At 50.6% G+C, this 42,715-nt stretch carries 27 protein-coding genes (1 of these 27 running past the window's edge); 11 read left to right on the top strand and 16 right to left on the bottom strand.

Annotated elements, in window-relative coordinates:
* Positions 1 to 122: 122 nt before the first annotated feature.
* The 9 genes from K7P01_RS25390 to K7P01_RS25350 all read right to left on the bottom strand — a co-directional run bounded on the left by K7P01_RS25390 (position 123) and on the right by K7P01_RS25350 (position 18,648).
* A complete protein-coding gene (locus tag K7P01_RS25390) occupies positions 123 to 446 on the bottom strand; it encodes a hypothetical protein (protein WP_267297388.1) in 324 nt (107 codons plus the stop codon).
* A gap of 202 nt (positions 447 to 648) precedes the next feature.
* Positions 649 to 2,076: an alpha-L-fucosidase gene (locus tag K7P01_RS25385; protein ID WP_267297387.1), complete on the bottom strand. Its 1,428-nt coding sequence runs from the start codon at positions 2,074 to 2,076 to the stop codon at positions 649 to 651.
* A 36-nt stretch (positions 2,077 to 2,112) separates the two neighbouring features.
* Positions 2,113 to 3,243 carry a glycoside hydrolase family 88/105 protein gene (locus tag K7P01_RS25380; protein WP_267297386.1) on the bottom strand — a complete coding sequence of 377 codons (1,131 nt, stop codon included), beginning with the start codon at positions 3,241 to 3,243 and terminating at the stop codon, positions 2,113 to 2,115.
* 4 nt (positions 3,244 to 3,247) lie between these two features.
* The gene (locus K7P01_RS25375) at positions 3,248 to 5,203 is read right to left on the bottom strand and encodes a glycoside hydrolase family 97 protein (RefSeq protein ID WP_267297385.1); all 1,956 of its coding nucleotides are present in this window, start codon (positions 5,201 to 5,203) and stop codon (positions 3,248 to 3,250) included.
* Between the two features lie 33 nt (positions 5,204 to 5,236).
* Entirely contained in the window at positions 5,237 to 7,798 is a 2,562-nt protein-coding gene (locus K7P01_RS25370) for a glycoside hydrolase family 95 protein (RefSeq protein WP_267297384.1), read from the bottom strand.
* An 88-nt stretch (positions 7,799 to 7,886) separates the two neighbouring features.
* Positions 7,887 to 9,395: a RagB/SusD family nutrient uptake outer membrane protein gene (locus K7P01_RS25365; protein WP_267297383.1), complete on the bottom strand. Its 1,509-nt coding sequence runs from the start codon at positions 9,393 to 9,395 to the stop codon at positions 7,887 to 7,889.
* Positions 9,396 to 9,406: 11 nt separating this feature from the next.
* On the bottom strand, positions 9,407 to 12,643 hold the full coding sequence (locus K7P01_RS25360; protein WP_267297382.1) for a SusC/RagA family TonB-linked outer membrane protein: 3,237 nt from the start codon (positions 12,641 to 12,643) through the stop codon (positions 9,407 to 9,409).
* Between the two features lie 364 nt (positions 12,644 to 13,007).
* Positions 13,008 to 17,150 (bottom strand): hybrid sensor histidine kinase/response regulator transcription factor, encoded by a 4,143-nt coding sequence (locus K7P01_RS25355; protein ID WP_267297381.1) that lies wholly within the window; start codon positions 17,148 to 17,150, stop codon positions 13,008 to 13,010.
* A gap of 88 nt (positions 17,151 to 17,238) precedes the next feature.
* On the bottom strand, positions 17,239 to 18,648 hold the full coding sequence (locus K7P01_RS25350) for a hypothetical protein (protein WP_267297380.1): 1,410 nt from the start codon (positions 18,646 to 18,648) through the stop codon (positions 17,239 to 17,241).
* 230 nt (positions 18,649 to 18,878) lie between these two features.
* Here K7P01_RS25350 and K7P01_RS25345 point away from each other — a divergent pair, with 230 nt between their 5' ends.
* The 7 genes from K7P01_RS25345 (at position 18,879) to K7P01_RS25315 (ending at position 29,217) form a co-directional block, all read left to right on the top strand.
* Positions 18,879 to 21,392, top strand: coding sequence for a glycosyl hydrolase family 95 catalytic domain-containing protein (locus K7P01_RS25345; protein ID WP_267297379.1), 2,514 nt, complete (start codon positions 18,879 to 18,881; stop codon positions 21,390 to 21,392).
* A gap of 263 nt (positions 21,393 to 21,655) precedes the next feature.
* Positions 21,656 to 24,052 carry a sensor histidine kinase gene (locus tag K7P01_RS25340; protein ID WP_267297378.1) on the top strand — a complete coding sequence of 799 codons (2,397 nt, stop codon included), beginning with the start codon at positions 21,656 to 21,658 and terminating at the stop codon, positions 24,050 to 24,052.
* Positions 24,053 to 24,073: 21 nt separating this feature from the next.
* Complete coding sequence (locus K7P01_RS25335) at positions 24,074 to 24,517, top strand: response regulator (RefSeq protein WP_267297377.1); 444 nt, start codon at positions 24,074 to 24,076, stop codon at positions 24,515 to 24,517.
* 136 nt (positions 24,518 to 24,653) lie between these two features.
* Positions 24,654 to 25,979, top strand: coding sequence for a DEAD/DEAH box helicase (locus K7P01_RS25330; protein ID WP_267297376.1), 1,326 nt, complete (start codon positions 24,654 to 24,656; stop codon positions 25,977 to 25,979).
* A gap of 116 nt (positions 25,980 to 26,095) precedes the next feature.
* Positions 26,096 to 27,001: an NmrA family NAD(P)-binding protein gene (locus tag K7P01_RS25325; RefSeq protein ID WP_267297375.1), complete on the top strand. Its 906-nt coding sequence runs from the start codon at positions 26,096 to 26,098 to the stop codon at positions 26,999 to 27,001.
* A gap of 169 nt (positions 27,002 to 27,170) precedes the next feature.
* Positions 27,171 to 28,091 (top strand): AraC family transcriptional regulator, encoded by a 921-nt coding sequence (locus K7P01_RS25320; RefSeq protein WP_267297374.1) that lies wholly within the window; start codon positions 27,171 to 27,173, stop codon positions 28,089 to 28,091.
* A gap of 175 nt (positions 28,092 to 28,266) precedes the next feature.
* The gene (locus tag K7P01_RS25315) at positions 28,267 to 29,217 is read left to right on the top strand and encodes an alpha/beta hydrolase (protein ID WP_267297373.1); all 951 of its coding nucleotides are present in this window, start codon (positions 28,267 to 28,269) and stop codon (positions 29,215 to 29,217) included.
* A gap of 154 nt (positions 29,218 to 29,371) precedes the next feature.
* On the opposite strand, the gene K7P01_RS25310 is transcribed toward K7P01_RS25315, so the two are convergent.
* The 4 genes from K7P01_RS25310 to K7P01_RS25295 all read right to left on the bottom strand — a co-directional run bounded on the left by K7P01_RS25310 (position 29,372) and on the right by K7P01_RS25295 (position 32,573).
* Positions 29,372 to 30,487, bottom strand: a complete 1,116-nt coding sequence (locus K7P01_RS25310; protein WP_397311140.1) for an alpha/beta hydrolase — start codon at positions 30,485 to 30,487, stop codon at positions 29,372 to 29,374.
* An 88-nt stretch (positions 30,488 to 30,575) separates the two neighbouring features.
* Positions 30,576 to 31,118, bottom strand: coding sequence for a hypothetical protein (locus K7P01_RS25305; RefSeq protein ID WP_267297371.1), 543 nt, complete (start codon positions 31,116 to 31,118; stop codon positions 30,576 to 30,578).
* A 4-nt stretch (positions 31,119 to 31,122) separates the two neighbouring features.
* On the bottom strand, positions 31,123 to 31,677 hold the full coding sequence (locus K7P01_RS25300; protein WP_267297370.1) for a DapH/DapD/GlmU-related protein: 555 nt from the start codon (positions 31,675 to 31,677) through the stop codon (positions 31,123 to 31,125).
* 14 nt (positions 31,678 to 31,691) lie between these two features.
* On the bottom strand, positions 31,692 to 32,573 hold the full coding sequence (locus K7P01_RS25295; protein WP_267297369.1) for a helix-turn-helix domain-containing protein: 882 nt from the start codon (positions 32,571 to 32,573) through the stop codon (positions 31,692 to 31,694).
* Positions 32,574 to 32,933: 360 nt separating this feature from the next.
* Here K7P01_RS25295 and K7P01_RS25290 point away from each other — a divergent pair, with 360 nt between their 5' ends.
* Positions 32,934 to 34,022: an alpha/beta hydrolase gene (locus K7P01_RS25290; RefSeq protein WP_267297368.1), complete on the top strand. Its 1,089-nt coding sequence runs from the start codon at positions 32,934 to 32,936 to the stop codon at positions 34,020 to 34,022.
* Positions 34,023 to 34,068: 46 nt separating this feature from the next.
* Positions 34,069 to 34,509, top strand: a complete 441-nt coding sequence (locus K7P01_RS25285) for a cyclophilin-like fold protein (RefSeq protein ID WP_267297367.1) — start codon at positions 34,069 to 34,071, stop codon at positions 34,507 to 34,509.
* Here K7P01_RS25285 and K7P01_RS25280 read toward each other — a convergent pair.
* Positions 34,502 to 35,419 (bottom strand): helix-turn-helix domain-containing protein, encoded by a 918-nt coding sequence (locus K7P01_RS25280; protein WP_267297366.1) that lies wholly within the window; start codon positions 35,417 to 35,419, stop codon positions 34,502 to 34,504. The two genes, K7P01_RS25285 and K7P01_RS25280, sit on opposite strands and share 8 nt — an antisense overlap.
* A gap of 73 nt (positions 35,420 to 35,492) precedes the next feature.
* Positions 35,493 to 36,266, bottom strand: a complete 774-nt coding sequence (locus K7P01_RS25275) for an SDR family NAD(P)-dependent oxidoreductase (RefSeq protein ID WP_267297365.1) — start codon at positions 36,264 to 36,266, stop codon at positions 35,493 to 35,495.
* Between the two features lie 191 nt (positions 36,267 to 36,457).
* Here K7P01_RS25275 and K7P01_RS25270 point away from each other — a divergent pair, with 191 nt between their 5' ends.
* Entirely contained in the window at positions 36,458 to 38,269 is a 1,812-nt protein-coding gene (locus K7P01_RS25270) for an ATP-dependent DNA helicase (protein WP_267297364.1), read from the top strand.
* A gap of 1,544 nt (positions 38,270 to 39,813) precedes the next feature.
* Complete coding sequence (locus K7P01_RS25265; RefSeq protein WP_267297363.1) at positions 39,814 to 42,363, top strand: RICIN domain-containing protein; 2,550 nt, start codon at positions 39,814 to 39,816, stop codon at positions 42,361 to 42,363.
* A gap of 266 nt (positions 42,364 to 42,629) precedes the next feature.
* Here K7P01_RS25265 and rlmF read toward each other — a convergent pair whose 3' ends face one another.
* Positions 42,630 to 42,715 carry the 3' end of a 23S rRNA (adenine(1618)-N(6))-methyltransferase RlmF gene (gene rlmF / locus K7P01_RS25260; RefSeq protein WP_267297362.1) on the bottom strand. The gene runs 886 nt beyond the window's last position, so 86 of the gene's 972 nt are visible here — the last part of the coding sequence; its start codon lies beyond the right edge, outside the window; it ends in the stop codon at positions 42,630 to 42,632.

The raw sequence follows: 42,715 nt of genomic DNA, 5'->3' as shown, positions 1-42,715 counted from the left end.
TTCTTTTTCATTGTACTGTATTAAAGGTAATGATTTTTAAAACCATCGATTGACCTGGTCCTGTGGACTTCCTATCCACGACCACCAGAGGTCAATCGTACCTTTACACAGTTAGTTAGACGCTACCAGGCGGAGCCGTAAAGGTGAAAGGCTTTGACCGGCACCCATTCAAACGGGTCGTTTTTTTTAACGGTGATCCCGTCCGCACCCACGCTGGGGAAAACAAACTGCTGCTCCGCATTGGTATTGATGTATCCGTACAGATTGAGATCTCTGTCCAGCTCCGTTACAGTTATTTGCAGGAGCTCTTCCAGCGATAAATCGAATAGCTCATCGGTCTTATAGGTTAACGTATCTTGTGCATGGGCTACACTGCAAAACAAGACCATCAAAGAAATGAATAACCTCTGGAGGTTATGGTGAAACAACAAGGTAAAAATATGCATATAATGAGGGGTTAAATGCAATGCCAGACTCGGGGAAAAAGTAGATGTGGTCGTAATGGAAGTTAGGATTTTTCATGGACTGTTGCTACAAAGAAATAATAAAAAAGCCCATTTCCCGCAGCAGGAAATGGGCTTCGCAGTCCTCGCTTCACCGAATTTACATGTGTATTACAAACAGTTATATATACATTCAATCAATCCTCTAATGCACCTCTCCGGCTTCCATCTCTTTCTTGCCTGGAGTATTATAAGTACTTACAACGGCTCCTTTTACCCAAAGCTTCACCACAGTAGCCACGGGGTCTAATTCCTTTTCAGGAACCTCGATGACCCAGCCTCCATCTTCTTTTTTCACTTCCAGTTTCTTGCCCGTGGCAAGAAACTCGGCCTTGTCGATCTGATTTTTCAGATCCGGCACGACCAGCTTGCGGTCTTTCGGCCAGTCAAAAACAGAAAGGTATAAGATCGTATGTCCATTTTCCAGCTTGCTGGTGCATCTCCCCCAGGACAATGGCGCCAGCGGGCTACCCTTCGTAGCATAAACCGCCTCTCCATTCACTTTCATCCAGGAGCCAACCTCTTTTAATCGCGCTACACTTTCCATCGGAAATTCACCATCCGCCTTCGGGCCCACATTCAGCAAATAGTTGCCGCCTTTGGAAGCGATGTCCATCAGGTTGCGGATCATCGTTACGGAGCTTTTCCATTTATCATCATAGCTTTTGTAACCCCACGTTCCGTTCATGGTCATGCACGTTTCCCAATCCTTGCCGTCGAGCTCGGCCAGATTGGGTATGCGTTGCTCCGGCGTTTTAAAATCGCCGGGAAAATTCGGACGCTTCAACCGGTCGTTGGTAATGATGTTGGGCTGAAGGGCCAGCTGAGCCTGCAGTTTCCCGGCAAACTCATCGGTCATGTTTGTGGGGGTGTCCCACCAGAGTACGGCAATCTCGCCATACTGTGTCAGTATTTCGCGCACCTGGGGCACCGCCACATCGTCTATGTATTGAGCCATGGTTTTGGTAGTTTGAGCAGGGTCCCAATGACCGCTGTTCGCTTCCGTATAGGCGTCGATCCGGGTACTATCAGGATTAGCCCAGCCTTCCGATGCTCTTTTGCGCGCAGCCGCTCCGCCGGGGTTTACCCAATCCTGCGCATGGGAGTAATAAAGCCCCAGCTTGAGCCCATGCTTGCGGCAGGCCTCCACCAGGGGTTTGATCAGGTCTTTACCGTAGGGTGTCGCATCGACCACATTCCACGATGAAGCATTCGAGCCGAACAATGCAAAGCCATCGTGATGCTTTGCCGTGATCACGATATATTTCATACCGGCATCCTTCGCCATGCGCACCCAGGCATCGGCATCGTACTTCACCGGGTTGAACGCGCGCGCGAACGCCTTGTAGTCTGCTACCGGAATTTTCCCGCGGTTCATGATCCACTCGCCAATGCGGTTTACCCGGTGGCCGTTGTACGTACCCGCCGGCACGGCATACACACCCCAGTGGATGAACATGCCGAACCGCGCCTCGCGCCACCACTTCATCCGCTCATCGTTACTCAACGTCTGGCCGCATAGGTTGTTTGCCAGGCAGCAAACGATCATACCCGCCAAAAATATTTTTCTCATAGACATTCGATTTGTTTCGCGTATAAAAACTCAACCCTATTTGCGCAAGAGCGCTGTGGCACACCACAACACGGGCGCCTGTCCGTGCATGTCGCCTGTAATGCGTTGCCGGTCGAGATAATATTGGCGGTCATTCTTTTTATTCGTACCCTGGCATACCTCGCGGATGTCGCCGTTCTCATCGATGTAAGAGATCAGGCCAAGCCAGCCTTTTCGTGCTGCGGGTCCATACGTCTTCGCATCCAGCCAGCCCTGTTGTACGCCGGTAATCATCGCAAAGGTAAACATACCGGTGCACGACGTTTCAGGCCACGACTCCGGGTCATCGATAAGCTGGTGCCACATGCCCTTTTCGTCCTGATACTTCAGGAGCGCTGCCATCATTTTTTTGTAACCCTCCATGATCCGCGGGCGGTCCGGATTATCCGCCGGTACCGAGCGAAGCAACTCTGCTGTGCCGGCAGCCATCCACCCGTCACCACGGCCCCAGAAAAAAGGCACATCGGGTGCATGATAGAAGAGACCGTTATCCCTTTGCAGGGAATCCAGGTACATCACCATTTCGCGGGCAGCCCGGTCGATATATTTTCTGTCGCCGGTAGCACGAAAAGCCTGTGCCTGCACGGCCGTGATCATAAACATATCGTCGATCCATAAACGCGTCTGCCAGGTATACCCCTTTTCATAGAAAATAGAAGACTCGGGTTTTACGCGAGGACCTTCCGGTGGTCCCCACTGCTTATCGGCAATATTCTTACCCATATCGAGGTACCGCTGCTCTTTGGTTTCGATATATAGCTCGAGCGGTATGGAGCCGAATACGCAATAGTCAACGTGATCGGGTATCGGCACCAGGCTCGCCTCCGCATCAAAGAGGGGTTCGAAACGCGCCGCCAGCGCCTGCGTGAGTTTCTTGTCTTTGCTCGCCTGGGCAAAGGTTAGCGCACCATACCACGCACAAACTTCCGGGTAAGTGATGGTCTTGGGCGGCGTGGGGCGTCCAAAGTTTGGATGGGGCGTAGCGATAAAACGGTCCGCCACGCGTTTTCCGATTTCCGCCGGCGAGGAGCCTTTGGGCCACTTCTGCAGATCAGCCGCGCCGGATTGCGCCTGTACGCAGACGATCGATAAAACGAAGAGGAATATAAGGGTTAAAGTTTTTTTCATATGCTCATTTACGTTTGGCTGTTACAGTGTTCTCGGGCATATAGAGTACAAAGCCCCCCTTGGCGATGATCTTGACCCGGATATTCTTGCCGTTTGTCTTCAGGGCGGTGGCGGCAAAGGTTCCTGCCACGGGACCATCGGTAATCTGACTCAGCGTAACTTCCTTTTTCAGGAAAGGAAGATCAAACGAAATCTCTTGTTCGGCATCCTGGCCATTGATTCCTGCTATATACCATGCGCTTCCCTTTCTGCGGGCGATCACGATATATTTACCGGGAATGCCGGTTACATAACGCGTTTCATCCCAGGCCACAGGCACCTGCCGGAGAAAGTTCTTAGGTTCTTCCGGCAATGCCTGGTAGGATTTCATGTTGTCGGCAAAATGAAATACACCAGACTCGAAGACCACCGAAAGGGCAAGCTCATGGGCAAATGTAGTTTGACGCTTGGCTTCTCTTTTATTGGTGAAGGTAACAGGCGTGTAATCCATTGGGCCCACAACGTTTCGTGTAAAGGGAAGTATAGTATTCTGTATGGGTGCGCGGTCGCAGAACTCCTGCCGGCCGGCGCCCTCGGCTCCTTTCACCGACTCCATGGAGACCAGGTGCGGGTACGTACGCTCCCACCCTCTCGGCAACGTGGAGCCGTGGAAATTGACCATGATCTTATTGGCCGCAGCATCGCGCATGATATCGTAATATCGCTTGATCACAGGCTGTTTGTCGCCGTCGAAGAAATCTACCTTCACCCCCTTCACTCCCCACGCGGCAATTTTTTCAAATTCCTTTTTTCGTGCATCCGGAAAAGCCATCAGGTTGGCATCGCTCAGCGTATCCTTTTCCCGACCCATTCCCGAATGATACCACAATACGATGCCGACTTTTTTTGAATCCGCATACTTCACGAGGTCTTCCATCTTTCCATTTTTCATTTCATGCCAGCCGGCATCGATCAGCACATAATCCCATTTCATATCGGCCGTAAAATCGATGTATTGTTTCTGTACCTCAAAATCCCGGGTGGTTCCTCCGGCCGACCACCAGCTCCAGCTCGACCTTCCGGGTTTGATCCACGAAACATCTTGGATGACCGATGGCGGGCTCAAATTGGTGACGAGCGATGTCTCCTGAATAGTCGCCAGCGACGGACCGATCACGGCAGCACGCCACGGCGTTGTCCAGGGCAAGGTGGAAACAGGTTCAGGATCTGCGTCGCTTGTGACCTCCTCTTTTTCCGGAAAGCGAATGGTATATATTCCATTACCGGCTTTGTCTTCCATATGCGTGCCCGGGTAAGTTTCGTCCAGACCAGCTTCGGTAAGCAATACCCATAGGCCTTTGGTGTTGAATAACGCCGAGAAGGCCCACCCTGCCGGGTTTGGAGAGGGGGTGCCTACAGCCATTCCATTTTCATAAAATGCTTCATAGCAGGGTTTCTTCCGCACGTTCAGATCATAGGGCTGTATCCACGCTTTGGCATCTTTGGCAATGGCAAAACCGGATTCCTCGCGGATGATCTTGTAGGGGGTATTGTCGGTTTTCGGAAAATGGTAACGATACGCCATACCATCGTTATAGGCTCTGAAGATGAGCTGTACACTTTCCTTATTTTCATTCTCAAAAGTCAGCGTAACTTCGTTGGCCTGATTGCGGCATTGCAGCTTTCTGCCGATACGCAGGGTATAGGTCCCGTCTATCGCCGCGGCTGTCTTTGAAATGAACTTCAAGTTCTCAGAAAACTGCTGATCGTCGCGCACAATGCCCAGCGGAGAAGACCCAATGGCGGATGTGTTTGCGTAGGAAACCGAATAGCTGAGCCGGTTCCCCTTCGTGGCAATGGTCACCTTGACTTTTTTGTCGGGTGACGATACATCCCATCCCTGGCCCTGCACAGTTTGCACGGCTGAAAAAGAAAGGAGTAAAATTAAGATCCCCAGGGGGACAATGGTTCTGGCAAACATAATATCGGTTTTTATAGGTATATAGTATATTATTTATTTCGGAACGATCGTATAACGTTTTCCTTCTTCCGTCTCCACATCCATCACATAGCCTTCGTGGGAATTCAACGCAGGCAGCGTTGCCGCGCCGTTCTTTTTGTAGGGCGGAGCTTTCGCAGCTTGCGTGAGGCTATTAGGGTTACTGCCCTCAACATTTTTAGTGGTTGTCTCTACTAATCTTACAGGCATCGACGTACGTATTCTGCAGTTGCCGCCAAGCTTCGATTGAATGGTGGCGGATTGCAACTTTCCATCCCGCCAGCGGATGTTCACTTCAAAGGCTCCCCTGGCTTTCAGTCCGGCAACGCTGCCGTTTCTCCATTCACCGGGAAGCGCCGGCAGCAGGCTAAGCTCTCCCGCGTGGCTTTGCAGCAGCAGTTCCGTCATGCCGGCCGTAGCGCCGAAATTGCCGTCGATCTGAAAGGGTGGGTGCGCATCGAAAAGATTGGGATATGTTCCTCCTCCACCCATGGTTTCCTTTTCCTGTTTCGGGTCGATGTAGGTAAGCCCTTCCTTCAATATTTTATAAGCATGATCGCCCTCCTGTAATCGCGCCCACCAGTTGATCTTCCACGCCATGGACCACCCGGTGCTCATATCGCCCCGTTGGATCAGCGATTGTTTGGCCGCGGCAGCCAGCGCGGGCGTACGAACGGGCGAGATCTGATTGCCCGGGTGTAAACCAAAGAGGTGCGATAAATGCCGGTGCTTATCGTTGGGATCATCCCAGTCCTTGAACCACTCTTGCAATTGGCCATGCTGACCGATGTGGTACGGATAAAGCTTTGCTATAGCCGTTTCCACTTGCTTTGTAAATTCATCGCTGATCCCCAACGTACTGGCAGCGCTCAGGCAATTCTCAAAAAGCTGCCGGGTGATCGCCATATCCATGGTGGACGCCATGCTGATCTGATATTCTTTTCCATTGATCTTAAAAACATTCTCCGGTGATGTCGAAGGATTCGTCACAAGCTCACCATCCGGTGTTTCTACCAGCCAGTGCAGCAGGAATTGTGCGGCACCTTTCATGGCCGGCCAGCCCTTGTCGCGCAGAAATCCCTTGTCGCCGGTAAAGACGTAATGTTCCCATAGATGTGTGCTCAACCAGGCACCGCTCATCGGCCAGCAGGCCCAGCGCGCCTGGCTGCGGGGATCCCACTCAAAGCCACCTGGCGGAGAAGTCTTCGCCCAGATATCGGCATTGTGGTGTGCGCACCATCCTTCGGTAATGCCATAGTTCGTTGCCGCGGTTTCGGCGCCGTTCACAGCCAGTTGCTGTATAAAATCCAACAGGGGCACATGGCATTCCGAAAGGTTCGTGCTCTCGGCAAGCCAGTAGTTCATTTCTGTATTGATGTTGGTGGTATAGTTGCTTCCCCAGGGTGGTTTGACATGATCGTTCCAGATACCCTGCAGGTTAGCCGGGGGGCCGCCCGGCCGGGAGCTGGCAATCAACAGGTATCGGCCGAACTGGTAATACAACGCCTGAAGCTGCGGATCGGGTTTTCCTGCGTTCATGCGCAACATTCGTTTATCCGTAGGCAGGCGCATCGCTTCCGGGTCAGTGCCCAGGTCCAGCGTAACGCGATTGAAGAGCGGTTGGTAATCGGCAAGATGCCTGGCTCTCAGCTGCGCAAAAGTTTTAGTGGTCGCCGCATCGAGCACGGCCTGCGCCTCTGCGCCTGCATCTTTACCCTGCAGACCGGGTGATTTATTAAATCCATGGAAGCTTGTCGCCCCGGTAAGATAAAGTGTGACGGCATCGGCCCCCGAGACGGAAAGCGAGGTATCCTGCTTCGTGACCTTGCCGCCTTCGGCTTTGATCTTCAGGCGGACCTCAAAATTCATCCCCTCTCCTTTCCAGTCGTCATAAACAACCTGCAGGGGTTCGGCCTCGCGGTTGGCTACCAACAACGGCGCCTTACCGCGAAGTATCAGCTGATCATCCGCGGATGTTGTAACGGTATAGTTCAATTTACTCCGCAACGATGTGTTGAACGAAATACTCTTCTTCTTATTCGCCGACAACCGTATCACCAGTGTTTTATCAGGGTGGCTGATGAACATTTCACGGGTATAGGTTATTCCGCCGGTAGTATAAACAACGGTAGCGATAGCGGTACCCAGGTCCAGGCTCCTGTTGTACTTTCCCTCCACCGTATCGTTTAAAGTAAAATCCAGGAAGAGGTCGGCCATGGTGAGGTATCGTGCCGAATAAGGCCCCTGCATTTTTTCCCAATAGATAGCGGCCAGCGCATAGTCGCCGTCGGATACCGCTTTGCGCACCAGGGGAAGATAGACACGGCCGTTTGGATTGTTGCCGGGCTCGGGGTAACCCGACCACAGTGTGTTATCGTTGAGCTGCAATCTTTCCTGGCGCACGCCGCCAAAAACCATAGCACCCGTTTTGCCGTTGCCCAACGGCAGCGCTTCTTCCCAGGCTGACGCGGGCTGCGCGTACCACAGCTTCAGATGCGGATCTGTTTTTACAGACTGCGCAAAACATAGTTGCGCCAACAAAAACAAGACTACCAAAAACACCGATCTCCTTTTCATCAAAATCACTTCCTCTTTCACAGATTAAAAAACTAAAGCACACCCCTACTGCCCTTCTGATGAAATCAGAAGGGCAGTACTATCTATCTTAATTCCAGGGTTCATTGTTTTCCCAAACACCTTGCATGATATCTATCTGACTTTGCGGAATGGGCCATAGATACCCGTCGAACTTTCGTTTATCTCCTTTGGTGCTGTGTATAATTTGCGGGATCACCGTTTCGGCTATACCCCAGCGGATAATGTCATTGTACCGTATACCTTCATAGGCTAGTTCGACCCTTCTTTCGTTGCGGATGTTATCGCGGGTCAGTTCGGTCTTCAGCGGCATATTGACACCGGGGCGGGTACGCACATCGTTCAATGCCTTCAGCGCCCGCGTATCGGTACCCTGGCCGCTTTCGAACATAGCCTCCGCATAGAGCAGCAGCAGGTCAGCATACCGCATCTTGACGATATTCTGATCACTCAGCGTAGAAGAACCTGGAGTTCTGACCGTGGGATCGATCCATTTTTTAAAGGCCATGTTCGTAAAAGGTAGTGTGCTCTCGGCCACACTTCCATCCTGCTGGAAGGTGCCCGTTTTGGTATTGTTCACCCACTGGTCGCCCAACTGGAAGATCGTCATTCCCAAACGCGGATCTTTCAGGCCCGTGTCGATATTCGTTTCATAGGCGTCGCGCAGCTGAGGCGTTGGGAAACACGACATACGGCTGCCGACGTATTGGTCCAACTGATGGTAATCGGCGGGCGCCTGGTATATTACCGAGAACATGATCTCCTTATTATCGGCCGCTCGTTGTTCTTTGAAGAACAATCCGGAATAGTTCCTGTACAGGCTGTAGGGGTTTGCCGCATCGCCGATCAACGACCAGGCTACATCGGCCGCTTCAGCAAAACGTTGGTTGTTCATCAAAATACGAACCTTCAACATAATGGCACTGCCCTTCACGGCATGGCCATCGGTATAGCGATCGGCAGGCAACACCGCAATGGCCACATCGATATCTTGCAACAACCTGGCCACCACGTCTGCTTTGGGAGAACGGGGCCTGGTTTTGACGAGATTAACGCTGTCGATCGTCTGCGTATACAGGATCAGCGGCACGGCGCCATAGCGCTGCACCAGCTCGTTATAATAGTAGCAGCGGTTAAACAAGGCTTCGCCCTTATACTTGTTATAGTTCGCTTCGGTCAAAAGGCTTTTAGCCCCGTCGATATTGTCCAGGAAATAGTTGCACTTGGCAATGCCGTCGTAACAATCGCTCCAGGTTTGGTTGAGCGCCCCGGTGCTGCTGGGATTGATACCGCCCTGCATCATGCCGACATAATTGACAAAATTGGAACTGGTGATAGCATTATCTGAAAGTGCCTCGATATCCATCGCCACGCCGTTGGATCCACGCACAGAGCCAAAAATGCTTGTACGATGCGTCGAGTAGGTGGCAGTCAATGCCGCTTGAACATCCTGTTCCGTTTTCCAGAAGGTGTCGGAATCCAGCTGCGTTAATGGATTCTTCTCCAGAAAATCGTCGCACGCCATGACCAGTATGGTCATCGTGAGATATAGTAATTTTAGTTTGATATTCTTTTTCATACTCGTGGAATTTAAAAGGTAGCTTTCACGCCGAGAGAGTAAATGGCAGCCTGGGGATAGATTGCCGCACGGGTCGGTACTGCCGTGCCGGTACCCGTAAACTGATTTCCGAACGACGATGCGCTCGAAGGAACAGGTGCCGATGCACGCTCAGGATCCAGGCCCTGGAAGAAGTTGGTAAACGTATGCAGGTTGTCCACCGAGCCAAATACCCGTAAATTCTGCAACTTCACTTTTTGGCTCCAGGCGGCACGAAGCGTATAGCCCAACTGTATGTTCTTGATACGCATGTAAGACGAGTTGCCCAGCCAGAACGTAGAGTTTTGGTTGTTAGGTGTGTACTGGTTATCTACATATACGTGGGGAATGCTGTTAGAAGTCCCCTCGCCATCCCAGGCTTCGTCTCTCCAGAAGGTCGGCGGAGCCGCAGCCTGGTTAAAGGGCGAGACACCCCAGTCTTTTACAAACGTTTTGCGACCATACACGCCCTGAACAAAAACGGTCAGGTCAAAGCTTCCATACGAGGCAGAGAGATTGACACCGTAATTAAACTTGGGAAATACTCCTCTTACCGGCACGCGGTCGTAGGTAAGGTCTACGCGGCCATCGGGTACGCCATCGGGGCCACTCACGTCCTTAAATTTCAGATCGCCGGGTTTGACAGGAATTCCCGTGCTATACGCCGTTACAGGTCCATTGGTAACTTCCTCCGCATTTTGATACACGCCATCCTGAAGCAGCAGGTAATACGTGTTGTAAGGCAAACCTTCCTCCCGGATATTGGTACCGACTATGTCGCGGCTTCCATAGCGAATCAGCTCATTCTGGTATGTTTCCAGGTTGGCGCTGATGCTATAGCGGAACTTCCCGAACTGGTTTTTATGGCCAAGGATAAATTCCCAGCCCGAGTTTCGCATGGTGCCGTCGTTGATGTACGGTGCATCCAGACCCATGTGGTCAGGCACCTGCAGGCGCCGGAGAATATCCGAGGTTTCCTTTCGATACCAGTCAACCGAGCCGAATAGTTTCGAATGGAATAAAGAGAAGTCAATACCCAAATCGGTAACCGTGGTAGTTTCCCATTTGATATTGGTATTATTCGTTGTCCGCTTGGAAACACCCTGCGACAGCGTGCCCGCAAAATTATAATCCAGCGTTTCATCACCGGGTGCAGTCGATATATTCAAAGAATTCTGATAGGGATAGTTACCAATGCTCTGGTTACCCAATTGTCCCCACGACCCCCTAAGCTTCAGTTCGTCGATCCAGTTCAGGCCCGACATGAACGACTCCTGGGTAATGCGCCACCCCGCCGATACGGAAGGGAAGAAGGCTATGCGGTTGTTATCCGGGAAACGCGAAGAAGCGTCGTCGCGGAAACTGAATTCCACTAAATACTTATCCCGGTAGTCATAGTTTATTCTTCCGAAAACCGATTGCGTCGCCCACTCATAAGAATCGCTGCCATTGTTTTGCACGGCGGGAGCGCCGGCCGACAGGTCCCACAGGGTCTTGGAGGGAAGCCGTGTGCGGTAAGACTCCAGACGGTCATAGCGATAGTTCTCCTGCTGATACCCCAGCATGCCGGTGAAATGGTGCACATCGGCAAATGTCTTTTCATAGCGTAAGGTGGCGTATGCGGTGTATTGGTTCTCGCGAGCATTGCGCTGTGCCAGCGAGTTCGTTCCGCCGTTCCAAATACTACCTTGTGCATACACGCCGTTGGCATCCGGTATATACACATAGCCATACGATGTAACGACCAGGGCTTTGATCATTTCTTCCTGGAACTTAAACGCGCCGCGTACATCGGCGGTTAAACCGGGCAGGATCTTAAAATTAAGGTAGGGGCTGAACAACAAGTACGTGTTGTCGATCCGTTTTCCGCCGCCATCGGTAGCGATAGCGATCGGATTTTTGTTACCGCCGTGAAGGGGATACGCATAAGCTGTATACCTTCCACTGCCGTCCGGCAGCCAGGGTTTGGTAAGGGGTGGCGCAGCATAGGCCGCCAGCATCTGATCTTCCGACCCGTTAAAATCGATCAGGTCTGCCGTCGTGCTTCCCGCTGTTATAGCAGTATCGGTTCGTCTACCCCGGGCCACCGAGATATCACTGCCGAACGTGACAACCTTGCTTAACTCGCTTTTAAAATTGACCTGGGCATCGTACCGTTTGTAACCGGTGCCGAGCAACATGCCCGTTTGATTCAAAATCCCCAGGCCGGCGTTGAATGTGGTCCCGCCCTTTCCGCCATTCAAGCTCAAAAAGTGCTTGTGCATCGGTGCCGTACGGATCAACGCCTCGGTCCAGTCATAGCTGGGGTACTGCTCTGAATTCGGATTATCACGATACGGCTGGATCATTTCGGGTGTATAATACCAGCCCGTCTGCCGGCCCGAAAAATCGATCGCCTTATTCATCAGCTCCATGTACTCCACCGCATCGGTCACCCGGTCCACCTTGATGGAGGGCTTCATGCTCGAATACGTATAGGCATATTCTACATTCAGACGGCCTTCCTTACCCTTTTTAGTCGTCACCAGGATGACGCCGTTTGCCGCGCGCGATCCATACACCGCGGCAGAAGCAGCATCCTTCAACACGGAAATATCGGCGATCATATTCGGGTTCAGCATATCGAGACGACCCTCCACGCCGTCGATCAATATAAGCGGGTTATTCCCTGCACCGCTGAATGTACCCTGCCCCCGGATGCGTATATCATTGTTCTCCAGACCTGGCTGCCCCGAATTCTGCACGACCTGAAGCCCGGGCGTGCGTCCTTGTAAAAGCGAAACCGTGTTGGGCGACTGCCGCGAGACGATGTCTTCTGCCGAAACCGTGGACACGGCGGCGGTAAGATTCACCTTCTTTTGCACACCATACCCCACCACCACAACCTCGGCCAGGTTTTGAAGGTCCGTGGTCAGCGTGACATTGACAGTCGTTTGAGTTCCGAGCGCAATGCGTTCTGTTTTATAACCGATAAATGAAAATACCAGCACGGCATTGGGTTCGCTGACCGTGAGCGAAAAGTTTCCGTCACTGTCGGTCGATGCACCCGTGGTGGTGCCTTCAACCAGTACGTTCACACCCGGTAAAGCCTCGCCATCGTCGGCGATTACTTTGCCGGTTATTTGCTGCGCCAGCGATGCCTGGCAAAAGAGCAGCATGATCATCGCAAGCCCCAGGGCAACAGAAAGTCGCCCGGTGAAAGCTGGCCGTTTCAGTAAAAAAGAGCTCATAGCGTTATCATTTGGTTTAGGGAATGAAGGATAAAATGAAGATCAGACCCAGCACAAGCAGCGTGACGAGGATCGCTTCTTTGATCCTGGCGTTGCGGCTGGCCCTGGTGCTTTTCCTCATATTCTGACGCTTAAATCGTTTGCATAGCCTTACCCAAGTTTGCTCCGGGAGGCGTCTTTCTAGGGTAAAAAAGGGATCGATCAGGGGGTAAAATTCGTTCAGGCCCGTTTTTAGCCTGAATTCCGATATTCCGGAACCTATTTTTCAAGATCCAATGACCGCGAGGTAGACCGGAGGGTGCTGCATTCGTGCGTGTTTCGCGCTCGCGCTACACACTCGCGCTGTTTTTTGTAGGGGGAATGATCACTCAATCTCCCCGAGATACTGGGAGGGCGATTTGCCGTAGTGATTACGGAACGATTTGCTGAAATATTTGGGATCGCTGAATCCAACCGTAAAGGCTACTTCAGAAATGCTCAATTTCTTTTGGCTCAGCAGCATGGCGGCTTTCTTAAAACGGAGGTCGCGGATCAGGTCGATGACGGAAAGTCCGGTCAGCATTTTGGTTTTGCGGAACAACACAGGTCTGCTCATGCCGATCTCGCGCACAAGCCGGCTCACATTAAAATCGGCATTCGTGATGTTCTCTTCCAAAATGCTCATCAGCCGCTGCAGGAATTTGTCGTCAGGATTCTGCACTTCTTCATGCTGGGGCTGCAGGGTTACCATGCGGCAGTATTTCTCCTTCAGCTTTTCGCGGATCTGGAGGTGATTCCGCATTTTGACCAACAGCAGGTGCACATTAAAAGGCTTGATCAGGTAATCGTCGGCCCCGGTCTCAAGACCTTCCACCTGGTAATTTAAGGCGCCACGGGCCGTGAGTAAGATAACGGGAATATGGCTGGTGCGCAGATCCGTTTTTAAATGTTGGACGAGCTCGAGCCCATTCATGCGTGGCATCATCACATCGGTGATGACAATATCGGGCAGTTGCTCAAGTGCAATCTCCAACCCTTCTACGCCGTTCTTTGCTTCCAGCACATGGTAGTGCGCCACCAGGCTTTCGCGCACATAGGCGCGGATCTCATCGTGATCCTCCACAAGCAAGACCAGCGGTGTTGAATGCTCCGCCCGTTTTGCCTCTCCCTCCTGGCCTGTAGCCTCCTGTTCCACCTCCGGGTGATGTTGCAGATCAAACACCTGCCGGGGCATAGCGACGACCTGGTCCGCTGTAAAGTGTGCGTGGCCGGAAGGCAGCAAGATGGTAAACCGGGTAAAGCCTGTTTTATCGGCGGTGGCTTCTTCACTCTCTACAGCAATGGAACCGTGATGAAGGTCAATGATGCCCTTGGCCAGGGCGAGGCCGATGCCAACACCCGCTCCAGTCTTGCCGGAGTTCTCGGCCTGGTAGAAACGATGAAACACTTTCTCCAGGTACCGGGCCGGAATACCAAGCCCGTTATCTTCCAGGGTGATCCTGACATTAAAATTATTTGCACCCGGCAATGGCTCCCGGACTACTGCGATGAATACCGTGCCCCCTCCCGGTGTAAACTTAAGAGCATTGACCAACAGGTTATAGAACACCTTCGACAGCTCTTCGCGGTCGATCCAGAGTTTAACGACCGGTTCGCCGGGTTGAAAATCCAGCGACACTTTCCGCGACTGTGCGTATTCCTTAAAAGAAAGTTGTATCTCGTCGATAAACTCCACGATGTTCTCTTCCTGCACGCTGATCCGCACGTTGCCGGTTTCCTGTTTGTGAAAGTCCAGCAGCTGGTTCATAAGCCGCTGCAGGCGGCCGGTGTTGGCGCGTACAAGCGCGAGCTCTTTTTTCAGGAATGTATCCCCGGTGTATTGTTCCAGCAGCTTCTCGATGGGACCCGTCATGAGTGTAAGCGGCGTGCGGATCTCGTGAACAATATTGGTAAAGAAGCTGAGCTTGGCCTGGTGCAGCTCTTCCTGCTTCTTGTGCTCCAGGTGCTCGAGCTTCAGGTCGTGTTCGAGTTTCATCTGTCCTTTGTGGAACCGCGACCAGATATACAGCAACCCCAGAAAGAGGCCGACATAAACGGTATAGGCCCACCACGATTTCCAGGGTGGCGGCAAGATCTTGAGGTGAAGGGAGGCCGGCGTTTCATTCCAGACCCCGTCGTTATTCGCGCCTTTCACCAGCAGGGTATAATTTCCCGGATTCAGGTTCATATACGTAGCCACAGGTTCGGAGGTGGTATTCCACTGCTCCTCAAATCCCACCAACTTGTACGCAAACCGGTTTTTCGTGGAGTTGATATAATTCAGCACGGCAAACTCTACCGAAAAGATATTCTGATCATACTCCATCGTGAGCTCCGTGGTATGGTTCAGGTCCTGTTTCAGGATGCCCTGCTCGGCGTCAACCGGTATGTCCTCGTTGAACAGCTTGAAGTTGACAAAAGTCACGTTGGGTACGATGCGGTTCTCTGAAATACGTTCGGGGCGGAATACCACCACACCGTTATATCCCCCGAAATACATATTCCCCGACGGGTCTTTACAATAGGAATGAAAATTGAACTGTTTACAAACCAATCCATCACTGCGATCAAAGTTGTGTATGGAAAGATCGACAGGATCCAGTTTCGACAACCCATTGTCGGTACTGATCCATAAATACCCGTTTTTATCTTCCTGTATGCCGAAGATCGCATTGCCCGGAAGTCCATCCTGTGTTCCAAAGCGCTTGAAGCTGTGTTGCCCGGGCAACAACAAATTCAGCCCGTTGCCTCTGGTGCCCACCCAGATCCGGTTCAGTCGATCTTCAAAGACGCAAAGAATATAGTTGTTGCTAAGGGTAGTGGCATCCGCCGGGTTATGAACGTAGCGACGGAAAGAGCTTTGGCCGGGAGACTTGACATTCAACCCCGATATCGTACCCACCCATAAATTCCCGCGCGAGTCAGGAAACAGGCGCGTGACGCCGTCCGAGTTCAGTGTTGAGCTGTCCTGAAGGTCGTGGGGTAATGTCTCGAAGGTGTTTTTGCGCGGATCAAATTTACAAAGCCCGCCGCGGTAGGTGCCGATCCAGAGGGTACCATCGTTGTCTTTTGCCAGGTCATACACGGCATCATCGGGAAGCGAATTGTTATTACCGGGTTGATGGTGAAAGGTTTTGAATCGACCTGTTTTAAAATCATAGTAGTTCAGTCCTTTGAGCGTGCCTATCCAAAGACCATCGTTACCTTCGGGCAGCAGGCACTTGACATTGTTGTGGCTTAAGGACGTGGGGTCGTCACGCACGTGTTTGAACTGCCGGGTCACTCCTTTGTCGCGGCCTGTAAAGAACAAACCCGTCCCTTCGGTGCCCAGCCATAAATTGCCGTTGGCATCAGTAACCATGGCACTGGCTACCTTGAAATGAAGCTTACCTTCTTGTACAACCTGCTGAAACTGTCTGGACAAAGCGCTGTACATATTGACACCGCCGTGGTAGGTGCCGATCCAGACCGATCCATCGCGATCGGCATATAACGAGCGCACGGAGTTGTCACTCACAGAGGCAGCGTCGTCGGGAATGTTTCGCAAACTGATATATTTCCCCTGGTGCGGATTGACAATGTATGTGCCCCCGATCGTACCGAACCAATAGTCCCGTGTCCGCTTATGTTTCAAAATTACCCGTATAGCCTCGTCCGGTTTTCCGATCCAGTCCAGGGACTGAAAGCTTCCTGTCTTCGGATCGAACGCAAACAGCCCGCTATTCTCGGTGGCGATCAACAGCCCGCCCTTTTCACCTGCGACGATAGAATTGATGTCGTTGGTTTTTGAAACCGTGCTACTCAGCTCGGGCACTGAATAGGAAGTGAACTGATACTGCCCGTCCTGACCGACCGTTATTTTAGAAAGTCCGGCGGAAGTGCCGACCCAGATGTTCTTGTCGCTGTCCTGGAAAATAGAACGGACATCGTCATGGGCCAGACTGTTGTTGTCCCCGGGAGTATGCGTGAAACGCATAAAAGAAAAAGCGGTGCTCCCCGCCTTCAGGACGTTGAGTCCGCTGCGCGTTCCGATCCACAGATTTTTCTGATCGTCCTCGAAGATGCAGGCCACAACATTCGCGGGCGAGGTAGCGTCGCCCTTTTCTTGTAAGATGATCCGTTCAAATCCGTCCGTTCGCGGGTCATACAGGTTCAGTCCATGATTTGTTCCAGCCCACAATCTGTCCTGGGAATCGATGTATAGACTGAAGATCGTGTTATCGGAAATGCTATGCTCATTTTCCGGATCATGGTAATACGTTTTGATCTTCCGCGAGTCGTAGCGATTCAACCCTTCGCGGGTTCCGAACCACATAAAACCGCTGGTGTCCTGAACGATGGCATATACCGTGCATTGCGACAGGCCATCCTCTATCGTGAGGTGCTGAAAATTGTAGTCGTCCGACTGTGCGTACGCACCTGAAAAAATACCAGACAGTACAGCAAGAAGGACGACTATACCCAATCTCAGGTCACCTGGCTTCATCATAATAATCGTTTGAGAAGCTTAAGATAACGATTGCACCGCAATACCGGAATCAAAATCAACTTAAAATCAACAATTTGCATGATGTCCGTCATTCGTGTGGCAAACCGGGATCGGGATTTGTATTTTTCTCATACACGTTAAAATCCGATACCCAGAGCGATTCATTTTTTAACAATGGACTCTGTCCCACAGGGTCCATGTCCAATCTGCCTCCGGCCAGGCTGCGATAAATGCCATATTTGTTCCGGATAAAGGAGGCGCCGATGCGCCACATATCGATATTGGGATCTTTAAAATCGATCAGCACCTTTCCATCGCTTACGCGAACGATCTGGCAGGAGTAATATCCCTGGTGGGTATAATGCATTTCCTCACGAACCTGAACCCATTCGCCTTCAAAGTCAGACAAAGGAATATTATTTACCACGGTACCTTTACCCGTACTGGCGCCGTCCACAGAATGTATGATCTGCATCCGTTTATTTGTGCCATCGCTGTTGGCGCGGGGCGTAAGGGTGATCAACGGACTTCCGTTATTCGGACCATCTTGTGCCTTCAGCTGGTGAATGTGGCAAAAATTGGCTGTCGGTTGAAAGCCCACCGCAAGCTTGAACTTCCATTCCAGAATCTGCCATTCATCCCAATTCCCCTGAACCTTGGCCCAGGCTGCATTGTTCGTGATGGATTTCATTTCGTTGCGCTGGCGATCTACTGTACCCGCGCTGCAACGGTCGCCGTCGATCACCGGATCGATGTGTATATCAAAGCGGAAAACCGGCTTGTTCAACGTGGCGTCCTGGGCTACCGCGCAATGAATGCCATCGATGTGTCCTCCAAATCCACCCGAGCAATTGGGATGTTCCGAATAATCAAACCCCAGGGTTCTCATATACGTGTTGATCTCACTGTAGATTTTACCCGCCAACGATGCATCGGCATCCATGGCGGACGTGAGCGTATAGCCCCTGCACCCCGGACCGGGCACAGCCCGGGCCATGCACGAACGTCCCGCCTTGATCCAGCCCGTTGTATTTACCTGGGAATATATAGTATCCAGCGTAAATTGAATCACTTGCGTATTACCACACGCCAGATCATCGAACTTAACAAAGTTCGATGAGGCGATCGTGCAACCGGTATGTCCTTCTGAATTAGAAATCTTGCCGGACCAATCGACGCCGTTGACCGTAGCCGATACAATATTGTCTATCGTCGGACTGGCTTCACCGCAGTTACCGAAATTGATGATAAAATGACCGATATCTTTTTCCCTTCGGTTTACTTTTGTGATAGTATACGTCCAGATGGATGCATCGACACGCTCCTCCACATTAAAATCGATCGTGTACGAGCCCGGTAGTAGCGCAGTAAGGCTGCCAACCGGCCCATCCTGTAACGTCAATGGTGCATCGGTGTCAACCAGGCTTTGATCCGTACAGGCCTGGGTAAGTGCTGCGAAAAGGAGCCATAAAAAGTTTTGAAGCAATCTCTTTTTCATAGGTGTTTAGTTTAGGGTTAACTGCTGATTCAATACGAACCAGTAACCTTAGAGACGATTTGTAAGCCATCACACCTGACAGGATTGGTATAAATCCTACATTCATACGGAATAAACACTAAAGTTAGTGGAGCCGCCGGTCAATAGTGTTTACCAACCGTTCATAAAGGTCCGCGGGGAATGCTCTGTATTTTTGCGTCATCAATCCGTAGGCCCCAATTCCATCTGCTATGAAAATGATCAAAATCTTTCTACCCTTCTTGTTTGCAGCGATCATCTCTCAAAACGTGTTGTCACAACCGGGTATGCTGAAAGTCGATTATGCCAGCCTGGTGTCACGCGCAGACCTGGTATACAACAAACCGGTACGCCGAAGCGAAGAAGGTATGCCGGTGGGAAACGGTACCCTGGGCGGTCTGGTGTGGACTACACCCACAGCATTTCATACCCAGCTTAACCGGGTAGATGTATTTGCCAACAACTCCGCCTCCAATGCCTTTTACGAACGCCATACAGATTACTGTGGTGGCGTGGCGTTCGCCGACATCGATTTTATCCAGGATCAGGAAACCTTCCGCGGCGGTCCGTTCAGACAGCACCTCTCCTGCTACGATGGCACGGTTACCCTCACGGGCGCCGGTGTGTCATTGAAGACACTAACCTGGCATGCGCAGGATGTGATGGCGGTACAGGTGGAAGATACACGCAGCAACCCCATGCCTGTGGTGACCAGCCTCCGCGCACTACGGTGGCCCGTTACGAAAAAAGGAAATCATTCAGCGCTCTCTACAGTAAAAGTGATCGGCAACAAGATCGTGCTCCTCCAGGAATTCCGCGAAGACACCTACTACTGCGGTACGGTCGTGGTGGCGGAGATCAGCGGACGCGCCGCCAACGCCGGGCTCGCCAACGAATCGACCGCACGCATTACCGCGGCTCCGTCAAACAGCACATTCACCGTATACATGGCCAGCGCAGCCAGCTTCGATCCTGCAGAAGACCTTGTCGCCGCTGCGATCAGAAAGCTCGACGACTCCAAAGCCAAAGGATTTGATGGACTGCTTACCGCCAACCAGGCGTGGTGGCACGACTTCTGGCAAAAGTCGTTCGTAAGCCTGCACAGCGCCGATGGCGAAGCCGACCTGGTCGAAAAACACTACACCTACTATCTCTACGTCATGGCCACGAGCTCACGGGGTGCCTACCCGCCTAAGTTCAACGGCATGCTGTGGACTACGGGTGGCGACGACCGCAAATGGGGTAACCTGTACTGGGGCGCCAACCAGAGCTGTCTCTACAACGCGCTCCTGCCCACCAACCACCTGGAGTTGATGGACCCCATGTTCAGAATGTATACCTCGATGTCCGAAAGTTGCGCGCAGGCCGCGCGTCAGCAGTGGGGCAGCAAAGGCATCTATATACCGGAGACTGTAGCGTTCGACGGCATGGCGCCTTTGCCGGAAGATATCGCAGCCGAAATGCAAGCGCTATATCTGCTCCGAAAACCCTGGAGCGAACGGTCGAAGGCTTTTACAGACTATGCCTACTTGAAAATGCCGTTTCTCAGCCGGTGGAACTGGAAGAAAGACGACGGCTGGAAAAACGGACAGTGGAGTACCTCCGACAAAGGCGGAGGCGCCTTTGGCCATGTATCACATATATTCTCCCGTGGCGCCAAGATCGCATACCAATACTGGCTGAAATATGAATATACGCAAGATGGGGACTGGCTCCGGAAAGAAGCATACCCAATGCTGAAAGGAGTCGCCGAGTTCTACCGGAATTTCCCCAACGTCAAAAAAGAGGCCGATGGAAAATATCACATCCACCACATCAACGACAACGAATCGGTATGGGGCGGTCATGATACGGTAGAAGAGATCGCTGCGATGATGGGCATCTTTCCCGTGGCGATCAAAGCTTCTGAAATTCTGAATACAGACCCGGAGCTGCGGACCTTGTGGAAGGAATTCAGTTCAAACCTGGCCCCGCTGCCACTGACCACTGCATACCCCGAAAGCGCGGACAAGCCCGTAACGTGGGTGAAGTCGATGCCCCCGGTAATTCATGGTGAAGGCAACAAGCTGCCGGACGCCAACACCATGCCGGTGTGGTTCTTCGACCTGTGCAACCTGGAGTCAGATCCAAAAATGCGCGATATTGCCAACACCACCTACGATGCCGGCTTCCCGGAAGGGATAGACGCAAACACCCGGGTGAATGTACTGTCCAAGCTGCCGGTAGCCGGTGTGATTCTGGGCCGCACAGACGCTACCCGCTACCTCATCCCGAACCAGATAAGAACTGCGGAGGTAGAGGTGATGCCCAACCGCATGGACCTGCGCGAAGGCTTCCAGGCTACCAGTGTGCAGCGTCTGGGGCGGGCCGCCGAAGCACTCCTCTATGCCCTGTGCCAGGCTGTCCCTTCAGGACCCGCGCAAGACCCCGTGATCCATGTCTTCCCTGCATGGCCTGCGGAGTGGGATGCGCAGTACTCCTTGCTTTGCCGTGGCGGATTTGTCGTCACTGCTTCTCAGCGGCAAGGCCAAATAGAATTTGTAGAGATCCGCTCACAGGCCGGCACCACTTGTCGCACACGCAATCCGTGGCCGGGCAAATCTGTAACGGTATACCGCAATGGCAAAAAATGGAAGAGCCTGAAAGGCGAGCTTCTTTCCTTTCCCACGCGAAAGAATGAGCGGTATATTCTCCTTACCCAAAACGGTAAAATTCCGAAATTATAGTCTGTCTGCAGATCATGATGGCGCATTCAGTTGGTTTTAACTGTTCACAATACACCATAACCTTCCAGGAATTGTCATAAAATTCCCCCCGAAAAACATTATCTTAATTACCGATTCCATTCAACCCCTAACAGGTTGAGCCCGCCTGGGATCAGTTCCGTATTTTATGCGGGACTGTAAGAAATTGACCAATACCGTATAATATGGATCTCTGCTAAATAGTTAAGACAATGTTGTTTGCATGCTGAAACACACAAGTCCTTATGAAAGACAATCAAAAAAAAGTTATTTCAGTCACGGCCGCACTTATCACGATGCTCATCGGCTTGTCCGTAATCATTGGGTGGATGACGCATAATGATTTTCTAAAATACCTGATTATTATTCCCGGCGCTGTAAAAATGAAATTCAATATTGCGTTAGGGTTCTTATTTTCTTCAGTCGTTTTACTCCTCCATCACTTCCCTGGAAAAACGAAAGTAAGCATCCGCATTTCCAGGGGCCTCTGTTCCATCATTTTTCTGATAGGGTTTCTGACAATAGCCGAATATGTCCTGGGCGTGAATATAGGCATGGATGAGCTTTTTGTGCGCGACGATCAATCGACTACAGCAACCTATTACGCCGGAAGGATGTCCCCTATTTCGGCAATAAACTTTATGCTGATCAGCGTGGGGTTACTAACACTAAAGAAGGAAAAAACAGCGTCCTATCAGTTCATTTACTTGTCATTTATCGCGTTCATCTCCATCGTTACCCTAATCGGCATCAATTTCATATCAGACATACCTACCGCTATTCGTCTGGCCGTACACGTTTCGATCGGTTTTTTCATTCTTTCTGTTGCCATCTATTACGCGCAGCCCGAGTTGCACCACAAGATCCGGTTTGAGCAAAAGCTGATCGCTGGTTTTGTGGCATCCATTAGTCTCCTGACAGTAATCAGCGTTTTATCGATCTTTTATATTGGCAGACTTACAGACACTACTAAATCTGTTGAGCACGCAAGAAATGTCTTGAGCGAGGCCGAGCAAACACTGTCTTTTGTTAAAGATATTGAGAGTGGCGGCCGCGGGTACCTGATAACACAAGATTCAAGCTACCTGGAACATTTCATGCTCGCAAGAAGCAACATACACACCAATATCAGAAAACTGAAAGAGCTCACCCAGGGCCGCGCGTCGCTGGAAACAATACTCGATTCTCTGTCGGTATACATCGACAAACGGATAGCGTTCACAGCGAAGTTAATCACAACAAGAAACGAAAATGGGTTCGAGGCCGCGCAACGGCTCGTCTTGACAAAAAATGGAAATCGTATAACAGATAAAATAAGGCATTTGATCACCTCCATCCAGCGGGATGAAACCAATTTGCTGACTCAACGGCAGAAGGAAAACGCAAAAAGCAGCAGAGATTTCAACAACGCCTTTGGCATCCTTCTGGTAAGCATGGTGGCCCTGCTGACGATTGTATTTTTCACTGTCTGGATCAATTTCTCTGCACGCACCCGCGCCGAAAAAGAACTAATGCAGGTGAATAGAGAACTTGAGAAGAATATCAATCAGGTAAAAGAAAGTAAAGAAAAGTTCTCCAGGATATTCGACGTTAATCCGGTGGGCATTTCTATAAGCAGGCTTCCCGCGGGCACAATGATTGATGTTAATGCGAGCCTCTTGAAGATGTACGGTTTCACACTCGAAGAGGTCGTTGGCCGTACCGCGGTGGAATTGAATATGGTTGACTCCGATGTGCGGGAAGAACTAATCCGCGAGTTGATGCAGGGCGTAAAGGTTCGGGATAGAGAAATCCTCGTGCGCCATAAATCCGGGACAATGTTCCCGGTTCTATTTTCGGTGGACACCTTCAGTATGGCGGATAAACAGTTTGTCATCACTTTTTCCTATGACATAACAGATCGAAAAAAAGCTGAGGAAAGGGTGATTCAACTGAATACCGACCTGGAGGCGAATCTTCAGCAGTTGGAAATGGCAAATAAGGAAATGGAATCATTCACCTATTCAGTATCGCATGACCTACGCACGCCTTTAAGAGCAATAGACGGCTACGCCAGGATGCTTGACGAGGATTTTTCGACTGTCCTTGACAATGAAGGGAGACGACTCCTGGACACAATTCAATATAATGCCAAAAAGATGGGAAACCTTATCGATGACCTTTTAGCGTTCTCCCGTCTCGGGAAGAAAGGCTTGCAGAAAACAACGGTCAACACAAGGGAGCTTGTCGAAAATGTACTATACGAAATCGGCAATTCGCTGAGCGATAACGCCAGCGTAAAAATTGGAAACCTGCAACCGATAGAGGCGGACTACGCCCTGATCAATCAGGTATTTGTTAATTTACTTTCCAATGCAGCAAAATACTCCTCTAAAAAAGAGTGCCCTATAATAGAGATCGAGTCAAAACTACATGAAACCGAGGTAATATATTCCGTAAAGGACAACGGGGCGGGCTTTGACATGAAATACGCAGATATGCTATTTGGGGTATTCCAGCGTCTTCATAAAGTAAATGAATTTGATGGCACGGGAGTGGGTTTGGCCATTGCGCACCGAATAGTCAGCAAACACGGAGGAAGAATATGGGCGGATGCAAAACCTGGAGAAGGTGCTACATTTTTCTTTTCTCTTCCTATTTAATCAACAAAAAAAATAATGCAAATGGAAAATGCTGTCGTTGAAATTCTTCTTGTGGAGGATAATCCAAGTGATGCCGAAATGGCCATTCGCGCACTCCGCAAAAAGCATATCGCAAACCATATCGTGCATCTGGAGGACGGCGCCGAAGCACTCGACTTTATTTTTTGCTCGGGAGTTTTCACCGGGAGACCGGTCATTAACCCCAAAGTGATCCTGCTCGATTTAAAAATGCCAAAAATCGGAGGATTAGAAGTTTTGAGAAGGGTCAAATCCGACGAGCGAACAAACACCATTCCTGTCGTGGTGCTCACTTCGTCAGCAGAAGATCCCGATATACAAACATGCTATAAGCTCGGTGCAAACAGCTATATAGTAAAACCGGTTGGCTTTGATAACTTTGTGAAGGCTGTTTCCGACCTTGGATTCTATTGGGTATTATTGAATCAAGGACCAAAAGACAGCTAAGGTCACGACGAAAAAATCCCACAATTATCAACCTGGAGATTCGCTATCGCCAATCCGGAGTGGTGCTATGTCTTACGGAATAAGTATTGGCGGTGGAATACCGCCAGTTGCCGCCGGATTACCTTACCTTTGCCCCATGCAAAGCACCGCCAAGGCCGCCCAGGCTGACTACTTGAAAAATATAGGCATCGAAACACTCAATCCGATGCAGGAAGAAACGATTGCGAAGGCGGCAGTTAGCCCGAATTTGATGCTTCTCGCGCCCACCGGGTCGGGCAAGACCCTTGCCTTTCTGTTGCCGGTCATCCAGGCCCTGAAACCCGAAAAGGATGAGGTGCAGGCGCTTATCATCGTGCCTTCACGGGAATTGGCGCTTCAAATCGAGCAGGTATTTCGCAACCTCAAGACAAATTATAAGGTTTCTTGCTTCTACGGTGGCCATGCCATGAAAATCGAAGAAAGCAGTCTTAGCACACCGCCGGCAGTGATCATAGGCACCCCGGGTCGCCTGGCCGACCACATTTTACGCAAAACCTTCGATACCAGAACAATTCGTTGGGTAGTGCTCGACGAATTTGACAAATCCCTGCAAATGGGCTTCGAGCCTCAGCTCGCCGTCGTGTTCAAGTCCCTCACCGGCAAACAGCGTCACTTACTCACGTCGGCCACGTCGCTGGATATAATGCCTTCCTTTATTCCCTTCTCGCAGCCTGAACGCATCAGCTACCTCAACGACACCGCCCCCACCCGGCTGAAGCTCAAAAGCGTCCACACGCTCAGCACAGAGAAGGTGGAAACGCTCATGCGCCTGGTGGCAGGATTCAATCAGGAAGTGTGCCTGGTGTTTTGCAATCACCGTGAAGCGGTTGATCGCATCAGCGCGCTTTTCACTAAACATAACTTTGCCCACGGCATCCTCCACGGCGCCCTGGAGCAGATAGACCGTGAGAAAAACCTCATCAAGTTTCGGGCCGGTGCCCACAATGTTCTCATCGCCACCGACCTCGCCAGCCGCGGCCTCGATATCCCCGAGATAAAACACGTGGTCCACTACCAGTTGCCGCAACAACGCGATGCATTCATTCACCGCAACGGCCGCACCGCACGCATGCATGCCGAAGGCGAGGCATATTTTGTCCTCGCCGAAGACGAAATAGTTCCGCCGTACATGGATGACGAGATCATCGAGATCAAAGTCAACCCGAAACTCGTACTACCACCCCCACCGGAATTTGTCTGCCTGTACATCAGCGCCGGCAGAAAAGATAAAGTAAGCAAGGGCGATATCGCCGGACTGCTCATGAAAAAAGGCGGCCTGACTGCCGACCAGATTGGGCTGATCACCACGCTCGACTACACCTCGTTTGTCGCCATCCGGCGCACGCACCTGAAGCAGGCACTGAGCGGCATTAAAAATGAAAAGCTGAAAAACCTCAAAGTAAAGATCGAAGAAGCCAGCTAGCCTCCTCCGCGCATAGAGCTTACATCGCTTACCTTTTAACTACAACAATCTGACTTTCGACTACTTTCCCCGCTGGGCTGCTGTTGACTTTTGTATCAACAAAATCAACAGACAATATGAACATCGTATTAACAGGCTCAGTAGGGAATGTAGGTAAGCCACTCACGGAGGAGCTGGTGAAAAACGGTCACAACGTAACTGTTATCACCAGCAAAATCGAACGACAGAAAGACATCCAATCCTTAGGCGCAAAGGCCGTTATAGGCAGTATGTTTGATGTCGACTTTTTAGCGGCTACATTCAAAGGTGCCGACATCGTGTACCTGATGGAAACACTGGAGGCGGTGGGTGACTTTTTCGATCAGGAAGTTGACTTCATTGGCGCCATCAACGAGATCGGAAACAATTACAGCCAGGCTGTTCGGCAATCGGGTGTGAAACACGTCGTACACCTGAGCAGCATCGGAGCCCACCTGCAAAAAGGAAACGGCATCCTTCAATTCCATTACAATGTTGAAACCATCCTGAAGCAATTACCGGATGACGTGCACATCAAGTTTATCCGTCCCGTCGGATTCTACACCAATCTGTTTGGTCTCATCCGGAACATCAAAAGGAAGGGGGCAATCATTTCAAATTATGGAGGCGACAAAAAGGAACCCTGGGTTTCGCCGATAGATATTGCCGATGCCATCGCGGACGAAATGGAAAAGCCATTCACAGGAAGAACAATCCGCTATGTGGCAAGTGGTGAATATTCACCCAACGAAATTGCAAAGGCATTGGGCGCAGCCATCGGCAAGCATGACTTACAATGGCAGGTAATTCCGGATGAACAGCTTCTGAATGGCTGGCTGAACATCGGCTTCAACGCCCAAATTGCGCACGGATTCGTGGAGATGCAAGCCAGCCAGGGCAGTGGTTTGTTGTATGAGGATTATTATCGCAACAAACCGGCACTGGGAAAAGTAAAGCTCGAAGCATTTGCCAAACAATTCGCAGCTGCGTACCACGAAGAATAATCTGTTCAATGGCCATGCGTGCACCAGCCGAACAAAGATCCGTGTACGCATGGCGCATTAGCGTCCGTTTGAACTACAAGAATGTGACATTTGGCTACAGTAGATACATGATTTCTGCCGATTTTTGCATGAAAGAATACCCAAACAGCATGGTCGCTAACGAACCATTATGGCAACGCCCAAAACCCAACGAATAAAAACGATAAGCGAATTTCACAAGCTGAGAGGGTTGCCCAGGCCCGAACACCCACTGATCAGCATTGTCGATTACTCAAAAATTATTTGCTCGCCGGAATTCAGCCAAACCAACTGGGTCCTTGATTTCTATAACATTTCCCTGAAGCGAGGCTTAAACGCAAAACTAAAATACGGGCAACAAGAATATGATTTTGACGAGGGTGTAATGTTTTTCATTTCACCTAACCAGGTCTTCAGAATCGAGATTGATCCACAGGCGACTATAGAAAAGTCCGGCTGGATGCTGTTGATTCACCCGGACTTTTTGTGGAATACCCCGTTAGCAAATACCATCAAACAATACGGCTATTTTGATTACTCCGTAAACGAAGCCTTGTTTGTCTCCGAAAAGGAAGAAGCAACGATCAACCACATCACGCAAAATATCCAACAGGAGTATCATGCTAACATCGATAAATTCAGTAAACAGATCATTATCTCTCAGATCGAAACCCTTCTGAATTATGCTGAAAGATTTTACAACCGGCAGTTCATTACCCGCGAAAATACCAATCATCAAATACTGGCTCGCCTGGAGAAGCTGCTGGCGGATTACTTCAATAGTGACGAAATAAGCACAAAGGGGCTACCGGCGGTTCAGGATATAGCCACGGCCCTAAATATATCACCCAAATATCTAAGCACCTTGCTAAAGATGTTGACGGGACAAAACACACAGCAGCACATCCACGACAAATTGATCGAGAAAGCAAAAGAAAAACTATCAACAACGAAGTTGTCTGTCAGCGAAGTTGCCTACGACCTGGGCTTCGCCCACCCGCAATCTTTCAACAAATTATTCAAGACAAAGACCAACCAATCACCGCTGGAGTTTAGGGCTTCTTTCAATTGACCACCTGACGAAGACATCCCGTCGGCAGAACTCCCGGCCGACGGTTCAAAAAAAAATGTCCAGCCACTGCGACGGCCGATCATCACGGCTAAAGGACCAATCTGTAATTGTATTATGAATTGTACCAAATACAAGTAATTTTAGTAAAGGAAACTTTAACCCAAAATTATTCATCATGTTCAGTACAATTACCAAGCTGACGAAAGCGACCGTTCAGGTCGCTCTGCTCGTCACCACCACTGCTGCCCTCGCGCAAGATGGTACAATATATCCGCTCAAAAGCCCGGAGGAACCAAACGCGATTCTGCTCGGTACCGGCGGTGTAGAAAACCAACCTGCGTCGGAGACCTGGTTCCGTCAGTGGGGCGACCCGATGGCGCGCAACATTACCACGGCTACGCTCACTCCTTTCCTGCCTAAACCCGGAAAGGCAAATGGCGCGGCGGTGATTGTGGCGCCGGGCGGTGGCTTCAGATGGTTGTCCCTGTCAAACGAAGGTTGGGAAGTTGCCCAGGCGTTGGCAGACCGGGGCATCGCCGCATTCGTGCTCAAATATAGACTCCACCCCACCCCGGAATCGCTTGACGCGTTTAAAGAGTCGATGAATCGGACGTTCGCGGCAGCAGCCCCTCCCTCGGAAACAACAAAAGACAAAGCCCCTGCCAGTCCTCCGCGCATGGATCTGTCCAACCAGCTCAAAGACGCAGAGGCAGCCTACGCCATGATCGTCAAGCGGGCCATGGAGTGGCATGTCGACACGGCGCGGCTGGGTATGATCGGTTTTTCAGCGGGTGCCGGTCTCACGATGCACTGCACGCTTAATTCCCGATCCGTGCAACTCGATTTTATCGGCCCGATCTATGGCGGCATGGGCCCGGTAGAGGTGCCAAAGAATGCTCCGCCCATGTTCAATGTCATCGCCACCGACGACTTCCTTTTCCGCGGTCAGTTTGGCGTGATCGATTCCTGGTTCAAAGCGGGACGCCCTGTCGAGTTTCACCTTTATCAAAATGGTGGACACGGCTTTGGCCTCGGAAATCCCGGCCGAACCAGCAATAAATGGTTCGACGCTTTCCTGCACTGGCTCGACGTGAACAACTTTCTCACCGCCAAAGCCGGAAAGTGATAGCATCTATACCTTGCAAAGCCTTTGAATAAAAAACGATCATCATAATACGCTTTAGTAAATACACAACCAGTATAGTGTTGTGTATTTACTCCCTTCGTCCATCGCTTATCCAGGCGAAGTATATAACCTCCATGAGGTTAGACAGAGTTGTTCAGTTCTGAAACAAAAGCGGTGCAAGCTCATGCAAGCTCCTTCGCCATGTCTGAAATTCGTGGGCAGTACCCTCAGAAATATAGGAAACGGAATTTATCCCAGCTTCCTTCAACGCCACGGCAGCGCTTTTAACACCATCCGGTTTTTCCTTGCTTCCGCAACTCAGAAAGACCAGCTTTACTTTTGACTTGTCGCTGATATCTTCCGGCTTATAGGTGCCACCACTCAGCAAGGCGTAATGCGAGAATACATCGGGCCTGTTCAGGGTGATCATGCGGGTTTCCATCCCGCCCATGGATAGTCCGGCCATCGCGCGATGCCGCTGTTCAGCCATCGTACGAAAGTTATTGTCAACATACGGGATCAGCTCGTCAACCAGAACCGCCTGAAAATATTTGACATCAAACTCCCGTATCCGGCCGAACTTAACCTCGTTCGTCATTCCATAGGTCATGACAATAATGAAAGGTTTAATCTTACCTTCAGCAATCAGATTGTCCATGATCAGGTTAGCGCGTCCCTGGTTCGTCCATGCTGTTTCATCCTCGCCCCATCCATGCTGCAGATACAATACCGGATATCGGGCTGCCTGATTCTTATCATAGCCGGGAGGTGTATACACAAATGCCCTGCGTGACGTATTGGTACTTTTCGACGGAAAGAGAATCTGATGAACGTTGCCGTGCGGCACATCTTTAAGCGCATAAAAGTCCTGGTCATGCGCCGGAATTTCGATCCCGCTCTCCCACCGCACCGAACCATAGAAATTTAATGCCCCCGGGTCGTTAAACTTGCCACCATCGATTTTGACATTGTAATAGTGAAATCCTTCGTCCATCGGGCCCGCCGTTGTGCCCATCCAATAGCCGTCTTCCGCTTTTACAAGCTTAGTCCCCCCCTTTCCGCCGAGTCCGAGGCTAACCCTGACACTGTCGGCAGCCGGGGCCTGAATCCGGAATCGGGCATACCCTTGTGAATTGACTTGCGGATATTCCTGCCCGGGCTGATTCAGCGTCGAAGGTTTAAAGTCCTCTTTCATGGCTACCGGATTTGACTGCGAGAAGCCCCAAACGCTAATGAGCAGAAGGAAAAATACGGGTAAATGATGTTTCATCTTCATAACCCGAATTTGGTAAAACACTTTCCGGATGTCTTCTATTAAAAGACACCGAAGGATTTTGCACACGAATGCCGCGCCTACGCTAAACCCACGCAGCGCGGCAGGTCAGGGAAATTGTCGCTGTCTTTCCCGTCTCCTGTATGTGAATGGATACCGAACCATCGCTGTTCAGACTGTAGTTTTCCGACGGAATATTATGCTCAATCTGGTGTGCCGTCTGCGTAAACAACGTCCGCTGATTTTCTTCGAGAAAGGTCGCGTACTGATCCATGAACCAATAGCCCGGATGATAGCCGCCCACGGAATCCCGCGGGCCTGCGGGATCGATAATTACCAGCGTGCCTGGCTTATGCGCTGTGTCAACGCCTACTCTCCTGCCAGGTTCCGCCTTCTCGAACTGACTAATAAAAAACGCGTAGACATATGCTTCGCCAGCATCGGTCAATAATATCGACCAGCCACCTTTCGAATCCTTCTTTGCACGCGGATACGTAACTGTTCCGCTTTCCGCCAATTCAGCCGTTATTGATCTTAAAACCGCCTGATGTGCCGTAGGTTGCTCAGGGATAAAATCATCCGACTGAACGACCTTCCCGGCCTCTCTGAAGAACACGGTGTAACCCATAATATTATTGAACCGCCCTGATAAATTTTGCCGGAACTCCTCCAACAATGGCATTATCAGCAACATCCTTATTCACCACAGCCCCCGCCGCGACAATCGAGTTCTCTCCAACCGTCACACCAGGAAGTATGGTTGCTCCCGCTCCTATCCACGCGTTGCGTTTGATCAGGATTGATTTGAGATCAAGGGATTTTCTTTGTAACGGATCTACGGGATGGTTCTCCGTAATTAAATTCACCTTCGGACCTATCTGCACGTCGTCTTCCACCGTAATGCCGCCCAGGTCGAGAAATGTGCACGCGTGATTAATGAATACACGTTTACCGAACCTGATATGTTTTCCGAAATTGGTATAGAATGGAACAAAAACCGTCGTTGTACTATCAATCTTACTGCCGATAATTTCGCTTAGTCGCTCCCGCATTTCGTCAATGGTAGTCGACGCATTGAGGGCCGGCGAAAGGCGCTGCGCCCGAAAGACTACTTCCCAGGCATCCCCCATTTCATCGGTGCGGATGAGGCCTCCGGCCAGCATCCTTTCAAAAATATGCTGTATCATCAGGTATTAGTTCGTTACACTTCCGCCGGCCGCAAGGACATCGGATTGGTGCCGGTCATCTTCTTGAAAAAGTTATTGAAGTACGTCGGGTATTCAAACCCCAGGGCGTAGGCAATGTCTGCGACATTCCAATCTGTGTGAAGTAATAGGGCTTTCGCTTCGCTGACGATACGCTCACTAATGTGGGTTGTCGTCGCTTTTCCCGTCGTCTCTTTCACAGCACGGTTAAGGTAGTTAACGTGCAAATTAAGATTAGTCGCATAGTGCTGGGCGGTGCGGAGCTGCAACGGGCGATCCGTACTCTCTATCGGGAACTGTCGCTCCAGCAATTCCAGGAAAACATTTGTAATGCGGTGCGCCGCATTTTTTACCTGCTCAAATTCTTCCGCCGGCTGAAGCTTGAGCGCCTCGTGAATGATCAGGTTGATATAATTCCGAATCAAATCGTCTTTGAAAGCATAGGTCGTTCCTTGCTCGGCAATCATATTCTTAAAAATGCCATTCAAAAATTCGCGCTTCTCTTCGCTGATGTGAAAGATCGGCGTCCCTCCTATTTTAAAAAGCGGCGAATGCTGAAGACTTTCGCTGCGGTCGGAAGGCTTATAGAAATCCTCGGAAAATAAACATGTATACCCCACGTAGCTTCTCGAGATCGTCTCCCACGAATAAGGAATATTGGGATTTGCGAAGAACAGGATCGTTCCCTTCATATCGAAACTACGGTCTGCATAGTTTATAATACTCTGACCCGTCGTCAGGCATATCTTATAAAAATCCTTGCGACTGTAATTACGAATAACGTTCGAATCGTCGTCAATCTGAAAAACATTAAATCCTTTGAGCTTTAGCTCATTGTTAAAATCAGAAACTGACAGGCTATTCTCTTTCTTTCCCATATGATTCTATTCACGCTCCTGACCGAACTCCGACATCCTTACCAATACAAAGGTACCGTACATCCCTGAAAAAGTATTAAGGATTTCAAACCATCTAGTAAGACTATCAAACCTCCGGGGCCGTTCCTCCGCAAGTCTACAACGCCTACTAATATAACGCTTTGTATGCCCCTCTAAAAAGCGCGCAAACACCAAAAGTTCAAAAAAAGCGGATTTTCGAAAGAATCCACATAAAAAGAACCGCCAACACCCGTAGCGAGAAGTTTGAAATCCTTAATGATCGGTTTGATAATCGTTATCCCGCGCGGGGACCTCCCCCCTACTTTTGTATTCAACAAATCAACACAAACCACTCGCAAGATGAAGACATTACCGCTTTGCGCCATAGCCTTTGCCATAGCCTGGGGGCCAGCGCCCGCACAAACACTATCAACGAAAGACGTCCATATGAAGCAGTCCGAAAAGGAGCACTACACGTTTGTCCTGAACGACAACGTGACCCGACAAAAAGTAACATTCAAAAATCGCTACGGCATTACGCTTAGCGGAGATTTATACCTACCCAAAAATAGCGCCAATCAGACCCTGGCTGCACTGGCCATCAGTGGACCGTTTGGTGCGGTGAAGGAGCAATCATCGGGCCTGTATGCGCAAACCATGGCTTCACGAGGGTTTGCAGCACTCGCATTTGATCCCTCCTACACCGGAGAAAGTGGCGGAGAACCACGAAACATCTCTTCGGCAGACATCAACACGGAAGACTTCAGTGCGGCGATAGATTATCTTGGCCTGCAATCCGTTGTTGACAGAAACCGGGTTGGCATTATCGGCATCTGTGGCTTCGCAGGATTCGGCCTTAATGCCGCAGCTGTCGACAAGCGCGTAAAGGCCATCGCCACCACGAGCATGTACGACATGTCGCGTGTTACAGCAAAAGGTTATTTTGATAAATTAACATCCGAACAACGAACCGCCATGCTGGAAAATATGAGTGAGCAACGCTGGAAAGATGCAGCCGCGGGAACGCCTGCCTCCGGGCCACGCAACCTCCCCGAGAAGTTGCAAGGCAACGAGCCTCAATTTGTCGTGGACTATTTCAACTACTACCGCACACCGCGCGGATTCCACCCCCGCTCGCTGAACTCCAACGGAGCCTGGACCGCCACAAGCGCACTGTCATTGATCAACATGCCCTTGCTGACCTATATCAAAGAAATTTCACCGCGCCCCATCCTGTTGATTGCCGGCGAAAATGCGCATTCCCGCTACTTCAGCGAAGATGCGTATACGGCAGCGGCAGAGCCCAAAGAACTCATGATTATTCGCAACGCCGTTCACACAGACCTATACGACAAGGTAGATATCATTCCATTTGACAAACTGGAAAAATTCTTCAAGCAGTACCTGACGGACAGTATCGTGTCAAAACAGACTTCGAGCGTTAAGTAAATACCAATCCCCTCACACTATGAAATACGTGCCTACGGTCCTGTGCATGGTAGTTACATTACTGATTCCACCCGCCTGTGAATCGGAAAATACCATTCCACCATACGAAGCTGAACACGAAGCCAATGATCTGATGAAGACTCCTGTAAAGATCAAAATTCGCGACAGGATCTTTGCGGCTACGCTCGTAGACAATGCGAGCGTAACGCACCTGACATCCATGCTGCCATTGACGATGTCCATGACAGAGCTCAACGGAAATGAAAAGTACTTCCTGCTGGCCGAAAAGCTCCCCACTCGGGCAACGAATCCCGGCACCATCCATGCCGGTGACCTGATGTTGTGGGGATCAAATACGTTGGTTGTTTTTTATGAGACGTTTACCACTTCCTATAATTATACAAAGCTCGGCGAGATCGACAATCCCACGGGGCTGGCGGCAGCACTGGGCACAGGCGACGTAACCGTAACAATCGCTTTCAATTAAAGGACGATCTGAATTCGACGGGCGACAGCCGTGTCTTTAGTTTGAATAACCGGCTAAACGACTGCGGATGCTCGAAGCCCAGCTCATAGGCCACTTCTCCGATCGTTAAATTCGTGGTTGACAGCAGCGCCTTCGATCGTTCTATCAACTTTTGGTGAATGTGCTGTTGGGCATTCAACCCCGTGAGCGACCGCAGCATATCGCTCAGGTAATTGGGTGTATAATGCAACTGCCCGGCCAAATGCTGAACGGTGGGGATACCGTGAATGGCCGGCTTTCCTTCTTCAAAGTAAGTATTCAACAGCCCTTCTACTTGTTGCAGTAAATCGGTGGTCACTACCTGCCGGGTTAAAAACTGGCGCTTATAAAACCGCTTCGAATAACTCAGCAGCAGCTCGATCTGTGCAAGGATCACCTCATGGCTAAAGTCATCGATCCGACCATTCAACTCCTCCTGGATGATGGCATAGATCGCATGCATCGTCTCTCTCTCTTTATCTGCAAGATGCAATGCCTCATTTGTATCATACGAGAAGAAGCCGTATTGTTTGATCTTCGTCGCCAGGGGATGGCCTTGCAGGAAGTCTTCGTGAAAAATCAGCGAATAGCCCCTATTGTCGGTATAGCGTTCTACGTTTCCAACGATCTGGTTAGGGGCCGTGAAGAGCATGCTGCCTTCGTCAAAGTCATAATACCCCTGACCATACCTGAACTTTCCGACCAGTTTGGTGATGAAGGTTATCTTATAGAAACCCGTCACGTAACTGGCTGGAAGCCGACGCAGGTCGAGCTCCGTTTTCGTAACATCCAACAAACTGATCAACGGATGATTCGGCCCCGGAATCCCCAACATGCGGTGTATTTCCGGTATGGAATCCAGTTTAACAATTTTCTGCGCCTCGCTTTTCATGCGGCAAAATTGAGTGTATGGCCGACAACCGAGTCAGTCGCCGGCCATAGAGTAGACATAGCGTTATACATACTTACCATGAAAGGGCACCATCCGGACCCGTAAACGCCGCCGTAGGACCATCGGTTTCCAGCGCCACACGGACGGGCTCCCGCGAGCCTACTTCTACGGAATCGGTGCCCTGAAAATTATTCAGCGCCGTCGCGGTAAAGCCGGGGCTGACAGCATTGACCTTGATGTTTTCCTTTTCCAGCTCGATGGCAAAGGCCATGGTCACGGCATTCATCGCAGTTTTAGAAGCGGCATACACGACATCGAAATGATCCCGTGCCCAGCATGCCGGATCGACCACCCAGCTCAACGAGCCCAGGCCGCTGGACACGTTGACAATACGGGCTGCCTGCGACTTCCGCAGCAATGGTAGCATTGCCTGCGTAACGCCAATCACCCCGAAAACGTTCGTCTCCCACACGGTACGCACTTCGTCCAGGGACGCCCGGCTGGCCTTGTTCGCAGCGGATACTTCCTCCAGGGTACGCCCCGGCTTTCCCGCGTGCGATATCGCCGCGTTGTTCACCAGCAGGTCCAGGCGGCCGGCTTCCCTCTCAATCCGTTCCACCGATGCATGAATCGTCGGTTGCTTCGTAACGTCCAATGCGATGGCATGGGCGTTCGCACCGATTTCCGCGGCCGCCTTTTCTCCATTACCCAAATTTCGGGAGCCTACATATACGCGATATCCATTTGCGGCAAGCGCCTTTGCAATTTGAAAGCCCACTCCCTGGTTCGCCCCGGTGACAAGCGCCACAGGCTGTTTGTCTTTTGATACTTCGCTCTGATTTTTCATTGGCTTGATGATTATTAAATGACCGAAGCAAAACTCCGTAATCATCCTCCCTCCCGAATAACCAAATCAAGGACATTTGTAACCGAAATGAAAAACCAACCCAGGAGGGTATACTCCGAGGCCAGGTTGGCTATATCCCACGAAATACCTATATTCAGTACGAAAGCGCCTCCGCTAAATCACAGTTGCCCATGGCCAGGAGCTACAACTATCGAAAAAAGTGGATTGAAAACTTCACGAAGTGCTCGCTTGTCGACACTGCCAATGAACGCTTTCTACCGAACGTCGCACGTCAGCTGTTCTATGGAAAAACTTCCGACGACTATCCTGAAGTGTTTCCGCGCAATTTCAACGATATGTATAAAAACAGCCACGCACAGGAGCGAGGTGATGTATTGGATGAAACGCTGAAGTTCCTTCACTTCGTTGGTGTGACAGTGTCCAGGGAGTCCGTGGATACACACCTGCAACAATTCCCGGACCAATATCATATGTTCCTGAAGAAGGCTTACTTCCTCCTGCGAACACTTGCCCATGCACGCGACGACTTTGAATATCTTAGCCCGTATAAAGATAATATAGGCGATTTTCTGTACTTCGTCGATATCCAAACAGGACGATCACAACTATCGATCTTTGAGGACTATCCCCTCCCGGAATTGTACAAACGTGAATTCAAAGTTCCTGAGGGTTACGAAAACGATGAAGTCGTGCGAAACCTTTTCAACACCATTGAAAACTCTAACGACAGCTTCTTTATTACGGGCAAGGCGGGAACAGGCAAGTCGACGTTCATCCATTATTTCTCGCAGACAACCGGAAAAAAAATCATAAAAATAGCATTTACCGGAATCGCCGCCATTAACGTAGGAGGCTCTACGATACATTCGCTTTTCAGGTTCCCGACCAAACCGCTGATGCCGGAGGACGAGGAAATAAAAATCTTCGACAAGGAACATCAGGTCAGGAAGCTTTTTGAAAACATCGATACCATCATCATCGACGAGATATCAATGCTTCGCTCCGATCTGCTGGAGGCTATCGACTTTTCACTGCGAAACAACGGAGGCAACCCCGCACAGCTGTTTGGAGGCAAGCAGCTGCTCTTTGTTGGCGATATTTTCCAGCTTCCGCCCATTACGATCAACGACGAAACGGAACAGGCCCTGTTTTCCGACATCTTTAAAAGTCCGTATTTTTTCGACTCCTATGCTTATCGGGAGCTGTCTCCCACCCTATTCGAATTTAAGGTTCCCAAACGCCAGCAGGAGGACCTCGAATTTGTCGCGCTGCTGGACCGCATCAGAACGTGTGATGTCACACAGGAAGACTTGAATAAGATAAACCGACAGGTTGACCCTACATACATCCCCAAAACCGATCAATTCGAAATCACGCTAACCACGATCAACGCCATTGCTGATAGAGAAAACGAACGGCGCCTTAACGATCTTCGCGAACAGCGGTTTGTCTTTGAAGCCGACGTGAAGGGTGACTTCCAGGACGAGCGGTCACCATCCAATCAACGACTGGAGTTGAAACGTTATGCCCAGGTGATGTTTGTCAAAAATGACCCGGAACGTCGGTGGGTAAACGGCACCATCGGAAAGATCGAATTTATCGCAAACGACTTTATAGAAGTCAAACTCGCAGACAACAGTATACATCGTGTGACCCGGGAAAAGTGGGAAAATCGCGGCTACAAATACGATAAGATCAAACGCCAGATAACGTCCGAGATAAAGGGCACGTTTCTGCAATATCCGCTACGACTCGCGTGGGCCATTACCATTCACAAAAGTCAGGGACTTACCTTTGACAATGTGGTCATCGATCTCGGCTCGGGCGCTTTTGTCAATGGACAACTTTACACGGCGCTGAGCCGATGCAGGAGGTTGAGTGGAATTGTGCTGAGGCGAAAAGTGCGAAAAGAAGATGTGATTCCCGACCGACGTCTGGCAGAATTTTGGGAGTCGATCAACAACACAGCCCCGCAAGCCTGACGGACGATGTACATTCTCTGGAAACGATCCTCCGTGTTGCGTTGTGTCGACATCGGGTATATCTGCCGGTACTGCCACCGGAATGGTATAACCATAGACACGCGCTTCCCGCGTATCCGTTGTGGACGCCTTCACCGTATATACGTACCGTATTTTCGGGCCGGCCATGGCGACCGGCCCCTGATCAGATTCGCCCGTGTGAACGTTATCCGGTACAGCAACGACATCTGTATACGGCGCTTCGTCCCGTTCGTTTGAATCATCCTCGCCGCCATCGTCGGACGTAGCGTCCTTGCCCTGCAACGCCAGGATCTTCGCGGCACCGAAGCGCCGTACCATCTCGATTTTTCCGTTCTGACGCAACGCTCCGTATTCGATTCCAATAGAGAGCATCAATGTCCAAGCCTCATCGGGGGGAAGCGGAGCGTCCATCGCGAGCTCCAGGGTAGCACCTGGCATCCCTTCCAGGGACGGACTCCAATCCGTTGATGCACTGATAGAATTGTATGCCCGGCTATACCACGCCGGTGGTAAGTACTCCTTCGACGGGATGTCGAATGTCACGTCGGGCACAATACCCAGCGTGATGGTTAGACGAAACATCGCATGATTGTTCTGCGGAAAATAATTAATATCGCGGAGCAGCTCCGGAATATCCACGCGTGCTGAACGATCACGGCGATTCAGGGTATAGTATACCGGGGCGCGCACGATCGAATCGAACGTCGGTGCTTTTTTCGTGGTGGAGAAACCTTCCAGCAGACGCGTATGCTCGGAGAGTGTAATACGACGGCGGCCCCATTCGCCGGTACCGTCGCGCAATTGTACCTGGCGCATCACGCTGTTAATGTCGCTGCCAAAATTATAGTCCGACAGGTGACGGATTTGAATGAGCGCCTTGCGCACATAGCTGCCGTGGCGCGAGCAGCCGCCGAACTCAGACATCGTGCGGCGTGTATTTTTAAAACTTTCGCTCGTTTTTATTTTTTCCGCGCTTGGGCCGCCTTTTCGTCGAACAACTATCCCATCGACGCCGCGCATTCGATACGCGCTGAACATGTCTAATTTGCCGGTAAAGGCGAAAGGTCCTTCAAGAAAGGGCATAATCGATTGATTTTAGCATAACGAGGGTTTTTCAGACAACATCAACTTTTCTAACGGTGCCTGACACGAATCTATTAAAAGTATACCAACTATCTATCTTCTAAATAAATATTTTTTTTTAACAGAAAATCTATATAATAACATATCTAATAGCTATATAAGCATTGAACATCTATTGATTAAAATTCCGTTAACTATTGAATATATATTGAATATCCTGGCATTTAAACAACTCAATACCGGATTTCTCCAGGTAGTTCAATGACCCTTGCTGGTTAGTCCCGAGGCTGTACGTGTGGGCGCACGAGCCAAGAAACTCCGCGGTCTAAAATCTCTCAGGTTTTCACCGGAATCGTCGATTTAAAAAAAAATCAACTCACATCAGAGTAAAAAAGAGTCCGATGGTGCACTAGTAATGGAGAACCCTAAATCACCACCCTATGAAAGCCACAAAAGTTTTTGCCCTGCTTGCAATGCTTCTTGTTTGGACGCACGTACAATCCCAAATTCAATTTACGGGTAACCCGCTCATCAACGGAGCAGATCCGGAAATCCACTATTTTAATGGCCTGTACTATATCTATACGACTTCTGTGGACACGAAAAAGTTCCACGCGTATTCATCTCCTGACCTTACAAACTGGAAGGACGAAGGCGTGATTTTTGACATCGGCCCGCAATGCACGTGGGCTGAGAACAATGGCTGGGCACCGGGTGTTGCATTCAGAAACAACAAGTATTACTTCTACTATACGGCCGAAGTAAAGATTGGTGTCGCGGTGGGAAATACACCGATTGGACCCTTTACCGATTTAGGATCTCCTTTAATTGGCACCGATCCCTACACCAATGATATCATCGATGCCATGGTATTCGTGGACGACGATGGACAGGCTTACATCTATTACGGCGGATCATCGGGTGCGCAGATGGTTGTACGACGATTAAACCCGGATATGATTTCGCTGGCAACCGGTCCCACGAACATTACACCGCAGGGCTATACCGAAGCTCCGTATCTGGTTAAACGAAATGGCATCTATTACATGATGTACTCCAACGGCGCCTGGTATAACGACACGTATAACGTACAGTATTCCACCTCCAGCTCGCCTACCGGGCCGTGGACGTACCGCGGCGTCATTCTACAATCCAACAGCGAAGACAAAGGCCCCGGCCACCATGCGGTGCTGAAGATCGGTAACTGCGATGAATACTACATCCTTTATCATCGCTATGAAAATGGCCTTGGCGGCGAGCGAAAAGTGTGTATCGACCGGATGTATTTTAACGATGCAGGGTTGATTGACAACGTCAACATGACCAACTATGGTGTTGTGCCGCGCATACCCGACAACACCTGTCCAGCATGGTCGCTCGTGTCGGGCGGTGTTTATAAACTGACGCACAAAGGCACTAATCAGTGTCTGGATGTGGTCAACAACAGCAATCAGCCTGGCGCCAACGTGCAGCAGTACACAGACAGCAACAATGACGCGCAGCGGTGGGTGATTACGCTGGAGTCCGACGGATATTACAAATTGCGCCACAAGGGTACAACCATGGTACTGGATGTTGTCAACAACAGCAACCAACCCAATGCCAACGTACAACAACATACCGACCTGGGCAACGACGCGCAGCGTTGGAAACTGGAGGCCATGTCGGACGGTTATTATAAGCTCACGCACAAGGGCACCAACCAGTGCCTCGACGTGGTCAATAACAGCAACCAGCCGAATACCAATGTACAACAGCACACGGATAACAGCAGCGATGCACAGCGCTGGCGGCTGGACCTGATTGAAATGCCGATCGTGTCGGGTGGTTTATACCGGCTCACGCACAAGGGTACCAATCAATGCCTGGATGTTGCGGGCAATAGCGGCGCCGCCGGCGCCAATGTGCAGCAATGGACAGACAACACCAACGATGCCCAGCGCTGGTACGTTACGCTCGAATCCGACGGCCACTACAAATTGCGCCATAAAGGCACGCCGATGGTCCTGGATGTAGCCAGCAACAGCAGCACTGCCGGCGCCAATGTGCAGCAGTACACCGACCTGAGCAATGACGCACAGCGGTGGAAGATCGATTTGATCGGCATCTATGCCAAGCTGACGCATAAAGGCACCACCCAATGCCTGGATGTATCGAACAACAGTTCCGAACCCGGCACCAATGTGGGCCAGTGGAACGACGGTCCCAACAACGATGCGCAACGGTGGAAGATGGACCTCATGCCGGACGTCGCGCCGGTCAATGGCAATGGTACCGGATTGACGGGAAATTATTTTAATGGAATGAACTTCGAAACGCCGGTGCTCACGCGAACGGATGCCGTGGTGAATTTCGATTGGGCGTCGGGGTCTCCGGCTACGGGTGTAAATGCGGATCAGTTCTCCGCGCGGTGGACGGGGCAGGTTCAACCGCGTTATTCAGGCGATTATACTTTCTTCGTCACCAGTGACGACGGCTGCCGGCTTTGGGTAAACAATCAACTTCTCGTGAATAAATGGAAGGACGATGGAGGCGCTACCGTATACGGAACCATCTTGCTGAATGCCGGACAACAGTACGACATCCGGATGGAGTATTATGAGAATGCTTATGGAGCGAAAGCCAAGCTGGAATGGTCTAGCGTGCTGCAGGTCAGAGAGGTGGTGCCCACGTCACAGCTATATGCCGGCTCGCCGGTGGCACGGGTAGCTGGAGCGGAGACAGGGTCATCGGAGGAAGGTACTATCGTCATGTATCCTGTTCCCGGAAAAAGCGGAGCGCCAAACGATGTCACCATCCTGGTGAATCCAACAGCACCGAAGGTTTCGTTGTCCTTCCTGGACGCTCAAGGCAGACGGGTAATGAGCGACGAGTACCGCGTTACCAATGCAAAAATCTCCGTAACGCTTCCGGCCGTGCCGCCCGGATTGTATTTGATACGGGTGAATGATTCCAGTCGTACACGGACGGAGCGGTACCTGGTGAAATAAATAGCTATGCTTCGGCAGCCGCTTGAGATGGCTGTTGTCGTGGGTATACAAAAAGTGCCAGGCACGAATCCGGGCCGAGACGACCTGATACTCACCACGTAGATGTAGTGTAACCAACTATATAGCCCTGAAAGGGCGCGACACACAGGCCCAGGCCTTCAGCCTGGGCTGATGTATTACACCCCTTTCAGGGTTGACTGGAATTAAGACGATTTAAACGTTCTTGTATAAACCGTGGAAATCGGATGCTTAGTCTGCGACCGCGCTTATACCGTCCATCGCGTATTTACCCAGCGGCGTTGCTGTTCCGGCGTGAGGAATGTCCAGGCTACGACGCGGCTTATCTTATTTC

The organism is Parachryseolinea silvisoli (assembly GCF_021190955.1).
GTDB classification, from domain to species: Bacteria; Bacteroidota; Bacteroidia; order Cytophagales; family Cyclobacteriaceae; genus Ohtaekwangia; species Ohtaekwangia silvisoli.
This window is presented reverse-complemented; position numbering and strand designations above follow the sequence as displayed.

Bases quoted from the DNA above. Each gene is read 5' to 3' on its own strand.
- K7P01_RS25390 (WP_267297388.1), bottom strand. From the start codon at position 446: ATGCATATTTTTACCTTGTTGTTTCACCATAACCTCCAGAGGTTATTC.
- K7P01_RS25385 (WP_267297387.1), bottom strand. From the start codon at position 2,076: ATGAGAAAAATATTTTTGGCGGGTATGATCGTTTGCTGCCTGGCAAAC.
- K7P01_RS25380 (WP_267297386.1), bottom strand. From the start codon at position 3,243: ATGAAAAAAACTTTAACCCTTATATTCCTCTTCGTTTTATCGATCGTC.
- K7P01_RS25375 (WP_267297385.1), bottom strand. From the start codon at position 5,203: ATGTTTGCCAGAACCATTGTCCCCCTGGGGATCTTAATTTTACTCCTT.
- K7P01_RS25370 (WP_267297384.1), bottom strand. From the start codon at position 7,798: ATGAAAAGGAGATCGGTGTTTTTGGTAGTCTTGTTTTTGTTGGCGCAA.
- K7P01_RS25365 (WP_267297383.1), bottom strand. From the start codon at position 9,395: ATGAAAAAGAATATCAAACTAAAATTACTATATCTCACGATGACCATA.
- K7P01_RS25360 (WP_267297382.1), bottom strand. From the start codon at position 12,643: ATGAGCTCTTTTTTACTGAAACGGCCAGCTTTCACCGGGCGACTTTCT.
- K7P01_RS25355 (WP_267297381.1), bottom strand. From the start codon at position 17,150: ATGATGAAGCCAGGTGACCTGAGATTGGGTATAGTCGTCCTTCTTGCT.
- K7P01_RS25350 (WP_267297380.1), bottom strand. From the start codon at position 18,648: ATGAAAAAGAGATTGCTTCAAAACTTTTTATGGCTCCTTTTCGCAGCA.
- K7P01_RS25345 (WP_267297379.1), top strand. From the start codon at position 18,879: ATGAAAATGATCAAAATCTTTCTACCCTTCTTGTTTGCAGCGATCATC.
- K7P01_RS25340 (WP_267297378.1), top strand. From the start codon at position 21,656: ATGAAAGACAATCAAAAAAAAGTTATTTCAGTCACGGCCGCACTTATC.
- K7P01_RS25335 (WP_267297377.1), top strand. From the start codon at position 24,074: ATGGAAAATGCTGTCGTTGAAATTCTTCTTGTGGAGGATAATCCAAGT.
- K7P01_RS25330 (WP_267297376.1), top strand. From the start codon at position 24,654: ATGCAAAGCACCGCCAAGGCCGCCCAGGCTGACTACTTGAAAAATATA.
- K7P01_RS25325 (WP_267297375.1), top strand. From the start codon at position 26,096: ATGAACATCGTATTAACAGGCTCAGTAGGGAATGTAGGTAAGCCACTC.
- K7P01_RS25320 (WP_267297374.1), top strand. From the start codon at position 27,171: ATGGCAACGCCCAAAACCCAACGAATAAAAACGATAAGCGAATTTCAC.
- K7P01_RS25315 (WP_267297373.1), top strand. From the start codon at position 28,267: ATGTTCAGTACAATTACCAAGCTGACGAAAGCGACCGTTCAGGTCGCT.
- K7P01_RS25310 (WP_397311140.1), bottom strand. From the start codon at position 30,487: ATGAAACATCATTTACCCGTATTTTTCCTTCTGCTCATTAGCGTTTGG.
- K7P01_RS25305 (WP_267297371.1), bottom strand. From the start codon at position 31,118: ATGGGTTACACCGTGTTCTTCAGAGAGGCCGGGAAGGTCGTTCAGTCG.
- K7P01_RS25300 (WP_267297370.1), bottom strand. From the start codon at position 31,677: ATGATACAGCATATTTTTGAAAGGATGCTGGCCGGAGGCCTCATCCGC.
- K7P01_RS25295 (WP_267297369.1), bottom strand. From the start codon at position 32,573: ATGGGAAAGAAAGAGAATAGCCTGTCAGTTTCTGATTTTAACAATGAG.
- K7P01_RS25290 (WP_267297368.1), top strand. From the start codon at position 32,934: ATGAAGACATTACCGCTTTGCGCCATAGCCTTTGCCATAGCCTGGGGG.
- K7P01_RS25285 (WP_267297367.1), top strand. From the start codon at position 34,069: ATGGTAGTTACATTACTGATTCCACCCGCCTGTGAATCGGAAAATACC.
- K7P01_RS25280 (WP_267297366.1), bottom strand. From the start codon at position 35,419: ATGAAAAGCGAGGCGCAGAAAATTGTTAAACTGGATTCCATACCGGAA.
- K7P01_RS25275 (WP_267297365.1), bottom strand. From the start codon at position 36,266: ATGAAAAATCAGAGCGAAGTATCAAAAGACAAACAGCCTGTGGCGCTT.
- K7P01_RS25270 (WP_267297364.1), top strand. From the start codon at position 36,458: ATGGCCAGGAGCTACAACTATCGAAAAAAGTGGATTGAAAACTTCACG.
- K7P01_RS25265 (WP_267297363.1), top strand. From the start codon at position 39,814: ATGAAAGCCACAAAAGTTTTTGCCCTGCTTGCAATGCTTCTTGTTTGG.